This window comes from Pseudomonas sp. 21LCFQ010, assembly GCF_024129905.1.
Lineage (GTDB): Bacteria > Pseudomonadota > Gammaproteobacteria > Pseudomonadales > Pseudomonadaceae > Aquipseudomonas.
The window spans coordinates 1-48,838 of sequence record NZ_JAMYDZ010000036.1 but is presented as its reverse complement, the minus strand read 5'-3'; the positions used below and the strand labels follow the sequence as shown (position 1 = coordinate 48,838).

The window sequence follows — 48,838 nt, the reverse complement described above, 5'->3', positions numbered from 1 at the left end:
CCAAACCTGATGCCAACCTGTTACAGCAAGAATATGTAGCCCCTCAAAGTGACCTGGAGCAGCAGATCGCCGCGATCTGGCAGGATGTGCTCAAGCTGGAGCGGGTAGGCCTGACCGATAATTTCTTCGAGCTGGGCGGCGACTCGATCATTTCGATTCAGGTAGTCAGTCGCGCGCGGCAGGCCGGCATTCGTTTCACCCCCAAGGAACTGTTTCAGCATCAGACGGTGCAAGGCTTGGCGTCGGTGGCTCGTCAGGGTGAAGAGGGCAGTTTACAGATCGACCAGCGTCCGGTGACTGGCGAAGCTCTCCTTTTGCCCATACATCAGTATTTCTTCGAAGAGGCCATTGAACAGCGTCATCACTGGAACCAGTCGCTGCTGCTCAAACCGGGTCAGCCCCTGGACGGTACGCAGCTTGAGCAAGCCCTTCATGCGCTGATCGTTCATCACGATGCATTACGCCTGGGCTTTACCGAGCAGGCGGATGGTCAGTGGAAGGCACAGTATCGTTCGGTGGACGATCAGCAGAAATCGGTGTTGTGGCAGAAGTCGCTGCAAAGTGCCGATGCACTGGAACAGCTGTGCAACGAAGCCCAGCGCAGCCTGAACCTTCAGGATGGACCACTGATACGGGCGGTTCTGGCGAGCCTTCCTGACGGTAGTCAAAGACTGCTGCTGGCGATCCATCACCTGGCGGTGGACGGGGTATCGTGGAGGATTCTGCTGGAGGACCTGCAGAGCGCTTACACCCAGGTGAAAAACAACCAGCCTGTCAGACTGTCGGCCAAGACCAGCTCAACTCAGGCCTGGGCAGAACAGTTGCAAGCCTATGCGTCGAGTGAGGTCCTGCAACAGGAGCAGGCTTACTGGACAAGTCAATTGCAGGGTGTCTCGGCCGAGCTGCCATGTGATTACCCGGGCGGCAGCCTGCAAGGTACAGCAGGTACCCATGCTACGACCCGTCTGGATCAGGATTATACCCGCAAACTGCTGCAGGACGCGCCGGTGGCTTACCGTACGCAGATCAACGACCTGTTACTGACAGCGCTAGCCCGGGTGATTGCTCGCTGGACCGAGCGGGTGGATGTACTGATACAGCTGGAAGGCCATGGTCGTGAAGACCTGTTCGAGACAATCGATCTGACCCGCACCGTGGGCTGGTTCACCAGCATGTTCCCGGTAAAGTTGACGCCACAGGCCGCTCTGGTTGACTCGATCAAACAGATCAAGGAACAACTGCGTGCCATACCTGAGAAAGGGATCGGCTTTGGCGCGCTGCGTTATCTGGGCAGCGAAGCCTCCCGTCGGGCGTTGGCTGAGCTGCCGCAGCCAAGGATCACTTTCAATTATCTGGGGCAGTTCGATGGCAGCTTCAATGATGAAAACATTGAGCAGGACTCGGCTTTTCTGACTCCGGCAGGAGAGGCCAGTGGCGACCCACAAAGTCTGGAAGCACCCTTGGGCAACTGGTTATCGATCAACGGCCATGTCTATGGCGGTGAGTTGAACCTGAACTGGAGCTTCAGCCGGGACATGTTTGCTCACGCGACCATCCAGCGTCTGGCCGATGAATACGCAATGGAACTGAAACAGCTGATTGAGCACTGCAGTGCCGAGACAACGGCCGGAGTAACGCCATCGGACTTCCCGCTGGTACAACTGAGCCAGGTACAACTGGATGCACTGCCGATTTCTGCTCGCGATATCGAGGACATTTATCCGCTCTCGCCGATGCAGCAGGGGATGTTGTTCCATACGTTGTACCAACAAGAGGCCGGTGACTACATCAATCAGATGCGGGTTGATGTACGGGGTCTTGAGGTACAACGTTTCCGTCAGGCATGGCAGGCGGCACTGGAAACTCATGACATCCTGCGCACCCGCTTTATATGGGAAGGCCTTGAGCAGCCTGTACAGGTGGTTTGCAAGCCGATGGAGTTGCCATTTGCCGAGTATGACTGGCGTGCTCAGGTCGAGCGGTCGGCCGCACTGGATACGTTGGCTGAAGCCGAACTCAAACAGGGCTTTGAGCTGGGTCATGCACCTTTGCTCAGGCTGGTGCTGGTGCGAACCGCCGAGGATGCGTATCACCTGATCTACACCAGTCACCATATTTTGATGGATGGCTGGAGTAACTCGCAGTTACTGGGCGAGGTACTGCAGCGCTATGCCGGTCAGGTACGGGGGCAGACCCCCGGCAAATACCGCGACTATATTGCCTGGCTGCAACGTCAGGACAAGGCCGTGAGCGAAGCGTTCTGGAGCGGGCAACTGAAGAGGCTTGATGAGCCGACGCGGTTGGCGCAGGCGGTAAAAGCGAGCACCCCGAATTTGCCTGTAGATGAAAAACACGGCAGCCATGGAGACCTGTTTCATGTGCTGGACAAGGAGAAAACCCGGCGTTTGGGCGAGTTTGCCCGTCAGCAGAAGGTAACGATAAACACCGTGGTGCAGGCGGCATGGTTACTGTTGTTACAGCGTTACACCGGACAGGACACAGTGGCATTCGGCGCGACAGTGTCTGGCCGCCCTGCAGAGCTTAAGGGGGTAGAGCAACAGGTAGGGTTGTTCATAAACACGTTACCGGTCATCGCTGCCCCGAGACCTGAACAGCCTTTGGGTGAATGGCTACAACAGGTGCAAGCACAGAATCTGGCTCTGCGCGAGCAGGAGCACACCCCTCTGTTCGAGATTCAGCGCTGGGCAGGGCTGGGTGGCGAGGCACTGTTCGACACACTATTGGTATTTGAAAATTACCCGATTTCTGAGGCATTGGAGCAAGGTGCGCCGCCAAGTCTGGTGTTCAGTGAAGTAGAAACTCACGAGCAGACCAACTATCCGCTGACACTGGCCATGGGGCTGGGGGAGGAACTGAGCTTTCACTACAGTTATGCCCACGATTATTTCGGTAAGGCGAGTATCGCGCGCATCGCTGAACAACTGGTTCATCTGCTGATTGATGGTCTTGGGCATGCCGAACGGGCGGTAGGCGATCTGGCGTTGTTGGACGAAGCGCAACAGCAGCAGGTAGTGCAGGACTGGAATCCTGCTCCGGTGCACTATGCGAGTGAGCGGTGTATTCATCAGGTGATTGAAGATCAGGTGGCCAGGACTCCGAATGCTGTGGCTTTGGCGTTTGGTGATCAGTCGCTGAGCTATGTTGAGCTTAATCGCCGTGCCAACCGCCTTGCGCACAAGCTGCGCGAACTGGGTGTGGGGCCGGACGTGCTGGTAGGGCTCTCAGTGGAGCGCAGCCTGGAGATGGTTGTCGGCTTGCTGGCGATCCTCAAGGCAGGAGGTGCCTATGTGCCGCTGGATCCGGAATATCCCGAAGACCGTCTGAAATATATGATGGATGACAGCGGTGTCAGGCTGCTTTTGACCCAGTCGTATCTTCAAAAGCAATTACCGGTTCTGCAACATATTGAGGTACTGAATCTTGACGAGATCGCTGCAGGCCTTGAGGTTTACAGCGAGGCCAACCTGATTAATATCACCCGTCCAGCCAATTTGGCTTATGTAATTTACACCTCCGGTTCAACGGGCAAGCCCAAGGGCACTTTGTTACCGCATCACAACGTCATGCGTCTTTTTCAGGCCACAAATGACTGGTTCCATTTCGATGATCAAGACGTCTGGACGGTGTTTCACTCCTACGCCTTCGACTTCTCGGTGTGGGAACTGTACGGCGCGCTGCTATATGGTGGCAAAGCGGTTGTCGTGCCGAAGGATGTGATGCGCTCGCCGGAAAGTTTCCATGCACTGTTGTGTCGCGAACAAGTAACGGTGTTGAGTCAGACACCGTCTGCGTTCAAACAACTGATTCCGGTAGCTTGCGTTAGCGAGAAGTCACTGGCTCTGCGCTACGTCGTCTTTGGTGGTGAAGCGTTGGATGTTGGCAGTCTCGCTTCATGGTTTGATCGATTCGGTGATCATGCTCCGCAATTGATCAATATGTATGGAATTACCGAGACTACGGTGCATGTGACATACCGGCCGTTGTCCAGATCTGACGTGCAACAAGCCTTGATCAGCCCGATTGGCGAGGCGATACCTGACTTGTCCTGGTACTTGCTGGACGGACAGCTTAATCCTGCGGTTCCAGGTGTGCAGGGTGAGTTGCATGTCGGTCGTGCTGGCCTTGCCCGCGGATATCACAACCGTCCTGCATTGACTGCCGAGCGTTTCATCCCTGATCCCTTCGATACCAGCGAGCTGGGCGGTAGCCGTTTATATCGGAGTGGTGATCTGGCCCGTGCTCAGGTTGGTGGTGTGGTGGAGTACGCCGGCCGCATTGACCATCAGGTGAAGATCCGAGGTTTCCGTATCGAGCTGGGTGAGATCGAAATCCGGCTCAAAGAGCATGCCTGGATTCAAGAGGCTGTGGTGCTGAATGTCGATGGTCAGGTTGGCCCTCAACTGGTGGCCTATCTGGTTCCGGTGGTTGATCAGCAGGGCGACGAAAAGCAATCTGCGTTGCGTGAGCATTTGCGTAGAGAACTGAAGGCGGTGATGCCTGATTATATGGTGCCAGCGCACTTCGTATTTCTGGAACATTTGCCCTTGACGGCAAATGGCAAGCTGGATCGCAAGGTACTGCCCAAACCGGATGCCAGCCAACAGCAACAGATCTACGTCCAGCCGCAGAGTGAGCTAGAGCAAGAAATTGCGGCCATCTGGGCGCACGTACTGCAGGTTGAGCGTGTCGGGTTAAATGATAATTTCTTTGAACTGGGCGGTCATTCGCTGTTGGCGACCCAGATGATCTCACGCCTGCCTGGTCACTTGGGGCGCGAAGGTGCGCTCAGGCACTTGTTTGAGTACCAATGCCTGGGCGAATTCGTGAGCAATCTGGTGGAGAAATCCAATACAAACGATCCGCTTCAATCGGAATTGGCTAAATCCCTGGAGGCACTCAAACGTCTAAATACGGAGGAAATTGACGAGCTGATTTCATAAGGGGTAATCCAATGCAAGCGTTGCTCGACTCCGTCAAGTCATTGTCCACCAAAGAACGCAAGGCCTTGGCCATCCTGCTTAAGCGTCAGGGGGTAAACCTGTACGGAGTCGCCCCCATTTTGCCAAGAGATCCAGAGGAGACCCTGGCACTTTCGTATGCCCAGCAGCGACAGTGGTTTCTCTGGCAACTGGAGCCACACAGCACGGCGTACAACATGCCAATCGCTCTGCGACTCAAAGGCGACTTGAAGATTCAGGCCTTACGGGCCAGTTTCGAGGCGCTCATTGAGCGTCACGAAGTTCTTCGCACTACTTTCAGGTTGCAAGGTGACCAGGCGGTGCAGGTGATTTCACCTGCTTTTGCTTTAACGCTGACGGTCGAAGACTTACAGGTCAGAGACGGTGATACGCCGGATGAACGGGTCGCGCAATGTGTAGAGTCGGAAACACAACGACCTTTCAATCTTGAAACCGGTCCGCTATTGCGTGTGAAATTACTGCGCCTGGCTGACCAGGATCACGTGCTGGTACTGACCTTGCACCATATTGTCTCGGATGGTTGGTCAATGCCGATCATCGTTGACGAACTGATTCAAGCTTATGAAGCCTTTCGGACCGGAGAGCCTCTGTGCTTGCCGGTACAACCCATTCAGTATGCCGACTACGCCATCTGGCAGCGTAACTTGATGGAGGCGGGTGAGCAGGAGCGTCAGCTTGCTTACTGGGAGCAGAAACTAGGCGGTCAGCAACCCGTTTTGGAGCTGCACGCTGATCACCCCCGCCCAGCCATTCAGAGCTACGCCGGCGCTAATCTGCGCATCGAACTTGAAAGGCACTTGGTGCAGCGCCTCAAACAGTTGGCACAACAGCAAAGTAGTACGCTATTCATGGTATTGCTGGCGAGTTTCCAAACCGTGTTGCATCGTTATTCGGGTCAAGACGATATTCGTGTAGGAGTACCGATAGCTAACCGCAACCGGGCAGAAATCGAGAGCCTGATCGGCTTCTTCGTCAACACTCAGGTGCTTAAAGCAGACTTCACTCTTCAGATGACCTTCATTGAGCTTCTGCAGCAAGTAAAGCAGACAGTTCTTGAAGCTCAAGCGCATCAGGATCTGCCGTTCGAGCGTTTGGTCGATGCCCTGAAGTCAGAGCGTAGTCTGAGCTACAACCCTCTGTTCCAAGTGATGTTTAACCACCAGACCACTTCCAGTCACGCCACTCGGGGGCTGCCAGGTCTGCAAGTGGATAGGGTGCTGTGGGAGGAAAACACTGCGCAGTTCGATCTGTCACTGAGCACAGTCGAGCATGAAACCGGCGTTACCGCTACGCTCACCTACGCGACCGACCTGTTCGAGCGTAGCACCAGTGAGCGCTTGCTGGTTCATTGGACCCATCTTCTGCAAGACATCGTCGCGCGCCCCTTCGGTCAGCTATCCGAGCTGGCTTTGCTTGAGCCACAAGAGCGTCAAAAGATCATCCACGAATGGAACCGCACTGAAGCGGCCTACCCGGCTGAATACTGTCTTCATCATCTGATCGAGCAACAGGTTGTCCGGACGCCGGATAAGACGGCATTGATCTTCTCGGGGCAATCGTTGAGTTATGACGAGTTAAACAGCCGTGCCAATCGCCTTGCCTGCAAACTCCGCGAACTGGGCGTAGGGCCGGATGTGCTGGTGGGTATCTGCGTCGAGCGCTCCAGCGAGATGGTGGTAGGTTTGCTGGCTATTCTCAAAGCTGGCGGTGCGTATGTGCCACTCGATCCGGAATACCCACAGGATCGTCTGGCTTACATGCTGGAACACAGCAATGCTGGATTGCTGCTCACTCAGGAGCGACTTCTGGACAAGCTGCCGACGACCCGTATCACGACGTGGTGCCTGGATCGCGACTGGCCGCAGCTGGACGGATATTGTGTTGATAACCCTGCTGTGGTCTTGCACCCGGAACATACGGCTTACTGCATCTACACCTCGGGTTCGACCGGCAAGCCCAAGGGCGTCACGGTGCCTCATAAAGCGCTCGTGAATTTTCTGTTCAGCATGGCAAGGGATCCTGGTCTGACGGCTGACGACAGAGTTCTGGCACTGACCTCGCTGTCTTTCGACATTGCCGGTCTGGAGCTGTATCTGCCACTGCTTGTAGGCGCCTCTGTGGTGCTGCTGGCCGATCGAGAGAACCAGGATTCGCAAACGTTGCTGAGGCTGATTCAGACGCAGGCGGTGACCACGGTGCAGGCGACCCCCACGACCTGGCGAATGCTGCTGGAGAACGCTCCACCGGAGGCGTTGCGTGATTGCCGACTGCTCAGCGGTGGAGAGGCGCTGGCGCCAGATCTGGCAAGCCGCCTGCTTGAGCGTTCAGAGCAGGTGTGGAACCTGTACGGCCCCACGGAGACCACTATCTGGTCCGGCCTGCATCGCCTGGACCGTCATGAGCCGATACCGCGACTAGGCAAGCCGATTGCCAATACCTGCCTGCACATTGTCGAGCAGGGATTAAATGCTGCACCGGTCGGTGTGGCCGGCGAATTACTGATTGGAGGGGCAGGCTTGGCCCGAGGATACCTGCACCGTTCTGACCTTACAGCAGAGCGCTTTGTGCCGGATCCCTTTGACGCCAGTGGTCAGGGTGGGCGTTTGTACCGCACTGGCGATCTGGCACGTTATCAAGTCGATGGAGTGATCGAATACGTCAGCCGTATCGACGATCAGGTGAAGATTCGTGGTTTTCGTGTCGAGTTGGGAGAGATCGAGGCAAGGCTGCTGGAGCACCCGGCACTACGAGAGGTTGTCGTTATTGCTATTGAGGGGCCGAGCGGGCGACAACTGGCCGCGTATCTGGTGGCGGGGCCGACTGTGCGGGATGCTCAGCAACAGAATCTGCTACGCACCCAATTGCGCGAACAGCTCAACGCCCATTTGCCCAACTACATGGTGCCGTCGTATCTGCTGTTTATGGATAGGCTACCGTTGACGCCAAACGGCAAACTTGACCGCAGGGCGCTGCCCAGGCCGGATGCGAGTCAGCAACAGCAGGTGTACGTGGCGCCGCAGACAGCACTGGAACGGCAGGTTGCGGCGATCTGGGCAGATGTATTGAAGCTGGATAAAGTCGGCCTGACCGACAACTTCTTCGAGCTGGGCGGCCACTCGCTGCTGGCCACTCAGGTGATCTCCCGGTTGCGTCAGGTACTCAATGTCGAGCTGCCACTGCGGACCCTGTTCGAAGCTTCAGTTCTGGCAGAGTTCGTTGCAATGCTCACCGAGGGCACTGCCAGCCAGGCCCCGGCGTTCGAAAAAGTTGATCGTGACCAGCCATTGATGCTGTCTTTCGCCCAGCAACGACAGTGGTTCCTGTGGCAACTGGAGCCGGACAGCGCGGCCTACAACATGGCGATCGCTTTACGCTTTAAAGGTGTCCTGGACCGCGCTGCATTGCAAGGCAGTTTCGATGCTCTGATCGCTCGCCACGAGACATTGCGTACCACTTTCCGTCAGGAAGGCGAGCAAGCAATCCAGATTGTTCATGCCGAACAGGCGCTTGTTATCGACTACGAAGCGCTGAGTAGTGAAGTGGGTGTTCAGGTTCATATTGACGCAGAAATTCAGAAACCCTTCGATCTGGTTTGCGGGCCTTTGTTGCGGGTCAAGCTGTTAGGCCTTGCCGAGCAGGATCATGTACTGGTGCTGACCTTGCACCATATCGTGTCCGATGGCTGGTCAATGCCGCTGATGGTCGACGAATTGGTGAGTTTGTATGAGGGTTACAGTCAGGGACAAACCGAAGTTGTACTGCCGGCCTTGCCAGTCCAGTACGCCGATTATGCCGCCTGGCAACGTAACTGGATGGCAGCCGGCGAACAGGCACGCCAACTGACGTACTGGACCGAACAATTGGGGGGGGACCAACCAGTATTGGAGTTACCTCTGGATCGTCCACGGCCATCGGTGCAGAGCCGGGTCGGGGCCAGCGTGGAGCTTGAGCTGAACGACAATCTGGCGCTCTCGCTCAAGCAACTGGCCCAGCAGCAGGGTGTTACGCCATTCATGGTGCTGCTGGCCTCGTTTCAGACTCTGCTGCATCGTTATTCAGGGCAGGACGATATCCGTATTGGCGTACCTAATGCCAATCGCAACCGAATAGAAACGGAGCGTCTGATTGGTTTCTTTGTAAACACTCAGGTACTGAAGTCTGAATTCGATCTGCATACTACGTTTAACGCCCTGTTGCAGCAGGTCAAGTACACGGTACTGGAGGCCCAGGCGCATCAAGACCTGCCGTTTGAGCAGTTAGTAGATGCTTTACCACTGGAACGTAGCTTGAGCCACAGCCCACTGTTCCAGGTGATGTATAACCACCAGACTCAGGTCAAAGGCTCCGTCAGAGCAATCCGGGGTTTGATGGTCGAAGGACTGGAATGGGAAGATCAGTCGGCTAAATTCGACCTGACTCTGAATACCTTTGAGCATGATGGCGGTTTTGGGGCTTCGTTGAACTATGCAACGGCATTGTTCGATGTATCGACCATCCAGCGACTGGGTCGGCACTGGATCCAGTTGCTGGAACAGTTGGTGCGTCATCCCGAACAACAGATTGCTGAACTACCGTTGTTGAGTGCCAATGAGTACCGGCAAGTTGTTTGTGAATGGAACCGTACCGAGGTTCACTATCCGGCCGTGCAATGCATCCATCAGTTGATCGAAGAGCAGGTTGCAAAAACGCCCGAGGCGACAGCCCTGGTGTTTGGCGAGCACTTACTAGGTTATGCAGAGCTTAACCGGCGTGCCAACCGCCTGGCACACAGGCTGCGTGAGCAGGGTGTGGGGCCGGACGTGCTGGTAGGGATTGCCGTGGAGCGTTCGATCGAGATGGTAGTGGGGCTGCTGGGCATCCTCAAGGCAGGGGGGGCCTATGTGCCGCTGGACCCTGAGTACCCACAGGACCGCCTGAGCTACATGATGCAGGACAGCGGTATCCGATTGCTGCTGACCCAGTCACACCTGCTGGAGCAGTTGCCTGTTCCAGACAGTGTCGAGGTATTGAGCCTGGATGAACTTGCAGAGAGTCTGGCGACCTGCAGTGACGCAAATCCGGTCAATCTCGGCCATCCTGATAACCTGGCCTACGTAATCTATACCTCGGGTTCGACCGGGAAGCCGAAAGGTGCGGGTAACTCGCACAAGGGGCTGTTCAATCGCCTGGCTTGGATGCAGAAGGCCTACAGGCTGGGCAGCAGCGATACGGTCTTGCAAAAGACGCCGTTCAGTTTCGATGTGTCGGTATGGGAGTTCTTCTGGCCGCTTCAGACGGGTGCCTGTCTGGCGATAGCAGAGCCTGGTGTGCACCGCGAGCCTGAGCGCCTGATTGAGGCGATCAACCGCTACGAGGTCACCACGCTGCACTTCGTACCTTCGATGCTTCAAGTCTTCATGGGCAGTGAAGGGGTGGAAAGCTGCCGCAGCATCCGGCGTATCGTCTGCAGTGGCGAGGCTTTACCGGGCGAACTGGCACGTCAGTCACTACACCGGTTGCCACAGGCCGGGGTATTCAATCTTTATGGCCCGACAGAAGCTGCGATTGACGTAACGCACTGGACCTGTGGAGCCGACGAAGGCGCCGGGGTGCCGATTGGCCGGCCAATCGATAATCTCAAAACGCATATTCTGGCCGCTGGTCTGCTTCCAGCGGTGCAAGGCTGTGTCGGTGAACTGTATCTGGGGGGAGTGGGCCTGGCCCGCGGTTATCACCAGCGTGCATCGCTGACAGCTGAACGCTTCGTACCGGACCCGTTCGATGGCAGTGAGCAGGGTGGTGGACGGTTGTATCGCACCGGTGACCTGGCGTGTTATCGAGCCGAAGGGGTCATTCACTATCTGGGGCGTACTGATCACCAAGTGAAGATTCGTGGTTTGCGTATAGAACTGGGCGAAATCGAGGCGAAGCTGCAGGAGCATGCAGCGATCCGTGAATCGGTGGTTGTTGATGTCGAGGGGCCTGGCGGGAAACAGCTGGCAGCGTACGTGGTGGCTGCTGAGTTGGAAATCGAGGTTGCACAACAGAATGACCTGCGCAGCCGGTTACGTGAGCATCTTCAAACCACGCTGCCGGATTACATGGTACCAGCGCATGTGGTGTTCCTGGACAAGCTGCCACTGAGTCCAAATGGCAAGCTGGACCGAAAGGCGTTGCCAAAGCCTGATGCGAGTCAGCAACAGCAGGTGTACGTGGCACCGCAGACGGAGCTGGAGCAGCAGATCGCAGGTATCTGGGCTGAGGTCCTACAGATTGAGCGGGTCGGGTTGCACGATAATTTCTTTGAGCTGGGCGGACATTCTTTGTTGGTTCTTTCCGTGTTGTCTCGTGTGCGTTTGACGTTTGGCGTGACTCTCAACCCTTCTTCGTTATTCCAGAATCCCGTTCTGGAGGCATTTTCCAGACAGTTTGTGCAAGAAGATGTGGATGAACTTGAAGAAAAGTTGAAGCGTCTGGATATGTTCGCCGAAGAGTTAGAGGAGGCACAATGAATACCGAAACTGCACTGAAAATAGCCAAGCGTTTTGTGACGTTACCCACCGAAAAACGCAAAATCTATCTGGAAAAGATGTATGCCGAAAATTTATCTCCTGCCAACCTGCCAGTGCCAGAGGTCCAGTCACTGTTCGACTGTATTCCTCTTTCTTTCGCCCAGCAGCGGCAATGGTTTCTATGGAAGCTGAATCCGGATAGTGCGACATACAACATGCCTGTTGTGTTACGTCTGAGTGGCTCGCTGAGCAAGGAAGCATTGCAGCTAAGTTTCCAGCGCCTTATTGAACGGCACGAAATATTACGTACCACGTTTCATCAACGTAATGGACAACGGGTTCAGGTGGTTCATGCAGCACCGCCTTTTGCTTTGAGCGTTGAGCATCTTTTACCGGAACAGAGCATTGAGGCTTGGGTGGACGATGAGGTGAATCATCCGTTCGATCTTGAGCAGGGCCCGCTGCTGCGGATCAAGCTGCTTGGCCTGGCAGACGACGAATATCTTCTAATACTGACCATGCACCATATTGTCTCTGATGGTTGGTCAATGCCTGTGATGGTGGATGAGCTAGTGTGTTTGTATGAGGCTTACAGTCAAGGACAAACAGAGTTTTATCTTCCTGATTTACCGATCCAATACGCAGACTACGCTATTTGGCAGCGCAACTGGATGGAGGCGGGTGAGCAGGAGCGACAGCTGACTTACTGGCAAGGGCAACTGGGTGGTGAGCAACCGGTGTTGGAGCTGCCTACGGACAGGCCCAGGCCGTTAATTGCGGATCACCGTGGTGCACGGGTAGCCATTGGCTTAAACAATGACCTGGTCGATGGCTTGAAGGCGTTGGCACAGCGCCATGGTGTAACTCTTTTTATGGTGCTGCTCGCCAGCTTCCAGAGTGTATTGCAGCGTTATTCCGGCCAGAACGACATACGGGTAGGGGTGCCAATTGCCAACCGCACGAGAGTGGAGACGGAACGGCTCATTGGCTTCTTCGTTAATACTCAAGTACTCAAAGCCACATTTGAGCTGACGACGACGTTTGATCAGTTGCTGAAGCAAGTTTGTAAGACCGTATTGGACGCGCAGACTTATCAGGACCTGCCATTTGAGCAGTTGGTTGAAGCCTTGCAACCAGACCGCAGTTTGAGCCATAACCCATTGTTTCAAGTAATGTACAACCACCAGACTCAGGTCAAAGGTACTTCCCGGCAGGTGCATGGGCTGAAGGTTGAAGGGTATGACCGGGAGGAACAATCTGCCAAGTTTGATCTGATGCTCAATACCTTTGAGCATGAAAGCGGTATTGGTGCGTCGTTGACATATGCAACGGCGTTGTTCGAGTCCTCTACCATCGAACGGCTTGGGCGGCATTGGGTCATCGTGCTGGAGCAAATGGTACGGGAACCGGAGAAAAAAATTTCTGAGCTGCTGCTGCTGAGCGCTGAGGAATACCAACAGGTGGTTCACGAGTGGAACCCTGCCGACGTCCATTACCCGGCAGCGCTGTGCATCCATCAGTTGATCGAGGACCAGGTTACGAAAACGCCAGAGGCCACAGCTCTGGTGTTTGGTACGCAATCGCTGAGTTATGCCGAGTTGAACCAACGAGCGAATCGGTTGGCACACAAGCTCCGCGCACATGGCGTGGGCCCGGATGTGCTGGTGGGTATTGCTGCACAGCGTTCGATCGAGATGGTGGTCGGACTGTTGGGTATCCTCAAGGCGGGTGGTGCTTATGTGCCGCTGGATCCGGAGTACCCGCATGACCGCCTGAGCTACATGATGCAGGACAGTGGAATTCAGGTACTGCTGAGTCAATCGCATCTATTGGGACAACTGCCTGTTCCAGGTACTGCTCAGGTAGTAAGCCTGGATGAGCTTGCTGACGGTCCGGCCACTTGTAGTGACGTCAACCCGGTTAATTTCTGCCACCCAGATAACCTGGCGTATATGATCTATACCTCGGGTTCGACCGGTAAACCCAAGGGTACCTTACTGACGCATCACAATGTCTTACGCCTGTTTCAGGCTACGGATGGCGTGTTCCATTTCCATGACAAGGATGTCTGGACAGTGTTCCACTCTTATGCCTTTGACTTTTCAGTCTGGGAGTTATATGGCGCTCTTCTATACGGTGGCAGGGCCGTTATCGTACCGAAAGAAGTCGCACGTTCGCCCGAGAGTTTTCATGCATTGCTACATCGCGAACAGGTAACCGTGCTGAATCAGACGCCGTCCGCGTTCAAACAATTGATCCCAGTAGCTTGTGCAAGCGGTCACGCACTGGCCCTGCGCTACGTCGTATTCGGCGGTGAAGCACTGGATGTGGGCAGCCTGGCCCCTTGGTTTGAGCATTTTGGTGATCAAAAGCCGCAATTGATCAACATGTACGGTATCACCGAGACTACTGTGCATGTGACTTATCGGCCACTCTCGAAAAATGATTTGCAGCAGGCTTCGGTTAGCCCGCTTGGCAAAGTGATCCCGGACCTTTCCTGGTATTTGCTGGATGCTCAGCTTAATCCGGTGATTCCGGGTGGACATGGCGAATTAAATATTGGCCAGGCGGGGTTGGCTCGTGGCTATCATAACCGTCCGGCGTTGACCGCTGAACGCTTCATCCCTGATCCGTTCAACTCCAGTAAGCAAGGCGGTGGTCGCTTGTACCGGAGTGGTGACTTGGGGCGTAGTCGTGTCGGTGGAGAGATAGAGTACGCAGGGCGCATTGATCACCAAGTTAAAATACGTGGGTTTCGTATTGAGTTAGGTGAGATCGAAACGCGGATCAAAGAGCACCCAGGCATCCGCGAAGCAGTGGTGCTGGATAAGCATGAGGCTGTGGGCAAGCAACTGGTTGCTTATCTGGTGCCCGTGGCGGGCCAGGACCATTACGATCAGCAACGTGCGCTACGCGAAAGCCTGCGTAACCTATTGAAAGCCGTAATGCCGGATTACATGGTGCCCGCGCATTTTGTGTTTCTGGAATATCTTCCTTTGACCGCTAATGGCAAGCTGGATCGCAATGCGTTACCTCACACTGAGATAGAAAAACTGCAGAGTGAGTATGTGGCACCTAAGAGCGAAGTGGAACAACAGTTTGCGGCAATCTGGGCCGATGAATTGAAAGTGGCACGAGTAGGCCTGGCCGATAATTTCTTTGAATTGGGTGGTCACTCATTGTTGGTGATGAATATTGTTTCACGTGTTCAGGCTGATTTGGGTATGAGTTTGCCCCCTTCATTGTTGTTTAAATATCCTGTTTTAGGTGATCTTTTAAAGGCTGTTGAAGGTGCTCCAGGCAGCAAGGCATCACTAAGTTCTTTAGAGAAAATGAGTGCGTTGCTTGATGATATGGAGGCGGTGTGATGTCTGGTGCCGTAGGTATGCAACTGGTAAGTCGCTTCATTCGACTGCCTGACGACAAGAAGTCTCAGTACTTTCAAGCCATGAAGGCCGAAGGCCTTTCTTTTGAAAGCTTACCCATTCCTGCTGTAAGAGAAAGCTTCAGTGATGTGCCACTGTCCTATGCCCAAGAAAGACAATGGGTTCTATGGCAGCAAGAACCAGACAGCACAGCTTACAACTTATACGCCGCGTTGAGATTGAAGGGTGCGCTTGATATTCGCATTCTGGAACATAGCTTTAATGACTTGATCTGTCGCCACGAGTCATTGCGTACAAATTTTGTACAAGGGGAGAAAGGGCCGAGACAAGTTATACATGAGCATCGAACGCTGGCAATCAAGTGTGAGGAGCTTGATCAGGCTGAGCAACTTCTTGTTCAGTCGGAGGAAGGGCTTCGTAGCGTGCTTGAATGGCGAATGCAGGACCCCTTTGACCTGCAAGTCGATTTGCTCATACGCGTGAATTGTCTGGTAGTAGGCGAAGATGATCATATCTTGATTGTGGTCCAGCATCATATCGTTGCTGATCGTGTTTCCATGCAACTCATGAGCTTTGAGCTGATGAAGCTGTATTCTGCACGCGTGCAGCAGCAAAAGGCTGGCTTGCCTGCACTGCCTATCCAATATGCTGATTATTCGATTTGGCAGCGTAGTTGGCTGGAGGCTGGTGGAAAAGATATTCAGCTTGCCTATTGGAAAGAACGTTTAAAAGACATTCCTTCTCTCTTGGAATTGCCGCTGGATTACCCAAGGCCTGCGAGTAAAAGCTACCAAGGTGAACGGGTGGATGTCGTCATCCCAAGTGAGTTAAGTGCACAGATAAAGCTGTTTGCACAAAACCGTCAGGCCACGCTGTTTATGGTGTTGCTGGCCAGCGTGCAGGTGCTTTTACATCGATACAGTGGTCAGCGTGACATCTGTATTGGCGTACCTAATAGCGGCCGTAATCGGGTGGAGGTTCAAGGGCTTATCGGCTTTTTTGTAAATACGCAAGTGATGAGAAGCACGTTTGATGAAACGCTTGATTTTGATGCGGTTCTGCAGCAGGTAAAGCAGAGTGCGCGGGATGCCCAATTGTATCAGGACTTGCCTTTTGAACAATTGGTTGAGGCATTGCAGCCTCAGCGTAGTCTTGCCCACAGTCCTTTATTTCAAGTCGTTTATGATCATACCAGTAAGGAGGTTATCCCAGGCTACAGCGAGGGTGTCGATGAGGAAGCGTCAGCTCATGATACATATCTTCAGATCGAGGGGCTTGCTTGGGAGCAGAAGACGGCTCGGTTCGATCTGACTTTCAAGACATATGAGCGTGGCGATGAAATAGGGGCACATATCGTATATGCAACTGACTTGTTCGTGAGTGCGACGATTGAGCAAATGGCGACTCATTGGATCAACGTGTTGTCTGCTGTCGTAGCTACACCGAGCCGAATGATCAGTGAGCTGCCACTGCTTACTGTAGATCAAGCACATCTACTCCAGTCGAATCGCAATGGGCGTGCGTCATTGACGTGTTCGGTCCATGAGCGAATTGAGCGGCATGCGGAACAGGCACCTGATTCAATCGCCATCGTGTCGGAACATCGCAGTCTGACCTACCAGGATCTGAATCAGCAAGCCAACCAACTGGCCCGATGCCTTATTCAACAGGGCGTGGGTTCTGATAAAACAGTTGGATTGATGATGCCGCGTTGCGTCGAGATGGTGGTAGGGATACTGGCAATATTGAAAGCAGGTGGGGCGTATGTGCCGATCGAGTCCACCTGTACGGCACAGCGCCTGAACTATGTTATTGAGGACAGCGGTATCGATGTACTCGTTGTCCTGACGGAAGCTGACATGGTCGCCTTGGGTGGATTAAGTATTTGTGTTCTGGCGCTGGAGAACAGGCTTGATACGGTCGATCTAACAGCAGGCAGTAACGTCCAGGCAACAGTGGTTCCTCAGCACTTGGCTTATGTGATCTATACGTCAGGATCTACCGGGCAGCCCAAGGGCGTCGCGGTGTCTCATGGCGCCCTGTCGGGTTATATAGAGGGGCTTCAGGAAAAAAGAGTATTGGCCAATCTACGCAGTCTGGCATGGGTTTCTACGGCCGCTGCGGATTTAGGGCATACCGTATTGTTCGGTGCTCTTTGCAACGGCATTACATTGCATGTTATTGATGCTGAGATGTCCATGGACGGGCAGCGCCTGGGCGAGTATTTGCATCACCATGACGTGGATGGCATGAAGATTGTCCCGTCACACCTGAGTGCGCTGATGCAAAGTGATGAGCGTGGGTGGATCATCCCGAAACGTGGCTTGATTCTGGGCGGTGATGTGTCTTCTCCCGAGCTGGTATCAAGTATTTTTAAAATAATGCCCTCTTGCAATGTGTTTAATCATTATGGGCCAACGGAAACAACGGTCGGTGTGTTGGCCACCTCGCTTTCTTTTCCTGTCCCAGGGCAGAAGATTCCGCTCGGAAGCCCTTTATCTGGAGCACAGGTTTATATTCTTGATACCTTTTTGCAGCCTTCACCTGCCGCAGGTGAGCTGTACGTCGGTGGAGATTGTCTGGCCCGGGGGTATATCGGGAAGCCTGGTCTCACCGCCGAGCGTTTTGTTCCTGATGCTTTCGGTGGCTTGGAGGGCGGGCGTTTATACCGTACAGGCGATCAAGTTCGCAGGGGGCGAAGCGGGCTTATTGAGTACATCGGAAGGATAGATAACCAGGTCAAAATTCGTGGTTTCCGAGTAGAGGTCGGTGAAGTCGAAACCTATTTACAAGCGTTGCCACAGGTTCGTGAAGCGGTTGTCATCGCTCAGCAGGGCGTCGGCGGTACCCAGTTGGTTGGTTTTATTGTGCCTTCTCTCGAGGTGGATGAGGCTACTCTCCGAGAGCAGATTAAGGTCGCCTTCAAGGCTAGCCTCCCGGACTATATGGCACCCACGCAATGGGTCTTCTGTCAGGAATTACCACTCACGGCCAACGGTAAATGGGATCGTCAAGCGTTGTCAGCAAAAGCTCTCTCAACGCCCGTTACGAAAAATGATGCTGTCGAAGAGGACGTGTCAGCCTTGGAGCAGACAGTCGCCGAGGTGTGGAAGGCGATTCTCAAGTGTGACCGAGTGGGTGTTCAGGATAATTTTTTCGAGCTGGGGGGCGATTCAATCCTGGCTATCAGGATGGTGGGTGCTTTGCGGAAAGCCACCCAATCGAAAGTAAATTTCAAGGATGTACTTCGCTATCAAACAGTCGGTGAGTTGGCAGGGTTCTTGGACAAAACTGTTTCGCAAGCACCCTCGAAAACTAGTAGTTTGGTGAAAATGGGAGTCGGAAAAACGACCGAGCCAAAACTGTTCTGTGTTCATCCGGCAGGTGGAAATGTTTATTGTTATCAGCCGCTGTCTATCAAACTGCAAGGGCACGCACAAGTCTACGGAATTTCTTATGTTGCCGGGGGGGCCAACGAAGCGGGCATGACTTGGGGTCGCTTGGTTTCAGGGTATGTCAATGATGTGGTTCGTGCTCAGCCGGATGGACCTTACCACCTCTTGGGTTATTCCTTGGGAGGGACGTTGGCGATTGATATTGCTCACGCGCTAGAAGCCGCCGGAAAGAAGGTAGCCTTTCTAGGCTTGGTTGATATGAAATTGCCGGCGGACATCGACGTGTTGAACATCAATCCATCGACTGTCGAAAATGATGCCGCTCGGGGTCAGGCAGTGGATGAGTTGACAAAGGTGGTCAACTATTTTTGTGTGTTGTATCCCGATAGAGCTACAGAAGTGGAACAGTTAATGGAGACTGCGGCGGATATCGATTACACATTCTTTATTGGGTGGGCGGCGAACCGCGTAGGTATCAGCACGGTACAGTTTGAGGCGTTTTTCAAAGAAGCGATCGTCGAACATGAAATTGTTGAGGGTTTCAACACGTTGGAGCGGCTTAATCTGTTGTTTGAGTCCTTCGTGGTTCGGCCGGTTTCCGTACGTCCGTCCTTGTGGTGGTCCTCTGTTTTAAGAAACGATGCGTCTATTGAGTCAGTCGAGCAGGCATTAAAGACGAGCCTGTTTGTTAATGGCTTCAGAGAGACGCTCAGTGTCCCCGAAAGGCATGGTGCAATGATTGTGAATGAGGCTGTACTTGCCTCGATTACGTCTGCTTTCACTACCGCTTTAAAAGAAATGTGAACGTCAGTCGTTGATAGGTTATGGCGGATTGATCAACGCTCGTTTGATGGTGCTTCATTGCACTCCTGGAGATAAGCGCGCGATAAACCCCACCTTTACAGGGTGGGGTTTACTGTCATTGCAATAACCTCACATACCCTGCCTCCCAAGCCCCAACCGGATCCCCGATGCTGAGCTCCTGAAACCTCTCAGGAGCCAGCAGCTCATGATGCGTTACGAAGCCAAAGTCGAAAAAGTCTATCTCTACCTCAACCCCGACGACTTCTGAACGTCTATCGACGGCCTGGCCGTCCTGGTCGAGCTGGATATCCTGTTTGACTACTCGACCAATCGTGATCAGGAAGTTGCTTCACGCCTGCTGGCAGGCTAACGCGTTTACTTGATGACGGACGATAACTCGGGCTGCGACTCGATCGAGCAGCAAGCGGGCGTTGAGCATCTGGGTTGCAGGGCGCATGCGCAACGCAGGTTCGTTGACGCACAGAAAGTAAAATCCAGAGGAAGAGTCGGGCGTGCCGATATGGCGTTGCTGATGATCAATGCGCTGTACAGGATCGAGCGCGATCAGAGGAAACATCAGGTCAGCGAGGCGCCAGTGCCAGTGCTCGCCTGTACAGCCAGGTTGAAAACGCCAAAGGAAAAAGCAAATAGGCGTAAACATTGTGCGTGGCTACGACACGTGCTGGAACGTCTGCCGCAGGCGGTATTAGTGGAATACTTCGAAGCCTTGCTGGCGTGGAACTGCTTGCCAGAGTTGCGACGGTAAATCGTTAGCACTGCGTTGGCCCGCCTGCTCATGCCCTATGCAAGAGAACTACCTATGCATCCCTATTCCATAGCACGCTTAGGGCACCTCTAAAACGTAGGCGAGGCAGTCAGCGCAATACCGATGGTGGCCCCACAAAAATGGGCGAGGAACGGTCGGAGTCGCGCTCGATTTTACTGGAGTAAATGAGCATTCTGAGTGGGCGGCACCCCGTCGGGCTGGCGATCCATCGGACTAACGCACGAGCCTGTTTCTAACGCAGTGATGACAACGGAAGTAGTTTTTAGAGGTGCGCCTTAGGCGTCAAAGCCCAAGGCAGGTGCCGTATGCAGTAGCTGCGCACGTGCGGATCTGCACGGAGGGTGGCAGGTGACTGCCATCCCTACCGTGACCAAAAGACCGATCAAGTGCTTGGGAGTATTAAAAATCCTTGAAGTTGCCGCGCAAGGTGAACATTACATTGCGAGGTTCCCCATAACGATAACCATACTCATCGTTATAATAAACTTTGTCGAATACATTGTTTAGATTGGCAGCGATAGTCCAGTTGTCATCAATGCGGTACTTTGTAAAGACGTCCCATACTGCACGACCAGGCATGTGGCTGTTCAGACCGATGTAGTTGGTGCCTTTCAGATCGCTTTGTGCTGATACACCACCGCCGATGGTGATTCTATTTAGTGCTCCCGGTAATTCATAGGTTGTGAATGCGCGGAAGATATGTTTCGGTGTGACATCTCCAAGTTGGCCACCTTCTTTTGTCGTTGCGTTACCGAATGCGTCGCGGTCTTTTACATATTTTGCTTCGTTGTAGGTATAGCCGGCGAACGCCTGCCAGCCAGGTAATAATTCACCGTTGGCTTCGAGTTCAAAACCTTCACTTTTAACCTTGCCTGCGTTTATATAGCAATAGCCATCTACCGATGCTGGGCAGCCACCATTAGGGTAGGCAGGGTCAATGGAGGACCGGTTATCCTGGACCATTCGGAACAGGGCGATTGACGTATTAAGGCGGCCGTTAAACAGTTCGCCTTTCACACCTATTTCATAATTTTTTCCTACGGAAGGGTCCAGTGGGGAGCCTGAAGACGTTACCAAGCTGCTCTGGACCTGGAAAATATCAGTGTAGCTGGCATAGGCTGACCACTCAGGTGTTAATGAGTAAACCAGACCCAGGTAGGGGGTAAATTCCTTGTTCTGACGAAACTCATTGGTCTGGGTACCGTTGGCGTAGTTTTCCGTTTTGTACCAGGTCAGGCGGGAGCCGAGAATTATTTTTAACGGGTCCACAGGGTTAAGGATCAGGCTGCCATATACGCCGTATGTTTCGTTGTGAAGCTCGTTTGTGGCCAAGGTGCCTGTGCTAAAGTCTGGTTTTGGTACCGCTGACATCTCAGGGTCGGTCAAGAGATTGACGGTATACGCTGATGCATCGACATTGCGAGCCTTATAATCTCGCTCTTCTTTCTGAAAGTTTGTGCCGATAACTATTTTTTGTTCAAGACCGAATAAAGGGAATTTGCCGTCGGCACTTAGGTCTACACCACTTTGATAAAGGTCATAGTTTGCATCTATAAAACTTCTCAACCTGGCGGTGCCTGCAGCAGGGTCAATACCAAAGCTACTGCGCCGAGCTGATCGCTCATACACTTCGCCACGTTGGAAGTTGGTGGCTATTTTTGCCTTCCAGTCTTCATTGAACGTATGGCTTAACTCGGAGAATACTTCATCGGCCACGCTTTTGTAAGCTGACCAGTCTGGGCCTACAGAGGTCGAGCGAGATAGCTTCAAATCGGACCCGTTGGTGGCGGTCGGAAGTCCTTGGTAGAAATACATACCGGACATGTCGTAATTTTGATGGCGATAACCTGCCATTATCGAAGTTTGATCGGTTATATCTGATTCGAGTACGCCATAAAATAGTGGCATTTCTGTATGCGCACGATCATAAAAATAATCGCGATCTTCATACGCCACAACTGTTCGGCCTCTGATCGTGCCGTCTTTATTAAGGCTGCCTGTTAAGTCGAGCTCTGTTCGATAGTAATCCCACGAACCTGCTTTTGCCGTAATCTCTAATTCCGTTTCTTTCTGGGGGCGCTTTCTCACAAGGTTTACTACGCCGCTAGGCTCTCCGGCTCCCAGCAATAGGCCAGGTGCTCCGCGTAGTACTTCTACTCGTTCAATCGTTGCCATGTCTGGCGCTTGGGCGATTAGGACCCCAAAGGTGCTTGCATTGTAAACACCGTCTCGTAGAACCTTGGTCATTTCAAAGCCACGCGAGTAATAGTTGCTCTGGCCACTGTTTACAAATTGCCGGCTAATACCGGGCGTTTTCATAATGACCTGGTCGAACGTGTCGGTGTTTTGGTCTTCCATACGCTGTCGGGTTACAACGGTTACCGACTGAGGAATGTCTTTTTGAGATTGCTCGGTTTTTCCAATCGTTACAATGCGGGAAGCGTAAGACTGGCGGTCTGCTGAAGTGCCCGTGTTCGAATTTATGTTCGTGGCACCAAGCTCAATAGCAGATGTGGCAACAGAGGGTGATTTGATACTGAGCAGATTACCGTCCAGATGATAGGCTAGCCCTGTTCCTTTAAGCAGTTCGGCCACAGCATTTGGTATTGTGTAGCGCCCATTTATGCCTTCGAAATAAAGCCCGCTTAGTTGCTCGGAGCTATAAAGCACTTGGATATTAGTTTGGCTGCCCAGCATTTGCAGCGCTGACGCTAGTGGCTGAGGCGGAATATTGAGCGATATTTCCTGCGCCTGAGAGGCCATTGCTATGGACGTTACTAGTCCAAGGCCAGTCAGCGGCAAAACAAAACGAAATGCGGTGCGCATCATAAATGCTTTCGCCAAGGGCGTCAGTTTGATCAACGTGTGTGTGGGCATGGTCTTCTCTGTTCTTGCAAGTGAGAATTTTTTCTTTTCGCAATAGTAAAACGCCTCCGTTTTGAAAACCGGAAGCGTTTCGGAGGGATTTTTTCAGGCAGGTATGGCTTCGCTTTTGACCCGGCCGGATTCCATCCTGACGAGCTGGTCGGCGATGTCGAAGTAGCGGTCATCATGGCTGATGACGATGATGGTTTTGCCCAGACGTTTCAGGTCAGGCAGCAGCTCGGTATAGAAAATACGCCGGAAGGTCGGGTCTTGATCGGCGGCCCATTCATCAAATACCAGCACCGGGCGGCCTTCCAGCCACGCGCTGAGCAGTGCCAGGCGTTTGCGCTGTCCGGTGGACAGGTCGGTGGTGCTGAACGCGCCACCACGAATCGTGACCTTGTGGCCTATTTCCAGGCGCTGCAGATAACGCTCGGCTTCCTTAGGCACGTCTCCGCCGCCCTGAACCAGTTCGTCGAACAGGTAATAGTCAGCAAACACGGTGGTAAACAACTGGCGATAGTCGTCCCGGTTTTGAGCGACGATGGGCTGGCCGTCCAAAAGTATTTCGCCCTTCTGTGGCGCATAGAGTCCCAAAAGCAGCTTGATCAGCGTGGTCTTGCCACAGCCGTTCTCGCCAACAATAAAGACGATCTCTCCTTGTTCGATACGCAGGTCTACCGGGCCCAGGCGAAACGGTTCGCTGCCTTGTACTGCAGGAAAGGCATATTGCACATCACGCAGTTCCAGGCTCTGTATGGTCAGCGCTTTAGGCGTCTTGTCTTCAAGCAGCAGGTGCGGCTCCGGCGATGAGAACTTTTCCGACAGTTCGGCGATACGGCGAAACGCGATCTGCGCACGGCTGATGATGGGGAGTGTTCCGATCAGATGTTCCAGCGGGCCTTTCATATAAAGCAGCACCAGCACGAAGCCGCTCATGACGCTTTTATCGTCATTGGGCCAGTAAGCCTGGAAGGCGAGGGCCAGGCCGATGACCACGAAGAACAGCATCGAGCCAAAGGTCTTGGCCACCACAAAGATGTTGATGGCGCGAATTTGCAGGTCACGAATATGGTTGGCCGTGCCCTGGATCCGCTGGTCGAACATCCGCTGCCGGCGCGGGCGATGAATGCGCAGTTCTTTGGCACCTTCAGAGACAGCGCTGTAGTATTTCTGCAGTTCGTCTTCGGTTTCCCGGGCGGCCATAAAGTTTTTGATGCCATGGCTGCGCGCGAAGTATTGCACCGTCGTACCTATCGCAATCGCTAATACCATCAGCAGAAACATTTGCCATGACAGCATAGCCAGGTAACCGAGGCAGCCGAGGGTCACCGTCAGCGAGATTGCCAGGGGGGCGAAGGCGAAAGCAAAGTCGCTGATGGTTCCGACATCATGGGTCAATACCGGAATCAGCCGATGAGTGCGGTAGCGTTCGATCTGTTCGATAGGCGCCGACATGACTTTTTCGCCAAGCGTCTTGCGCAGCCTGACGACAATATTTTGCCCCACATAGTTGGTGCCGATATCGGATACGATCGAACTGAGCAGCGCTATCAGGCACAAGACGGCGAAGCTCAGTACGATCCCTTGGGTCATGCCGCTATCGGAGTGCAGCACATTATTGATCGTGGCCAGCAGGGTGGTGATGCTCAGCCCCCCCACCATGCCCAGAACGATTGACACCGCCACAATCGGCCAGAAAGGTTTGAGCAGCGTCATGAGTTCGCGAATGGCGCCGCGGGTTGGCTGGGACATAAACAATTCCTGCTGGGTCAGGCGCTGATCAGCGTGGCGGCCTGAGACTCGTGGGTGGAGGTCTGGATTTTCAGAGCCTTGTACAGCGCTTTGCCGATCTCCTCGCTGCGCATCGGCAGAACGGAAAGCAGCGTGTCACTCAGGCCATGTGAGGCTTCGCAGAAGCCTTGCAGAAACACTGGGGCGTGCAGCGCAGGAGAGGCCAGCGCGCGGTAGTCGCGGTCCACTTCGAAACCTTTCAGGTGATCTTCCAGTGATGCCAGCAGTGAGCGGTGGGTTCGGCGCTCATAGCCGGTGGCCAGAATGACAGCGTCGTAGCGATGGGTGCGCTGCTGGTGGGTGGCGAGGTCACGCAGGGTCAGTTCGATGCCTTGCTCGCTGGAATGCACCGCTTCAACCTGCTGGCGGCACAGCACGGCGTGACGGTATTGATGGGCGACCTTCTGGCGATAGAGGATGCCGTAGATGCGCTCGATCAGTTCCTGGTCAACCACTGAGTAGTTGGTGTTGTGGTACTCGTTGATCAGCTTCTGACGATCTTGCGGCGGCTGCTGGAACACCAGATCGGTGTATTGCGGCGCGAAGATTTCGTTGACGAACGGGGTGTCGTCGGCAGGCTTGAGGGCGGTGCCGCGCAGGATCATTTCCACCTTCACTGACGGGAAGCTGTCGTTCAAGTCGATGAAGGCTTCGGCAGCGCTTTGCCCCGAACCGATGATCGCGATACGCATCGGTTTGCCTTCGCTGCACGGCAGGTTTTTTACGCTGCTCAGGTAGGTGGAGTGGTGGAATACGCGTGGGTCGTTCTTGAAGGGCTCGAACGCGGTCGGGATTTTTGGCGAACCACCGGTGCTGATCACCACCGAGCGAGTGCGACGGACCTGCTCCTGGCCGTTGGCATTACGCGAGATCAGCTTGAGATGATGAATTGCACCGTTATCGAGTTCGGGCTCGATGCGCGTGACTTCTTCGCCATAGACGGCCTGCTCGGCAAACTGCTCGGCAACCCAGCCCAGGTAGTCGTTAAACTCCAGACGGCAAGGGTAGAAGGTGCCCAGGTTGACGAAGTCGATCAGCCGATCCTGCTTCTTGAGGTAGTTGACGAAGCTGTACGGGCTGGTGGGGTTACGCAGTGACACCAGGTCTTTGAGGAAGGAAATCTGCAGCTCGCTTTGCGAGGACAACGTATCGCCGTGCCAGCGGTAGTTGGCCTGCTTGTCGAGGAACAGGGCACTGAGCGCCTTGCCGTTGTGTTGCGCGAGTTCTTCCAGGGCAATGGCCAGGGCCAGGTTGGAGGGGCCGAAGCCGACGCCGATGACGTCATGAATGGTGGCGGTGCTCATACCGTAATTCCTTCCTTCGATGGTTTGACGCTGTCCAGGGGTTGGTACAGCCGCTCGGAAAAGAAGCGCTCACGAGTCAACATCACCAGCAGTGCGCGCTTGTGGGGAAAATCGAAATGCTTGACCTTGGCAAAGCCGCTGCGGTCGAAGTTGGCGATTTGTCGCAGGTTGTCGTGGCGTGGCTCGCAGACCAGACGCTGGGTGCGCGGGTCGTCGAGGAACAGGTAATGGCAGATCGAGGAAAACCAGGCGGTGTAGAACGCCTTGCCGCGAAACGCCTCTTCACCGACCAGCAGGTGCAGGCCGCGATCGTAATCAGCGGCGTCATAGAACGGCGCAATACGGTCTTCCTTGGCCCAGTAGGCTTCGAAGTAGCCAAACGGCTGGCCGTCGAAGCGGCCGATCAAGGGCAGGGTGTGCGGGTCGTTCAGTTGTTTTTGCAGATAGGCGTGGTGCTGTTCCAGGCTGCCTTCTTCCTCCCAGAATTGCGCAACACGCGGGCTGTTCATCCAGCGGTTGAAAGCGTGCAGGTCGCGGTCCGGGTCTGCTTGCTGAAAGGTCAGCGTCTGACCCACCCAAGGGATATAGCGGCTATACAGCACCTCTGTTGAGGGCGTGGGGCGTAGCGGGTGGCGTTTGCCATCGCTGATGATCAATTGTTGTGGTGGCGCGCCGAATGAGGCTTTGTTGAGCCATACCTGTGGGTGCTGCCAGAACGCTTCGGCGTAACACGTGATGTGCTCGGGACCGGTGGTTCTCAATACGCCATCGGCAATCAGAGAGTCGGTCGCGGTGGAGGTCGTGCCTGTCAGCGTGATGCTTTTTAGCGACGGGTGAGTCGTGAAAACTGCTTCCAGCGCCGCCAGCAATGTCTGCTGTTCAAGACCGTGCTCCAGATAGCGCAGCTTGCCCTCCAATTGATCGGAACAAGCGAGATACAGGGCGATCTCCAGATGCGCGATGTTGTCGAGCAGCACCACGAGTGTGTCTTCGCTGCAATGAACCCGCAGTTGCCGGTCGGGATAAAGATGGCTGAGGACCGCTAGGTCGGCATGAGTATTCATTCGGGCGTTCCGCGCTTCAAAGGCTATAGCTGTGAAACGAAGAAGTGGGGGCGGGATTTAGCGGCAGTTCAGCGGGGAAGTGAGTAGCGGGTGAGCAGTGCCTGCGGATCTGCAGGCACGTCTGGTACTTCGAAATTTCAGAGTTCTCTGGCGACCCTGAAACCCAGGAAATCACCTCGTGCACTTTTATAGATGGCATTGCGGTTGCCGGAGCGCGAAAAGATCGGAGGCTCGCCCCAGTCATTGCCGCGCATCTGAGCGATCTCGCATTTATCGTTGTCGATCCAGGCACTTCCGTCTGTAGGTGCGCCGTTGTAGTTCTCATGCAGGCAGTCAGCTACCCACTCATAAACGTTGCCATGCATGTCGTACACCCCAAACGCGTTGGCCGGATAACTACCTACAGGTGAGCTGTAGGCATACCCATCCGCAGGACCATAGGTGTTGGCGTGCTTGCTGATCTGATACTCGCCCTCTTTATCGAACGGGAAAGGAAAAGGTCCTGTGGAACCTGCACGCGCGGCATATTCGCGCTCGGCCTCGCTGATCATCCGGTAAGGTTTGCCGGTCTGTTTGGCCAGCCAGTCGGCATAAGCCTGAACCTCATAGTAATCAATGCACACGGCCGGTTGCTTCGGCCCCTGTTTGTAAGTGGGTTTGCTCGCCTCGCACCAGCGCCCTGGGCGCTTGTCTCCGCTTTTGATCACCACGCCGCTTGCCTTGATATAGGCATCCAGCTCGCCGGCGGTCACCTGGAAGCGGCTTATCGCAAAGGGTTTGGCAAAGGTCACAGTGTGCTGCGGACCTTCATCAGGTTGGCGTCCCAGCTCATCTTCTGGCGTGCCCATGACATAGCTGCCGGCTGGTAGCACGACCATTTCCGGGCAGTCTTTGCAATCCTTGAACACGGTGCCGGGCTTTTTCGGCTCCGCAGCGACACTGCCCAGAGAAAAAGCCATGCAGGCAATTGAGCCCAAAAGTACGAGCGGTTTCATCGTTTACCTCGTTATCAGGGATGAGTCTTCATCCACCTAGAGTCATGCAAATGACAATCAGAAATACCGCAGCCAGGTCAGATCTCGTCTGCGCTGCTTGAGACGCGCAAACCAACTGGTCGGAAAGTACAAGGCGATGCTCAGCACAATCGCGCAAAGCCAGATGCCGGATAGCGTGTCAAACCCGTAGTAGCCATCCATGTTCGGGCCAAGGGTGTGCAGCACAACGAGGTACAACACCTTGAGCGAGTACAGGTGCAGCAGGTAGAAGAACATCGGCGCACCGCCGTAAGTGGCGAGCAGTTGAATGGTTCTGCTGTTTTGATGTTTCTCCAGCATTGCCAAGGCCAACATGCCAAAGGCCAGTGACGGCAGCAGGAACATCAGTGAGGGAGGGTATTTGGTTGCGCTTTTGAAACTCAGCAGGGTTTGCAGCCAGTCGCCGGTATGCACCCAGGGTCTATCGCCATAGACATTCAGGTAACGCAGGATGACGAAGCCGATAAACAGTCCGGCGCTGATTTTGAGCAGGGTCGAGATACGCTTTTGTGAGTCTGTGCCGGACGCATACAAGGGGCCTGCGGCGTAGCCAAGAAGGATCACTCCGAACCAGGGCAGCAGGGGGTAACTGGTGAATATGTCCGGAAAGTGCTCGAACTCGAAAGATGCGCGCTCATGCAGCATCGCCCAAGGCAGATACCAGATCGATTGATGCTCGACGGTTACGCCATCAAGCAGGTTGTGCCCGCCGACTATCACCGTGCCCAGTATCAGCATGCTGATACGAGAAAGGCTTAAGAGGCCGGCCAGTATGATCATGCTGACGCCAATGCACCAGATCACCTGCAAGTCCAGCGAGCGGGCTGGAAACTCTCCGCTCCAGGCGAAATCCACCAGCGTCACTTCGAGCATGATCAGAAACAGGCCGCGTTTGAACAGAAACCCGCGTGTGCTGTTCAGGTCATGGCTTTGGGCATAGAGCCAGGCGGAAAGGCCGGTCAGAAACACGAACAATGTAGCGCAAGGTTCAGTAATCATCCGGGTCAGGTACAGCCCTACAGGCGTGGTATAGGCGACCGGGTCATCGACTTCGTGATGCAGGAAAAACGTCTCGCGAACATGATCGACCAGCATGGCCAGAAGGATAATGCCGCGCAGTGCATCGATACTTGCCAGCCGGGCACGTGCAGTGGCTTTGGCCATGAGACTGTTCACGGATGAAGTGCTGGCGGCGAGGCTGTCATATGAGGTGCTCAATGCTCTTTTCTCCGTCCAGGCGCTTGCCGGGTTGTCGTTCAGCGCTGGGCTGCGACTGGCGTTGCAGGTTTGCCTGATTGCTGCACCTGCTCCCATACCCGCAGGAAGTTGCCACCCCAGATCTTGGCAATGTCCTCTTCGGAGTAGCCGCGCTGAATGAGTTCTGCAGTGACATTGCGGACATCCCCAACGTTTTCAAAACCTGTGATTCCGCCACCATCGTTGAAGTCTGAGCTGATACCTACGTGGTCGATGCCGATCTTTTTCACGGTGTAGTCAATGGCGTCGCCAAACTCCTTGAGCGTGGCTTTTGGGTCGACTTCCAGAATGGCGTACAGCGCCCCGGCATATTCGCCGAACTTCTTCTCCGGCCAGATCGAGAACACCGGGTCGGCGGGCATGCTGGCCTGGGACAGGTTCTGTACTTTGGGCAGACCGAAGCCGGCGCGCATTTCGTTGACTTTGTTCAGGGTGTCTTCCGTGAAAGGCTTCAGATAAGAGGAAAAGCCCGGAATCTGCACCACACCACCGGTATCACGGATCAGGCGCAGTTCCTTGTCGCTGAGGTTACGTTGCAGATCTACCAGACCCTTGACGCTGGAGTGCGAGGCAATCACCGGGGCGCGGGTCAGTTGCGTAACCTGCTCCAGGGCCTGGCTGGACATTTGTGACACGTCGATCACCACGCCCAGGTCGTTGAGGCGACGTACGGCCTGACGGCCCAGTTCCGAAAGCCCGCCGTGTTCATCCGGTGAGTCACCAAAGAACGGCATTGGTCGCGATGAGTCTGCCCAAGCGTTATTGCCGACGTAGCTGAAGCCGAAGATGCGCATGCCCCGTGCGGCCCAGTCATCCAGGCGGGATACATCATCACCCAGCGGATAGGCATTGAGCATGCTGATCACGATCGCGAACTTGCCTTCATGGGCCAGACGCTTGAAGTCGGCGGGTGTGTAGGCGATGCCGGCCTGGTTCGGGAAGTCCTTGGCAATACCGGTGATGATCCGGTAGCGGGTTTCCTGTTCATGGCGTGCGGCTTCGATGAAGCCTGGTGTTGGGCGATGCGGTGCGTTGGGGCCTGTCCAGAACTCCGGCCATGCCCAGATCGTCAGAGCCGCGCCACTGAGGCGGCCGCGACTGGCTTTGACCAGATCGAACTGGGTATTGCCATCTTTGTTGGCTTCGTTACCGGCGCTGCCGAAGTCAGGCTGAATATCGATATGACTGTCGAACGACAGAATGCGCTCTTGCATTTCTGTGGCGCGGCGCATGACGTCCGAGGGGTAGGGTTGCAGGCGGCCTATAAAAAACCACCAGGCCAGGGCGGCGACGGCTGCCAGTGCGGCCAATGTCACGATGCTCAAGATTAGCCATTTCCTGGCTGCGCGACTCATGCTCATTAAACTCCCGGGCTCTGTCCACGTGTACCGGCTGGCTGCCGGTGGTTGCGAGGAATAACGAGTCAGGCATTGGGGAATTTAATGCTCGGGTGTTTCGGATAATTTCACCGGCAGGCTACTCGTTTAAAGGGCATGTCGTGTGCCGCTCTGTAAAACGGTGATGTGGGCGGGCACTTTATCTACCTCTCAGGAGAGATGATGTATGGATGTGCTCGCGGTATTGACCCGGCTGTTTTCTGGTGCGCAGGCGGTGGGCGTGCAGGGGGTGTTCCAGTTCGATTTTGGCCAGGGCAATGCGGTGTGGGCGGCGGTAAAGGACGGGCTTGATGTCCAGCCGGGGCGGCATGCGGCGGCTGATGTCACCATCGCCGTGGGGGCGCAGGAGTTTGCCGGCATTCTGCAAGGCACGCAGGATGTCGAAGAGCTGTTTGCCAGTGGTCGTTTGAAGATCGACGGGCAGATGGGCCTGGCCACTCTGTTGCCGCAGATTATCGATGCGGCACGCCGTGGCGTCGCGGTGGAAAAGCCGGCTGCGGCCATGAACCATCGCTACCCTGCGCGTGAGCGTTACAGTGATCGGCTCTCGGCCAGCCAGGCTACGTTGCTGGAGATCGAGCGGCGGCCTTTCGCTGGTCTGTCGGTGGCAGACTTTCGCCGTGACTACTTGCCGTTCGGCACGCCGGTGATTCTCACTGATGCCCTGCGCGACTGGCCGTTCTTCAATATGAGCCGCGAAGAATCCATCGTGCATTTCGCCGAGTTGAAGGGCATTACCCGGCACGGTGATTACGCGGAGAAAACCTTCTCGACGGACCGCGATTTCCGTTCCACGTCCATTGCCGAATTCATCGCCTCGCTGGAGCGGCCGCTGGCACCGGGAGAAAAGCCGCCCTACATGGGCAATAACGTGGTGCCGCCGCAGTTGCTGGAGCTGATTCGCTTTCCGGAGTATTTCGACCGCTCGCTTTATATCAAACCGCGTATCTGGATCGGCCCCAAGGGCACCTTGACGCCGCTGCACCGGGATGACTCGGACAATATGTTTGCTCAGGTCTGGGGGCAGAAGTCGTTCATTCTGGCGGCGCCGCATTATCGGGAGGCGCTGGGCACCTGGTCGACCTCCGAGGGCGGTGGCCTGGAGGGCTGTGATGTAAACCCTGATAAACCGGACTATGACAAATATCCGGCTGCGCGGGAGGTGGTTTTCCACCGCATCGTGCTGGAGGCCGGCGATCTGTTGTTCCTGCCGGAGGGCTGGTTCCATCAGGTTGAATCGGTGTCGACCTCTTTGTCGGTCAACTTCTGGGTCAATTCGGGCCGGGGCTGGTAATGCCTTGAAGAGGCCGCCATCGCTGGCGGCCCCCGTTTCACACGCCGATCTTGAAGCGGCCTTTCATCAGCACCGAGTGGGCCGGGAATGAGCAGAAGAACTGGTAGTCGCCATCAGCCTTCAGTTTGCTGGTGTCGATGGTCAAGCTGTCTTCTTCGCCGCCACTGAGCATTTTTGTGTGGGCAATAATCCGGGCGTCATCGGGTTTCAGGTAGTCATGCTCGACGCCAGCTGCGGCGCCGTCGTTGACGATGGCTTGCATGTTGCTGGTTTCGCTCAGTACCCAGTTATGCCCCATCACTTCCTTGGGCAGGTTGCCAGGGTGTTTCAGCACGACCTTGAAGCTCTTGCAACTGGCGGGCACCACGATTTCGTTTTTGTCGAACGTCATCTGGTCGGTGCCATGGATCTCGGTTGAGCAGTCATCGGCGGCCCAGGCAAAGCCGGGCAAGGCGAGGGTAAGGGTCAGCAGTAAAGCGCGATGCATGGGGAACTCCGGTGGGACTGAATTGAATAGGTCCAGCCGAATGAACGAGCAGCGCCCTGTGCTTTTTAGTGCGTGGGCACCTGACGGATAAATTCCGCCGCGATCCATTCGTTCTTGGGGCAGGCGCTTTGAGCGCAAGGCGGACAAGCGGATGGGGTTAGATGAAGTTTTCTCGGCGAGGATTACTGGCGGGCGCAGCGGCAGTGGCGGCGACGGCAGGCGGGATTGGCTTACCGATCATGGGCTATCAGCGCTATCAGGCCGCCGAAGAGGCGGCGCTGGTCGAAGAACCCACCATCGTCCCGCCGACACTGGGGCAGAGCCTGCTGGCCGGGCGTCTGGTCGGTATCTGGGATTTCCGCTTGCTGGAAGGACAGCAGGATTTTGCCGAACTGGCCAGTGAAGGCCTGGAGTTGCTGCTGGACGTCGGGCCGTCCGGCAAGGCGCTGCGCGGCCATCTGGGGCGTCGGCCGTTTACCTCGGGAGGCTTCGAGCTGTTCGGCGAGCTGAAGGTCGATAAAGAGCCAAACCTGCGCTGGAAGCTGGTTGGTCCGCAAGGCCGTGCTTATGAGTGTACGGCGATCTTTGATGAGGTCTGGGGCGTCTGGAGCACCGGCGGTGGCGAGGCGACGCTCAGTGGCCAGTTGCAGTTGCGTGGTGCCCAGGCCGGGCTTTCTGCCGTTCAGGCTCGTTTCGTCGCGACCCGGCGGCCGTTTATCCAGGCCCGCGAGCGTCTGCCTTATACCGCCGAACTGCATGCCTGGTTGATCTCGCCGGGGCATCGTCTCTATCACCAGCTCTGGCACGCCACCCGTGACCGCTGGCATCGGCTGGACAGTGATCGTCATCAGTCGCTGCGGGCGCTGGGCTGGCAGCCGGGGCCGCTGGGCCAGGAGCGTGATGCGCGCGGCAAGCAGCGGCACAACAATGGCTCGGGCGAAGATTTCCTGTACATGCACCGTGGCATGTTGCGCCATGCCCGCAGCATGCAGGATCTGAAATCCTGGCAACGCTTTCCGCCGCCACGGCCTTTCATCGGTCATGGTATCGAGCCGTTTGTGAAGTACCTGGAAAACCACGATGGCTACTCGGTGCCGCCGGCCTGGGAGTCGCAGGGTGATGATGCGTTCAATCAGTGGCTGCGTGACGTAAAGAGTAGTGAGGGTTATTACGGCAACTTCCAGGTCTGGGAAGCGCAGTTTCAGGATCCGCAATACCTCAGCACCTTATGCCTGGGTGAGCTGGGCAGCCGCATCGAGCTGGGGCTGCATGACTGGTTGCACATGTGCTGGGCGGCGGTGGGGCGTGATCCGAACAGTGGCTATCCAATGATCTATGACCGGCCGGCGGACGACTTTTCCGAGCGCTGGTTTCGCGCCGAGAACGACTATCTGGCCGATGCTTTTTCCTCGCACGTCAACCCGGTGTTCTGGGCGTTTCATGGCTGGATCGACGACCGGATTGAAGACTGGTTTTACGCCCATGAGCAGTTCCACCCGGGCGAAGTGCGGCGTGCCGATATTGGGGGCGTGCCATGGTTTGCCAAGGGGCGCTGGGTGGAAATCGATGCTCCGTGGCTGGGGCCGGCCGAGGCCGGTTGTGGCGCCTGGGGGCGCAGCAATGGTGGCGGCGGGAGCGAAAGCGAGCTGGACATCGAGACCATGAAGCTGGCGTTGCATGTCATTCGTGCCAGCGAGAAGGAGATGGAGCGGTTGTCCGGACGTATTCCGCGCCGCCCTTGGTACGGGCAGTACCTGCCGCCGGGTCCCAAGCTGTAGGAGCGGATTAATCCGCGAAAGTAGCTACCCCAATCAGCGGCCTACCTGCGCTTGATTACCGTCTCGCCTTCGGCATTGCGGCTCAACACCACCGGCAACACCCTTGGCAGGGCCTGTACCAGGCCGTTGATATCGCGGGTGTTATAGATGCCGCCAATGCGCAACTGGGCGGTGGCCGGATCGGCGATGCGCACCGGGGTCTCCAGGTAGCGGTTGATCTGCGGCAGGGCGTCGGCCAGCGACAGGTTGTCCAGCACCAGTTTGCCGTTGCGCCAGGCCAGCGCGTTGTCCAGCGACGCGGCGGACACTTGCGGATCGACGCTTTGCGGGTTGTAGCGGGCCTGCATGCCGGGTGACAGGTAGGCGATGCGATCGGGCGTGCTCTTGTCGCTCAGCACCCTGACCGAGCCTTCGCTCAGGGTCACCACCACTGAATCCTGATAAGTCCAGACGTTGAACTGAGTGCCGGTGACTTGCACCTGGCCGCTGCCGGCATTGACCACGAAAGGATGCGCCGAGTCATGGCGAACCTTGAAGAAGGCTTCGCCCCGGCTCAGGGTCACGCTGCGCTGGTCTTTGTAATTGCTGTACGACAGCTTCGTGCCGGTGTTCATTTGTACCTGCGAGCCATCGGCCAGGGTGATGTCCTGGATCGCGTTGTCGCTGGCGTAACGATGGTAGCTGTTCGGAACCCAGCCCTGGTTCCAGCCGAGCAGAGCGGCCATCGGCAGCGCAAAGGCCAATGCGGCCGCAGTCGCCCAATGACGCTTGGCAGAGCCTTGAGGCTTGGTCTTTACCGGCAGGGGAATGACCTGTGCCTGCGGCGGCGCTACCTCTGTGGCAGCAGGCAGAAACTCGCTGATGTCCCAGATCTCCTGCATCGCCTCGAACTCGTGCTGATGCGCCGGGCTGCTGCTCAGCCACTGCTCAAACTGTGCGCGCTCCTGGACCGAGAAATCTGGCTCGTTAAACCGCATGCACCAGTGCGCCGCCTCATCGCTGATGCGTTCGTCTGGCACAGAAGAGGGGGGCTGACTGGACATGACGGCTACCGGTTGGGCTGAAGTTTTCTTGTAACAGGCTGCATGAAGTTCTTTGTATGCAGATGAGAATTATATACAGTTAGGCGTTGTTTAACACGGCGAACAGGTGTCAATAATCCGATGGCGGATATTTTGGCGGGGTGAACATGGAACAGTACTATCAAGGTCTGGTTGGATATCTGACTGCACGCTTGCGCGATCGCAATATGGCGGCCGATGTAGCGCATGACGCCTACTTGAAAGTATTGGAAAGCCCACGCCTCAATGGACTTGAATACCCTAAGGCATTTCTTTACCGCACTGCAATAAACCTGTGTGTCGATGCCTTTCGTCGCAACGTGGTACGCCACAGCGAGCCCTTGAACGACCTGATCGCCGAAGAGTGTCCGCGCCGGCAAAGCCCGCAGGCTTCATTGTATGAGCTGCAGCGTGCCGAAATGGTCATGGTGGCGCTCGATGAATTGTCTGATAAATGCAGAGAAGCATTTTTGCTGCGCAAGCTTGAAGGGTTGTGCCACGAGCAGATTGCCGCCGCGATGGGTATATCCAAAGCCAGTGTCGAAAAACACATTGTTAATGCCATGAAGCACTGCCGGGTGCGGGTGTTTGAAATGGAACAGCACTCAGCACGCGCCAAGCGTTAAATTTATGTGCAGTTCATCCGTCTTCCCTGCATCCACACGCCGTGCGCCCGTTCGGTGTAGCTGATTGATTGCAAGGGGATTCAGGTGCGTCGAAGTTTTCTGATAAGTGCGCTGGCTGCCGCCGTTTTGTTGCAGGCGGGATGTACCCGCGAAGCCCTTGATAAGGACGAGACTGAAATCCGCTGGACCTCTTACGGTATCCCGCATATTCGAGCCAATGATGAACGCGGGCTGGGTTATGGCGTGGGTTATGCCTATGCCCGTGACAACCTGTGCCTGCTCAGCGAAGAAGTGCTGACCGCACGCGGTGAACGTGCGCGATTCATGGGCCGTGAGGGCGAGTCTTCGGCGCGGCTGGATAATGTCAGCTCCGACCTGTTCTTTACCTGGCTCAATAACGACAAGGCGGTCGATGCGTTCTGGCGTGCTCAGCCCGAGCCGGTCAAGCAGTTGCTGACGGGTTATACCGCCGGCTTTAACCGCTACCTCAAAGACAAAGGCGCACCGCAGGCCTGTCAGGGCGCCGAGTGGGTCCGGCCGCTGCAGGAAACCGACATGGTGCGGCTGATTCACCGGTTGATGGTCGAAGGCGGTATCGGCCGCTTTGCCGAACCGCTGCTGGCGGCCGTGCCGCCTGCCGCGTTGGCGGAGAAAACCGCCAGTATTGATACCGCACGTATTCAGGGCTCGGTCTACGAGCGTGGCAGTAATGCAATTGCCGTGGGCGGCGAGCGCACCGAGAACGGCCGTGGTCGACTGCTCGGTAATCCGCACTTCCCGTGGTCTGGCGCGCTGCGTTTCTATCAGATGCACCTGACCATCCCCGGCAAACTGGACGTGATGGGCGCTTCGCTGCCTGGCTTGCCGGTGGTCAATATCGGTTTCAACCAGAAGCTGGCCTGGACCCACACCGTCGACACCTCCGGCCACTTCACCCTGCGCAAGCTGCGCCTGGACCCGAAAGACCCGCAGCGCTACCTGATCGACGGCAAGAGCTACCCGCTGCTGGCCCGTGAAGTGCAGATTCAGGTGCGCGAGGCCGACGGCAGGCTGACGACCCAGAAACAGCTGATCCATGAATCGCGCTTCGGCCCGCTGATCAAGTGGCCGGGCGTGGCGGACTGGGACAGCCAGCATGCTTATGCTTTCCAGGATGCCAACCTGGCCAACACCCGGGCGCTGGAGCAGTGGTACGCGATGAACCGGGCCGGCAGCGTCAGCGAACTGCGTGACGTGGTGCAGCGCATCCAGGGCATTCCGTGGGTCAACACGTTGGCTGCCGACCAGCAGGGCCAGGCCGCTTACATGAATGTCTCGGTGGTGCCGAATGTCAGCCTGCAACAGTTGCAGGGCTGCATCGACCCGGCGCTTCAGGCCCGTGGCCTGCCTGGGCTGGACGGCAGCCGCAGCGCCTGCGACTGGCAGACCGCCCAGGGCGCGCTGCAGGCCGGTATCGTGCCGGGCTCACAGTTGCCGGTGTTGCTGCGCAAGGACTTCGTGCAGAACGCCAACGACAGTGCGTGGATGAGTAACCCTGCCGAACCGTTGACCGGCTTCTCACCATTGGTCAGCCGTGAAGGTGCACCACTGGGCCTGCGTGCGCGCTTTGCCCTGACGCAACTGGCCGGGCTGGAAAACAACCCCATCAGCGAAGCCTTCCTCAAGGATCTGGTCAGCGGCGAGCGCGTACATGCCGCCAATCTGTTGCTCGATGACTTACTGCAATGGTGCGCGGCACTCAAGGACCAGACCTCCTTCGAGCGCGCCTGCACTGCGATGAAATCCTGGGACCGCACCGCCAGCAGCCAGGCATCCATCGGCTGGCTGTACTTCCAGGCCTTCGCCCGGGAATTCCAGAAAGCCAACAAGGGCTGGAGCGTACCCTTCGATAGCAACAACCCGCAGACCACGCCGCGCGGCATCGACTGGCACCAACCGGAAGTGGCCAAAGCGGTAGCCGACATGCTGCACAAGGCAATTGCTCAGGTCGATGCACTGCAACTGCCGGCCGATGTAACCTGGGGTCAACTGCAGGCCGTTGCGCACAACGGCAAACGCATCCCGATTCCGGGCGGCGATGGGCATCTGGGGGTGTACAACGCGATCCAGAGCGTGCCGCAGAAGGATGGCTCGCTGAAGGTGGTCAGCGGTAGCAGCTATATCCAGTTGGTCAGCTTTGATGAGAAAGGGCCGGTGGCTCAGGGATTGTTGGCGTTCTCGCAATCCAGTGATCCGGCTTCGAAGCATTTTGCGGATCAGACCGAGTTGTTCTCGCGGCAGGATTGGCAGGTGTTGCCGTTCAGGGATGAACAGATCAAGGCGGATCGGAGGTTGGAGGTGGTGCGGTTGACGCAATAGCACTTCAAGAGCGCTCCGACAAAAGCCCCGTAGTTGTCACAGTGAGGACGGCCACGGGGCTTGCTGTTTTATCAATTGCGCGGTTTTCTGGAGAAGTGGCCCCAGTAAACGTCAGACCTTGAAGCGTTTGACCAGAACGCTCAGTTCTTGTGACAGCTCGTCGAGTTGCACGCACAGGCCATTGTTGCGTGCCGTAATGGTCTGCGTTTCCTTGAGGTGTTGGCTGATCTGCGACAGGCTCTGATTGACCTCGCTGCCGATGCTCGACTGCTCTTCAGCCGCTGTTGCGATCTGGTTATTCATGCTGTTGATCTCGGAAACGGCGCCGCTGACCCCCTCCAGAATGCTCGCAGTGCCACTGACCTTCTCTACTGCAATTTCACTGCCGCTGAGGCTGTCCTGCATTGTGACCACCGCCGCTCGTGCGCCTTGTTGCAATTGGCTGATTTTGGTCTGAATTTCTTCAGTACTTTGCTGGGTGCGTTGCGCCAAGGAGCGCACTTCATCGGCGACCACGGCAAAACCCCGCCCTTGTTCCCCTGCACGAGCGGCTTCAATTGCTGCGTTCAGGGCCAGCAAATTGGTCTGCTGGGCAATGCCTCGAATCACATCGAGAATCGAGCCGATCGATTCCACATCATTGCCCAGACTCTGGATATCCTGCGCGGCGGTTCTGATGCCTTGCGCCAGATCACCAATGGCAACGATGGTCTGGCCGACGTTGGCTTGCATGCTCTGGGCCTGATCGTCGGTGTCCCTGGTGGTTTGTGCAGCACTTTGCGCTGACTGTGCGACGTTATGAGTGGCCAGCGCCATTTGCTCCATCGCGTGATTGACCTGGTCGGCATCCTCGGCCTGGCGAACCAACGCATCGGCCGCGTGCTTGGTGCTCTGGCCCAACTGAGCATTGTGTTCTTCGAGTAACTGCGCACAACGCGCCAGGCTCAGAATCATTTCGCGAATCTTGCCCACGAAGCTATTGAAGGCATCTGCCAGTTGCGCTGTTTCTTCATTACCATCGATGGGCAATTTTCGGGTCAGGTCACCTTCCACCGACGCCAGCGATTCCAGGTTGAGTGTCAACAGTTTGATGGGTTTGACGATACTGCGTGCCACATAGGCGGCAACCAGACTGAGCAGCACCAGCAAGGCGCCCATGATGCTCCACTGTTTCCAGCGCAGCACCTGCATGGCTTGTTGTTGTTTCTGAACCTGTTCGTCGATCAATTTGTCGACGCCGTCAATGTAAAAGCCTGCGCCAACGCTCCACTTCCATTTGTCCAAGTAACGGCTGTAAGACAGTTTGGGGTATGCGGTAGTGTCTTCTCCGGGCCTTGGAAAGTAGTAGGTGACAAAGCCACCACCGCTTTTGGCTGCACTAATCAATTCACGGATGAGGTAAACACCATGGGTGTCGCGCATGTCCCAGAAGTTCTTGCCTTCGTCTTTGCCTGCCAGGAACACCCGGTCACCGTTGTCGGTGTAGCCGAAGTAGTAACCATCGCTGCCATAACGCAGGTCGCGCAGGCGACGGCGGGCTTCCTCCTGAACCGCAGGAGACATTGCATCCGGACCCTCATACAGCGGCTTGATCGTGCTATAGGCGATGTCCAGGTAACTGAGCAGTTCAGCTTTGCGGGTCTTGATCAAGGCGTCGCGTGTTTCTTGCGTGCTCTGTTCGGTGAGCTTCTGCTGCTCAGAGAGCGCCAGCAATTGAATGATCAACGCCAGCAACAGGGCAGGAATAACAGAGAGCAGTAGAACTTTATCGCGAATTTTCCATTTCATTCATAACACCTTACTGATTGATTTGATGCGCTCGTCCTGAGTCAGTGCTGTTGAACGGGTCTGTTGTTACAGTCGGTCAGGCAGGCGTACCAGAAAAAGGCGGTTTAACGACTTCAGAAAAAAGACGGCAACCGTCCAGGCGCATGGTTGCCTTTGCTACCTACAAGTAAACATCCTGAGCATGACTGTGTAACGTGATGGGTCCAACGCGCTCATTTGCCGATGCCAATCGCTCTCGTATTCCGCACGGGTGACGGAAAGTCGACCCCGTCATCTGCGCAGCTTTACCATGCAAGGATCATGCTCTGTCAGGCGCAGGGTTAGGGCATGGAGAACGAAAGGATTTCTTGTCAAGGGTCGCGTCTGGGTTTGCTGAATAACAGTGCGGCGCCAAGGGAGATCGGGCGGCCTTTTCAAGAAAATGTCACATTATTGTCATCTTGTATGGCCATGCTCCCGCCATCAGCAAATGCTGAGTAATGGACGAAATTTGCTCAATGGACTTTCGATATACGTCGGTTATCGGCACAATTCGCGTCCGCTTTTTTCAGGAGGCTCGCGGACTCCTGTTGGCCGACCTTTTATTACGGAAGCGAAATGATCAACACGCCGTACTACCTCATCGACAAACAGAAGCTGCTGGTCAACCTGGAGAAGATTGCTTACGTGCGCAAGCAGTCTGGCGCCAAGGCGCTGCTGGCGCTCAAGTGCTTCGCCACCTGGTCGGTGTTCGACCTGATGCAGCAGTACATGGACGGCACCACGTCCAGCTCGCTGTTCGAGCTCAAGCTCGGTCGGCAGAAGTTTGCAGGTGAGACCCATGCCTACAGCGTGGCCTGGGCCGATGACGAAATTGAAGAGATGGTCGCCAACTGCGACAAGATCATCTTCAACACCATCAGCCAACTGGAGCGTTTCGCTGACGCCACCGAAGGCAAGATCCGTGGCCTGCGTGTCAACCCGCAGGTGAGCAGCTCCGACTACCTGCTGGCCGACCCGGCGCGCCCGTTCAGCCGCCTGGGCGAGTGGGACCCGGAGAAGATTGCCGCAGTGATGGATAAAGTCTCAGGCTTTATGTTCCATAACAACTGTGAGAACGGTGACTTCGGCCTGTTCGATGAAATGCTGACAAAAATCGAGAATCGCTTCGGTGAGCTGCTGCACAAGGTTGAGTGGGTAAGCCTGGGTGGTGGTATCCACTTCACCGGCGAAGGCTATGCGCTGGACGAATTCTGCGCGCGCCTGAAGGGCTTCTCCGAGAAATACGGTGTGCAGGTGTACCTGGAGCCGGGCGAGGCGAGCATCACCCAGAGTGCTTCGCTGGAAGTTACCGTGCTCGACACCCTCTACAACGGCAAGAATCTCGCCGTGGTCGACAGCTCCATCGAAGCGCACATGCTCGATCTGCTGATCTACCGCCTCAACGCCAAGATGGCCCCCAACGACGGCGAACACACCTATATGGTGTGCGGCAAGTCGTGCCTGGCCGGTGACATCTTCGGCGAGTACCAATTTGATCGTCCGCTGGCCATCGGCGATCGGCTGTCGTTTGTTGACGCAGCGGGTTACACCATGGTCAAGAAGAACTGGTTCAACGGTCTGAAAATGCCGGCCATTGTCGTGAAACAACTCGACGGCAGCGTCGAAGTGGTTCGCGAATTCGGTTTTGAAGATTATCTGTCCAGCCTGTCCTGAGCAGGCTCTGTCGTAGGAGACATGAAGAAATTGAAGAAGAACGTTCTTATCATTGGTGCAGGAGGTGTCGCCAAGGTGGTGGCCCACAAGTGCGCGCAGCACAACGACGAGCTCGGTCGTATTGCCATCGCGTCGCGCAACATCTCCAAATGCCAGGCCATCATCGACAGCGTCAAGGCCAAGGGCAGCCTCAAGCAGCCCGCTGATATCCAGGCCTTTTCCCTGAATGCACTGGATATCGAGGCGACCAAGGCGCTGATCCGCGAAACCGAATCGCAGATCGTCATCAACGTCGGCTCAGCTTTTCTCAATATGTCGGTGCTGCGTGCCTGCATCGATACCGGCGTGGCCTATCTGGACACCGCCATTCACGAAGAACCGGGCAAAATCTGCGAGACGCCGCCCTGGTATGGCAACTATGAGTGGAAACACCTCGAGGAGTGCCAGCAGAAGAACGTGACCGCCATTCTTGGCGTGGGCTTTGATCCGGGTGTGGTCAATGCTTATGCAGCTTTGGCGCAGCAACAGCATTTCGACCGGATTGATTCGATCGACATCCTCGACGTCAATGCCGGCTCCCATGGCAAATATTTCGCCACCAATTTCGACCCGGAGATCAATTTCCGGGAATTCACCGGGCAGGTGTGGAGCTGGCAGAACAGCCAGTGGACCAGCAACACCATGTTCGAGGTCAAGCGCACCGACGACCTGCCGGTCGTGGGTTCGCAGAACCTGTACCTGACCGGTCACGATGAAGTGCACTCGTTGTCGAAGAACCTGGACGTACCGAACGTGCGCTTCTGGATGAGCTTCGGCGAGCACTACATCAACGTCTTCACCGTGCTGAAGAACCTCGGCCTGCTGTCTGAAAAACCGGTGAAAACCGCTGAAGGTCTGGAAGTCGTGCCGCTGAAAGTGGTCAAGGCCGTGCTGCCGGACCCAGCGTCGCTGGCGCCGGGCTACACCGGCAAGACCTGCATCGGTGACCTGGTCAAGGGCACCAAGGATGGCAAGGCACGTGAAGTGTTCATCTATAACGTTGCCGACCACACCGAAGCCTTCGCCGAGACTGACAGCCAGGGCATCTCTTACACCGCTGGTGTTCCGCCAGTCGCCGCCGCACTGTTGGTGGCCCGTGGTGAATGGGATGTGAAACACATGGCCAACGTCGAAGAACTGCCAGCCGAGCCGTTCCTCAAGCTGCTGGACGTGATGGGCCTGCCGACTCGTATCAAGGACGAGCACGGCGACCGCCCATGGGATCAGGCAGTCTAAGCCTGACTGGTTGAAAGAAAAGGATCGCTGCGGCGGTCCTTTTCTGTTTCTGAGAGCCAGCAGACATTCCCTGAACAATCACCGACAATCGCACGCCATCGCTCAGTCAAACCATCGCTCAATCAAAGGGAGTTGCGTCGTGTCGGTTTCCATCATTCAGCGGCTATGCCTGTTCACCATGACCTTGCTTGTGCCGCTGCTGGTCAGTGCGGCCAGTGCGCCGCAGATCTATGGCGAAATGGACGCCGACCGGTTTCAGGAAATCACCCGCAGCACCTACAACCTGCAAGACTTCGCCGAGCATTATCGGGCCACTCTGGAGATCTCCGCCGAGGACGAGGTATTTCGCCCAGGTATCATCCGTATCTATAACAAGCAGGACGGCGCCGAGTTGCTTCAGGTGCGTTCTGATGAACTGGTGCTGAACACCGATCCGAAGACTGGCAAGGTCAAGGCCAATGTGCACGAGTTGCCGTACGGCGAGCAGAGTGTGCTGATTTATGACGATTTCAACTTCGACGGCATCAAGGATCTGGCGCTGATGGACGGCCAGTTCAGTTGCTATCACGGCCCGTCGTATCAGGTGTTTCTTGGCACTGCCGAGGGGTTTCGGCGAAGTGAGGCGTTTACCGAGCTGGCGCAGAATTACTGCGGCTTCTTCGACTACAACGCCCAGACGCGCCGGGTCAGTACCATGGCCAAGAGTGGCTGTTGCAGCCATTGGTTTACCACTTACCGCATCGATAGCGGTGAGCCCGTAATTGAAGTGGAGACGGCGATTGATGCCAGCGGTGTGGCCGGTTTGCCTAGAGAAACCCGCTGGCGGGAAGTCGATGGTAAGCGTGTCAGTACCACCCGGACGCTGTGGGACCCGGCCGAAGAAATCCAGACCCTGCTGGCGTTCCGGCTGGCGCCATCGGGCAAGCGCATCATTCTGTTCCGTTGGGGCGACCACTCACCGGTCTACTATGTGGCGGTCGATAACAACAACGAAGTCGGCCTGGTTTACCCCGAGGCAGAGCCGCAAGCGTTCGATTACGACAGCGTGCGTCAGGTGCTGAGTTTCGTTCGTGGCGACACCACCTACCGGATTGTTGGCGACAAGCGGGGCAAGCCGAACAATATGGAAGTGGTGATTCGCGGCAAGACTACTGAACTGAAGCTGCTGGCAGGGCCGATCGAAGGTTCGCTCAAGCAAGTAGGCCAGGCGTTGCAGGATGCCCAGTAGCGTTCAGAGGTTGATGACATCAGGCCGGCACCGCTAACTGCACGCGATTACGGCCTTGGTGTTTGGCCTGGTAAAGCGCCTGGTCGGCGCGCAACAGCAGTTGTTTAAGCGGCTCGGCGTCTTGGGTGGTCACCACGCCGATGCTTACTGTGGCCTCGATCAGCCTGCCGGCCCCGAGATCAAGCGGAGTGTGTGCAAAACGCTGGCGAATATTTTCAGCAATCTGGCCTGCTTCATCTGCAGAGCTTACCGGCACCAGAATTGAAAACTCCTCACCCCCGACCCGGCCAAATAGACCGCGCTCGCCCAGGCACTCGCTGGCCACCTGGGTGAAGTTCACCAGTACCTGGTCGCCGGCTGAATGGCCCCAGGTGTCGTTGATGCTTTTGAAACGATCAATATCGAGCATCAGCACAGCCAGCAATGGGCTCTGGCGCTGCTGCGCCTGCAGGCATTGGGTAGCTTGATCATGGAACGCGCGCCGGTTGAGCAGGCCGCTGAGTTGGTCATGCGAGGCGAGGTGCTGGACCTGTTGCAGGAGCTGCTGACGCGCAGCAGAAATGATCGCCACCGTCAAAGGGGTGAGGGTCAGCAGCAGGATGCCAATACGAATCGACTGCAGGTCGGCCACTGCCAGTGGCCAGGTAACCGAGAGGTCGAGGTAATGTTGGGAGATGGCGATGGTCGTCCAACTGCTGAAGATTAGCGTCACGACGGTCGCGCCAAACAGGTTGTAACTCAAGGCGCACCAGAGCAGTGCCGGTACCGAGAACATCACTGCACCAGGGCCGCCAATCCACAACGCAGCGGCGCTGGACAGAACCAAGGCCAGCAATGGAATGCTTTGTCGATAAAGGCCCGGCAAGCTGGCGGTCTGTCGGAAGTTTCGCCACCATTGGCGTGTCTGTTGTGGCGTGGGGGCGGCCAGCACCATCGGCAGGATGATCGCGTAATGGACGATTTCCCCGAGGCTCCAGAAGTAGAAGCCACTGGCAAAGGGCTGTCCGAACAGGTACTGCATGGCTGCCGCGCCGGCCAGGCCGGCACTGACCGATGCCGCAAGACTGACCAGAATCAGATGCAGTACCGACTCGGTTGTTTGCAGGGACAAATGAGGTTTGGCCAGCCGTGACAGGTAGAAGCAGCCGATCGCGGCGCCAACCAGATTCGCACAGGTCAGCAGCAAGGCGGTGGGCAGTGTGCTGCCGGTCAACACGTCGGCGGCCACGAACCCCACCAGCGCACCCAGCCAGCCTTGCGGTGTCGCCATCTGCGGATTACGCACCATAAGGCCTGCCAGGATGGCGTTCGCGGGCCATAGAGACGAAAGGGTGCCGAGCGGGCGAGCCATGATGCCGAACAGGGCCGCTATAAAAATGATCAACATGATAAGGCAGGAGGCCTTTATCCGCATTTCGACACTCCTGTCCGCTAAAGGCTTGTTGCTATTACTGTCTCGGCAGTCAAGATGGCATATTGGTCTGACCGATGAAAGCACTGTTTCCGGGTAGATGCCACATTCAAGGCTCTGGCAATGGGGTTGCCGGACGTCAGTGGGCTTGCGCTGGCGAATAGGCGCCGCGGCGGGCAACTTTCGATGGGGCTGGTGTCCAACCAGCCGTATTGGGAACAATGCCCGAGGCGTATAGTTGATCAATGCCAATTTGCCCACAGGCGGTGCGCCAGCGTTTTGTGGGTTGCAATGCGGTCTTTGCCTGAACAGGGACGATAGCCATGTTACGAGTAATTTCGCGTGTTTGAAGAACTGTCCGCCAAGCCTTCTATAGATGCAAGTCTGTTGGGTGCCAGCTATTCACCCAAGGCGTTGATCGAGCGTGAGCGCAAGGTACTCGGCCAGATTGCTGCGGGCGTGCCGCTGGCTGAGGTGCTCAGTGATCTGGTGATCGCTGTGGAAGCGCAAAGTGAAAACATGATGGCCTCGGTGTTGTTCCTGAGTGAGGACGGCCATTACATGCTGCATGGCGCGGCCCCCAGCCTGCCGGCGGCTTATAACGAGGCCATTCATGGCATTGCCATCGGCGAAGGGATCGGCTCGTGTGGCACGGCCGCTGCGCGTGGCAGCGCAGTGTTCGTCAATGATATTGCCAATGACCCGTTGTGGGAGGGCTATGCGGACCTGGCGGTCTCGCATGGTCTGCGTTCTTGCTGGTCGATGCCGATCAAGGCTGCTGATGGTGTGGTGCTGGGCACCTTCGCGGTTTATTACGGTGAACCACGAGCGCCGACACCGGGGGATATCGAAGCCATTGCGGTGATCGCCCAGACTGCCGCGCTGGCGATTGAAAGGCATCGTTCCGACCAGAGGCTGCGCAATAGCAAAGATGAGTTACGCGCCCTCAACAGCGAACTTGAGCGCAAGGTCAATGAGCGTGCCACCGAGCGCAGCCGTACCTGGATGCTCAGTCCTGACTTGCTTTCGGTCATCAATGCGCAAGGCGTGATTGAAGCCTGTAACCCAGCGTGGCGAATCACGTTGGGCTGGTCGCCTGAAGATGTGCATGCGCCCTTGTTCTCGTTCATTCATCCGGATGATCTGGCGCAGAGCGAGATGATGTTTGCCAAGGCGGCGCAAGGCAGGCCTGTTTTGCGTTTCGAAAATCGCTGTCGGCATCGGGACGGCAGTTATCGCTGGCTTTCATGGGTGGCGGTTCTGGAGGATGGCAAGGTCTATTGCAGTGCGCGGGATATCACCGCCGAGAAAGAGCAGGCCAATGTATTAGCCATGCGTACGCGCGAGCGTGATCGTGCCTGGGGGTTGTCTCAAGAACTGCTGGTCATTGCCTCGCCGGACGGTGTACTCGATGAGGTCAATGCGCGCTGGCCGGAGCAATTGGGCTGGTCAGAGCAGGAGTTGGTGGGCAAGCGGCTTAACCAGCATATTCATCCGGAAGATCTTGAGGCGACACTCGCCAGTTTTCGCGGCATCGCGTTGGCGCCGTTGACTGTGCCGTATCAGTTCCGGCTTCGACACCGCGACGGCAGCTATAAATGGTTTAGCTGGACGGCCACCTTTCAGGACGGTCGGATCTATGCGGCGGGGCGTCACGTGACGGCTGAGCGCGAGCAGGCAGAAGCATTGCGACAGGCGCAGAAGATGGAAGCGGTGGGGCAGTTGACCGGCGGCGTTGCTCATGACTTCAACAACCTGTTGACGGTGATCCGATCTTCAACCGATCTGCTGCTGCGGCCGGATCTTAATCAAGAGCGGCGCACCCGCTATATAAAAGCGATCTCGGAAACGGTTGATCGCGCGGCGAAGCTGACTGGGCAGTTGCTGGCGTTCGCACGGCGCCAGACACTCAAGCCAGAAGTGTTTGGTGCGGGCGACAGCGTCAGGGCGATCGGCGCAATGATCGGCACTTTGACGGGGTCGCGGATCGAGATTGTGACGGATCTCCCCGAGCAGGCTTGCTTCGTCAATGCCGATCCGAATCAGTTTGATACCGCTCTGGTAAACATGCTGGTCAATGCACGAGATGCCATGAACGGTCAGGGCAAACTTACCATTGCGGTCCGCGCCGTAGAGTCCATGCCTGCGGTGCGAGGCCATGCGGCGGTGGCCGGTGCTTTTGTCGCGGTGTCGATCAGCGATACCGGCACCGGTATCCCGATGACGCATCTTGAGCGCATTTTTGAGCCTTTCTATACCACCAAGGGGGTTGGTCAGGGCACCGGGCTTGGGCTTAGTCAGGTGTTCGGCTTTGCCAAACAGTCGGGTGGCGAAATAGCGGTTGCCAGTGAGTGGGGTAAAGGCACCACGTTTACGCTTTATCTGCCGCGTGTCGAAGGGCAGGAGCGGGGGGCGCAGCCCTGCGACCCGGATGAACCGCTTGAGGAAGGCCATGGAACCCGAGTGCTGGTGGTTGAAGACAATCCGGATGTGGGCGTCTTTGCGACCCAGGCACTTGCCGAGTTGGGCTACATCACGGTATTGGCCGGTGATGCTCATACCGCACTGGCTGAGCTGAGCGCGGGTGTCGACCGGTTTGATGTGGTGTTCTCCGATGTGGTCATGCCCGGAATGAGCGGTATCGACCTGCTGCATGAACTGCGTCGATGTTACCCGGCCTTGCCGGTGGTGTTGACCTCAGGCTACAGCGACGTACTTGCCAAGCACGGTGCCGATGGCTTTGAACTGTTGCAAAAGCCCTATTCGGTTGATGAGTTGTCGCGGATCCTGCGCAAAGTCACTTCACGATAGGCAGGTATATAGAAGGGGAGGTATTTGGGAGCTTCGAAGCTAATTTCGAGATATTTGAAATTAACGGTTGACGGGGTTTCAGATGTGCTTATAATGCGCACCACTTCCAACGCGGAATGAACGAAAAACTCCTTGATAATCAACGAGTTAGAAGTTCAGAAAGGGTTGGAGGCGGTGCGAGCCTCCTGGCTCCGGCGGTGAAAAAGGCAGTTGACAGCAACTTAGGATGCTGTAAGATTCGCCTCCCGCTGACGAGTTGATCGAAAGACGCTCGGCACGCTGTTCGGTTCTAGCGTTTCGAAGTTTTGAATGAGTTTGAAACTTCTGAAAATAAACGCTTGACAGAACAAGAGGTTAGCGTAGAATGCGCGCCTCGGTTGAAGCGAAAGGCTCAACCAACCGCTCTTTAACAATTGAATCAAGCAATTCGTGTGGGTGCTTGCGCTGT

Annotated in this window: 24 protein-coding genes; 13 read left to right on the top strand and 11 right to left on the bottom strand. The window is 56.0% G+C overall.

Going from position 1 to position 48,838, the window contains the following annotated elements; translation table 11 throughout:
- The 5 genes from NJC38_RS26830 to NJC38_RS26810 all read left to right on the top strand — a co-directional run.
- On the top strand, positions 1-4,961 hold a 4,961-nt coding region (locus NJC38_RS26830; RefSeq protein WP_253117896.1), incomplete at its 5' end, for a non-ribosomal peptide synthetase.
- A gap of 11 nt (positions 4,962-4,972) precedes the next feature.
- Positions 4,973-11,491: a non-ribosomal peptide synthetase gene (locus NJC38_RS26825; RefSeq protein WP_253117895.1), complete on the top strand. Its 6,519-nt coding sequence runs from the start codon at positions 4,973-4,975 to the stop codon at positions 11,489-11,491.
- Positions 11,488-14,859 (top strand): amino acid adenylation domain-containing protein, encoded by a 3,372-nt coding sequence (locus NJC38_RS26820; protein ID WP_290447414.1) that lies wholly within the window; start codon positions 11,488-11,490, stop codon positions 14,857-14,859. Before NJC38_RS26825 ends, NJC38_RS26820 begins: the two co-directional genes overlap by 4 nt.
- Positions 14,859-19,076, top strand: coding sequence for a non-ribosomal peptide synthetase (locus tag NJC38_RS26815; protein ID WP_253117894.1), 4,218 nt, complete (start codon positions 14,859-14,861; stop codon positions 19,074-19,076). Before NJC38_RS26820 ends, NJC38_RS26815 begins: the two co-directional genes overlap by 1 nt.
- Before the next feature lie 382 nt (positions 19,077-19,458).
- A complete protein-coding gene (locus tag NJC38_RS26810; protein WP_253117893.1) occupies positions 19,459-19,842 on the top strand; it encodes an IS66 family transposase in 384 nt (127 codons plus the stop codon).
- Positions 19,843-20,262: 420 nt separating this feature from the next.
- Here NJC38_RS26810 and NJC38_RS26805 read toward each other — a convergent pair whose 3' ends face one another.
- From NJC38_RS26805 to NJC38_RS26775, 7 genes are all read right to left on the bottom strand, one after another.
- Complete coding sequence (locus NJC38_RS26805) at positions 20,263-22,740, bottom strand: TonB-dependent receptor (protein WP_253117892.1); 2,478 nt, start codon at positions 22,738-22,740, stop codon at positions 20,263-20,265.
- A 93-nt stretch (positions 22,741-22,833) separates the two neighbouring features.
- On the bottom strand, positions 22,834-24,483 hold the full coding sequence (locus NJC38_RS26800; RefSeq protein WP_253117891.1) for a cyclic peptide export ABC transporter: 1,650 nt from the start codon (positions 24,481-24,483) through the stop codon (positions 22,834-22,836).
- Positions 24,484-24,500: 17 nt separating this feature from the next.
- Complete coding sequence (locus NJC38_RS26795) at positions 24,501-25,826, bottom strand: SidA/IucD/PvdA family monooxygenase (RefSeq protein WP_253117890.1); 1,326 nt, start codon at positions 25,824-25,826, stop codon at positions 24,501-24,503.
- Positions 25,823-26,890 (bottom strand): GNAT family N-acetyltransferase, encoded by a 1,068-nt coding sequence (locus NJC38_RS26790; protein WP_253117889.1) that lies wholly within the window; start codon positions 26,888-26,890, stop codon positions 25,823-25,825. The genes NJC38_RS26795 and NJC38_RS26790 overlap by 4 nt, the downstream gene beginning before the upstream one ends.
- 137 nt (positions 26,891-27,027) lie before the next feature.
- Positions 27,028-27,849, bottom strand: coding sequence for a formylglycine-generating enzyme family protein (locus NJC38_RS26785; RefSeq protein ID WP_253117897.1), 822 nt, complete (start codon positions 27,847-27,849; stop codon positions 27,028-27,030).
- A gap of 93 nt (positions 27,850-27,942) precedes the next feature.
- The gene (locus NJC38_RS26780; protein WP_253117888.1) at positions 27,943-29,088 is read right to left on the bottom strand and encodes a heparan-alpha-glucosaminide N-acetyltransferase domain-containing protein; all 1,146 of its coding nucleotides are present in this window, start codon (positions 29,086-29,088) and stop codon (positions 27,943-27,945) included.
- Positions 29,089-29,180: 92 nt separating this feature from the next.
- Positions 29,181-30,542 carry a dipeptidase gene (locus NJC38_RS26775; RefSeq protein WP_253117887.1) on the bottom strand — a complete coding sequence of 454 codons (1,362 nt, stop codon included), beginning with the start codon at positions 30,540-30,542 and terminating at the stop codon, positions 29,181-29,183.
- A 202-nt stretch (positions 30,543-30,744) separates the two neighbouring features.
- On the opposite strand from NJC38_RS26775, the gene NJC38_RS26770 reads away from it, so the two are divergent.
- Positions 30,745-31,872, top strand: coding sequence for a cupin-like domain-containing protein (locus tag NJC38_RS26770; protein WP_253117886.1), 1,128 nt, complete (start codon positions 30,745-30,747; stop codon positions 31,870-31,872).
- A gap of 37 nt (positions 31,873-31,909) precedes the next feature.
- Here the strand turns inward: NJC38_RS26770 and azu are convergent, their stop codons facing one another.
- Positions 31,910-32,359, bottom strand: a complete 450-nt coding sequence (gene azu, locus NJC38_RS26765) for an azurin (RefSeq protein ID WP_253117885.1) — start codon at positions 32,357-32,359, stop codon at positions 31,910-31,912.
- A 161-nt stretch (positions 32,360-32,520) separates the two neighbouring features.
- On the opposite strand from azu, the gene NJC38_RS26760 reads away from it, so the two are divergent.
- Positions 32,521-34,137 carry a PvdJ/PvdD/PvdP-like protein gene (locus NJC38_RS26760; protein WP_253117884.1) on the top strand — a complete coding sequence of 539 codons (1,617 nt, stop codon included), beginning with the start codon at positions 32,521-32,523 and terminating at the stop codon, positions 34,135-34,137.
- A 41-nt stretch (positions 34,138-34,178) separates the two neighbouring features.
- Here the strand turns inward: NJC38_RS26760 and NJC38_RS26755 are convergent, their stop codons facing one another.
- Positions 34,179-35,180 (bottom strand): FecR family protein, encoded by a 1,002-nt coding sequence (locus NJC38_RS26755; protein WP_253117883.1) that lies wholly within the window; start codon positions 35,178-35,180, stop codon positions 34,179-34,181.
- Positions 35,181-35,326: 146 nt separating this feature from the next.
- On the opposite strand from NJC38_RS26755, the gene NJC38_RS26750 reads away from it, so the two are divergent.
- Together NJC38_RS26750 and NJC38_RS26745 are read left to right on the top strand one after the other, a co-directional pair.
- Positions 35,327-35,824: a sigma-70 family RNA polymerase sigma factor gene (locus tag NJC38_RS26750; RefSeq protein ID WP_253117882.1), complete on the top strand. Its 498-nt coding sequence runs from the start codon at positions 35,327-35,329 to the stop codon at positions 35,822-35,824.
- Between the two features lie 84 nt (positions 35,825-35,908).
- On the top strand, positions 35,909-38,182 hold the full coding sequence (locus NJC38_RS26745) for an acylase (protein ID WP_253117881.1): 2,274 nt from the start codon (positions 35,909-35,911) through the stop codon (positions 38,180-38,182).
- Between the two features lie 111 nt (positions 38,183-38,293).
- On the opposite strand, the gene NJC38_RS26740 is transcribed toward NJC38_RS26745, so the two are convergent.
- Positions 38,294-39,970, bottom strand: coding sequence for a methyl-accepting chemotaxis protein (locus NJC38_RS26740; RefSeq protein ID WP_253117880.1), 1,677 nt, complete (start codon positions 39,968-39,970; stop codon positions 38,294-38,296).
- A 597-nt stretch (positions 39,971-40,567) separates the two neighbouring features.
- On the opposite strand from NJC38_RS26740, the gene NJC38_RS26735 reads away from it, so the two are divergent.
- The 3 genes from NJC38_RS26735 (at position 40,568) to NJC38_RS26725 (ending at position 44,168) form a co-directional block, all read left to right on the top strand.
- Entirely contained in the window at positions 40,568-41,665 is a 1,098-nt protein-coding gene (locus NJC38_RS26735; RefSeq protein WP_253117879.1) for a carboxynorspermidine decarboxylase, read from the top strand.
- 30 nt (positions 41,666-41,695) lie between these two features.
- Positions 41,696-42,940: a saccharopine dehydrogenase family protein gene (locus NJC38_RS26730; RefSeq protein WP_045494286.1), complete on the top strand. Its 1,245-nt coding sequence runs from the start codon at positions 41,696-41,698 to the stop codon at positions 42,938-42,940.
- A 139-nt stretch (positions 42,941-43,079) separates the two neighbouring features.
- Positions 43,080-44,168 (top strand): hypothetical protein, encoded by a 1,089-nt coding sequence (locus NJC38_RS26725; RefSeq protein WP_253117878.1) that lies wholly within the window; start codon positions 43,080-43,082, stop codon positions 44,166-44,168.
- Positions 44,169-44,187: 19 nt separating this feature from the next.
- Here NJC38_RS26725 and NJC38_RS26720 read toward each other — a convergent pair whose 3' ends face one another.
- A complete protein-coding gene (locus tag NJC38_RS26720) occupies positions 44,188-45,555 on the bottom strand; it encodes a sensor domain-containing diguanylate cyclase (protein WP_052483400.1) in 1,368 nt (455 codons plus the stop codon).
- 366 nt (positions 45,556-45,921) lie between these two features.
- Between NJC38_RS26720 and NJC38_RS26715 the strand changes: the two genes are divergently transcribed.
- Positions 45,922-48,390, top strand: a complete 2,469-nt coding sequence (locus tag NJC38_RS26715) for a PAS domain-containing protein (RefSeq protein ID WP_144403244.1) — start codon at positions 45,922-45,924, stop codon at positions 48,388-48,390.
- The last annotated feature ends 448 nt before the right edge of the window (positions 48,391-48,838 follow it).

What these genes read in the sequence shown, in the direction of transcription:
- NJC38_RS26825 (WP_253117895.1), top strand. Translation starts at nt 4,973, where the DNA reads ATGCAAGCGTTGCTCGACTCCGTCAAGTCATTGTCCACCAAAGAACGC.
- NJC38_RS26815 (WP_253117894.1), top strand. Translation starts at nt 14,859, where the DNA reads ATGTCTGGTGCCGTAGGTATGCAACTGGTAAGTCGCTTCATTCGACTG.
- NJC38_RS26805 (WP_253117892.1), bottom strand. Translation starts at nt 22,740, where the DNA reads ATGCCCACACACACGTTGATCAAACTGACGCCCTTGGCGAAAGCATTT.
- NJC38_RS26785 (WP_253117897.1), bottom strand. Translation starts at nt 27,849, where the DNA reads ATGGCTTTTTCTCTGGGCAGTGTCGCTGCGGAGCCGAAAAAGCCCGGC.
- NJC38_RS26820 (WP_290447414.1), top strand. Translation starts at nt 11,488, where the DNA reads ATGAATACCGAAACTGCACTGAAAATAGCCAAGCGTTTTGTGACGTTA.
- NJC38_RS26790 (WP_253117889.1), bottom strand. Translation starts at nt 26,890, where the DNA reads ATGAATACTCATGCCGACCTAGCGGTCCTCAGCCATCTTTATCCCGAC.
- NJC38_RS26755 (WP_253117883.1), bottom strand. Translation starts at nt 35,180, where the DNA reads ATGTCCAGTCAGCCCCCCTCTTCTGTGCCAGACGAACGCATCAGCGAT.
- NJC38_RS26770 (WP_253117886.1), top strand. Translation starts at nt 30,745, where the DNA reads ATGGATGTGCTCGCGGTATTGACCCGGCTGTTTTCTGGTGCGCAGGCG.
- NJC38_RS26800 (WP_253117891.1), bottom strand. Translation starts at nt 24,483, where the DNA reads ATGTCCCAGCCAACCCGCGGCGCCATTCGCGAACTCATGACGCTGCTC.
- NJC38_RS26795 (WP_253117890.1), bottom strand. Translation starts at nt 25,826, where the DNA reads ATGAGCACCGCCACCATTCATGACGTCATCGGCGTCGGCTTCGGCCCC.
- NJC38_RS26775 (WP_253117887.1), bottom strand. Translation starts at nt 30,542, where the DNA reads ATGAGCATGAGTCGCGCAGCCAGGAAATGGCTAATCTTGAGCATCGTG.
- NJC38_RS26740 (WP_253117880.1), bottom strand. Translation starts at nt 39,970, where the DNA reads ATGAAATGGAAAATTCGCGATAAAGTTCTACTGCTCTCTGTTATTCCT.
- NJC38_RS26750 (WP_253117882.1), top strand. Translation starts at nt 35,327, where the DNA reads ATGGAACAGTACTATCAAGGTCTGGTTGGATATCTGACTGCACGCTTG.
- NJC38_RS26735 (WP_253117879.1), top strand. Translation starts at nt 40,568, where the DNA reads ATGATCAACACGCCGTACTACCTCATCGACAAACAGAAGCTGCTGGTC.
- NJC38_RS26720 (WP_052483400.1), bottom strand. Translation starts at nt 45,555, where the DNA reads ATGTTGATCATTTTTATAGCGGCCCTGTTCGGCATCATGGCTCGCCCG.
- NJC38_RS26760 (WP_253117884.1), top strand. Translation starts at nt 32,521, where the DNA reads ATGAAGTTTTCTCGGCGAGGATTACTGGCGGGCGCAGCGGCAGTGGCG.
- azu (WP_253117885.1), bottom strand. Translation starts at nt 32,359, where the DNA reads ATGCATCGCGCTTTACTGCTGACCCTTACCCTCGCCTTGCCCGGCTTT.
- NJC38_RS26780 (WP_253117888.1), bottom strand. Translation starts at nt 29,088, where the DNA reads ATGGCCAAAGCCACTGCACGTGCCCGGCTGGCAAGTATCGATGCACTG.
- NJC38_RS26810 (WP_253117893.1), top strand. Translation starts at nt 19,459, where the DNA reads ATGACGGACGATAACTCGGGCTGCGACTCGATCGAGCAGCAAGCGGGC.